Below are 57,671 nucleotides of genomic sequence, written 5' to 3' on the forward strand. Positions count from 1 at the left end.
AACGATGAAAATTATGCGAGATACGGTGGATTTCCCTTCATGGATTTCAGTCAATCCAGATAAGGCTGAAATCTATATTGATTTATCGCGCGTAAACATTGCTTCAGGATCTCGTATCAAAGCAAAAGAATTAGACTTGCCAAAGGATAAAATTTTACTAGAAATTATTGTTCCTGGTGCATAAGGAGTGAGATAAATGGCAATGCAATACGCAACATTTGCAGGTGGTTGTTTTTGGTGTATGGTCAAGCCTTTTGACGAAACACCTGGCATTGAATCAGTAATTTCCGGTTATACAGGTGGACATGTTGTTAATCCAACATATGAACAAGTGTGCTCTGAAACGTCAGGGCATTTAGAAGCGGTGCAAATACAGTTTGATGATGAGCTTTATTCTTATGAACAATTACTCGCAACATTTTGGACATTAATTGATCCAACAGACGCTGGAGGCCAATTTTATGATCGTGGAGAGTCCTACACAACCGCGATTTTTTATCACAATGAAGAGCAACGTGATTTGGCTGAACGTTCTAAAGCTGATTTACAGGCATCCGGTAAATTTGATAAACCTATCGCCGTAAAAATTTTACCGGCAAGTTCGTTTTACCATGCAGAAACTTATCACCAATATTATTATAAGAAAAATCCAATGCACTATGAGCGCTATGCTGTAGGATCTGGTCGCAAAGCATTTCAGGAGAAACACTGGGGGGCTGAAAAATGAATAAAGAACAACGTTTACAACAGTTAACGGACATGCAATATTACGTAACACAGGAAAATGGTACGGAGCCACCGTTCCGAAATGAATTTGATAAGCACTTTGACGAGGGTATTTATGTAGATATCGTATCAGGGAAGCCGTTATTTAGCTCGCTTGATAAATTCGATTCAGGTTGCGGCTGGCCTGCATTTACAAAGCCGGTTGAAAAAGAAGAAGTAATGGAGCATTTCGATACATCTCATGGAATGCGTCGCGTAGAGGTTCGCAGCAAAGAAGCCGATTCCCATCTAGGACATGTCTTTCCAGATGGACCAAGTGAACTTGGAGGCTTACGCTATTGCATTAACTCTGCAGCACTCCGCTTTGTACCAAAAGAGGATTTAGAAAAAGAAGGCTATGCAAATTACCTTTCATTATTTAAATAACAACAACTCCTAGCAGGAATCGTGCTAGGAGTTTTTTTATGGTTTTAAAATGATTTTTGTTTCGAGAGTGACGGAACTAGCCATCAAAGCGACGGATAGACTTGTCAGAACGACGGAAAGAGCCACCGAACCGACGAATGACCAATCAATGCACTAAATCGAATATCATTAAGTTAGGTTCCTGAATGTTTGGGTAAGCTACTACATTGAGCTTCATCCAAACATGTGATTGAGAACCTTTTAGGACGTTCAAACTTTAAATTCACTGACAAGATTTCGTAGACTATCTGCTTGTAGTGCAAGCTCTGTGGCAGCGGCATTAATTTCCTGCATGGATGCAGAACCTTGAGTTGCCGCAGCGGCAGAAGTGACGGTGTTGTCAGCTGATTGTTCAGCGTAGGCATTTACCTGTACAAAATCATTCGCTACATTATGACTATAATCAAGTGTTAGTGCAATCTTTTCTACCATAGTCGTGATAATTGTCGATGTTTCTTTAGTATGGGTTAAAATATTGGCTAAAGATTGATTTGTTTCATTCGTTACTTCAACGCCGCGAATAACGGAAGACACACCCTCGTGGTTTTGAGAGATGATGGATGTTACTTCATTTTGAATGGACGTTACAATGGATGTTACTTCTTTTGCGGCAATTTGAGATTGTGCTGCTAGCTTTCGAACTTCATCAGCGACAACAGCAAAGCCTCGACCGTGCTCACCAGCGTGGGCTGCCTCAATCGCAGCATTTAAGGCAAGTAAATTTGTTTGCTCTGAAATAGCAGTAATCGTGCCGATAATAGATGTGATATCGGCGGATTTTCGACCAAGCGCTTCAACTGTGGTAGTCGTGCTAGCCATCGTTTCTTCTATAACTTGCATGACAAACGAAGATTGTTGAACGGAGCGACTGCCATCATTAGCCGCCTCCTGCATAGCTAATGATGCACGCTGAACAGTAATAGCTTGCTCATTTAACTGGTGCACAGAATGCTCAAGATCACTCATTTTTTGTTGCGCGCTCGTCATACTTGAAATCGTATTCTCGCTATCAGATGCGATATCAGTCGTAGCATCTGCAATATTCTGTATAGTACGGGCGTTTTCATCGGCTAAAGACATTAGCTCTTGGCTACTACTTGAAACATGGTCCGCTAGATTACTGACACGTTTCATCAAATTAGATATTGATTTTATTAGTGTATTAGTTGAAGTGGCAATAGTTGAAAACTCATCATGATTACGAACTTTAACTCGTCGTGTCAAGTCTCCGCCAGCCCGTGCAATATCGAGAATGGAGTCGTTAATAGCTTGTGTATTGTTTCTTAATGATTTAAATAACATATAACCAAAAATAATAATGGCAATAAGTCCAAGTATTGAAATGAAGAAGAAAGAAGTAATAGATAGAGTAACTTGCTTGTTAAGCTTATCTAGTTTCGCTTTATTTGCAGCATCCATAACTTCATTAATGGACTCGATATTTTTATCAATATACGCCTTCATCGATTCTCCAGCACCGTCCATCATAAGTTTACGAGCTTGTTCAAGTCCAAGTTCATCACGCATTGTCATAACCTTACTAGAATACTCAAGGTAATTTTTATAATATTGATTGATCGCCTGTATATGACCTAACTCTAGCTCTCTTTCTGTAAACTGCTTTTCTAGGGTCTTCATTTTTTTATCGATGGTATCAATTTTCATTTTATAAGAAGTAGCGAAGTTTCCGTTCCCGGTAATTAAATAGGCTTGTTCTAAATTGGTGAGCCTCGCAATTTCATAAGCAAGTTGGTTAACCGTTAATTGTTCTTGAACGTTTTTCTCAGTAAAATCTTTCATTTGTCTTTGCAGATTTTCAATATTGATATACGATAATAAACCCATTGTGCCATTTATAATAATGAGGAGAGAAAATATAATAAGTACTTTGCCTCGAATTAAATGGTAATAACGTTGTCGTTTTTCTTTGATAGGAGTGATATTATGCCTATCATCTTCTGAAACATCTTTTTTCTTTTTTGAAAAGCTATTCTTAAAAAAAGATGGGCGTTTCTTTACGAATTTACTTTGTTTATGAGAGTCTTTAATCGTCATCACCTTCCAACTTTTGAATAGTTGATTTAAATTTTACCTTATTTTTATAGGTATTTCTATCCCTTTTTTCTAATAATTTTCACTTTTCAGATAAATTATGCGTATTATTTTTCTGTGAGGAAAGTCCGGTTATCTTAAAAGATTGTGCTACTAGTTATAGTGGAGAAACGATATTATTGTGACTAAGAAGGTATTTTTTGATAAACTAGCGGAAAGCAGATGAGTAAAAAGGGGATTTAAGTATGAAAAAGAGCTTTTATTTGTATGTATTGACATTCAGAGGTGGAGATTGGTCAGATGCGAAGGTGCGATTTGCAGAGGAAGTGTTCAATGAGCATAATTTTCCGAAGCAGAGCATGGACTTTGATGAGCTTTCTTCATATATTGAATCTTACGCTACAGATAACTTAAAAATAGAAGTATTTGATGAGTTATGGTCATTATACGTAGATCTCGCGTGATAGTAGTGGAAATAATAAAATTTATTTCAAGTTGCTAGACGTCTAGCGTTGCGAAAATACGAGAAACACAGTATTATTTATAGTGATAACTGACAGAAAAGAGGGATTGCAGTATGAGTATTCATATTAATGCAAAAAAAGGCGAAATCGCTGACACAATTTTACTTCCAGGAGATCCATTACGTGCAAAGTACATTGCTGAGACGTTTTTAGAAGATGTTACTTGCTATAACGAAGTTCGTAACATGTTTGGTTATACAGGTACGTATAAAGGTAAACGTATTTCTGTTCAGGGTACTGGTATGGGTGTGCCATCAATCTCGATTTACGCTACAGAATTAATGCAAGAATATGATGTTCAAAAATTAATCCGCGTAGGTACTTGTGGTGCAATTCAAAAAGATGTAAAAGTTCGTGACGTTATTTTAGCGCAAGCAGCAACATCTGATACACGTATGAACCAAATCATTTGGGGCGGCGCTATCGACTTCGCACCGATCTCTGACTTTGATTTATTATTAAAAGCATACAATGCAGGTAAAGATGCTGGTTTAAACTTACAAGTAGGTAATATCTTCACAGCAGATTTATTCTATTCTGATGAGCACCAAAACGAAAAATTAGCTAAATACGGCGTACTTGCTGTAGAAATGGAATCAGCAGCACTTTACACATTAGCTGCAAAACACGGCCGTAAAGCACTTTCTATCCTAACAGTAAGTGACCACATTCTAACTGGTGAAGTAACATCAGCAGAAGAACGTCAAACTACATTCAACGATATGATCGTTGTAGCTTTAGAAGCAGCAATTCAAGACTAAGCGTAGCAAGAGTTTGTAGTTTGGAAGAAATTTCAAATTGCCCAAACAAATAAATAGCATAAAAAATACTCAATGAGTGACCGAAAATATCGGAGCTTGTTGGGTATTCTTTTATTTATAGTAAGTCGAATAATTCACTCGCTTGTTCCTTTTGTTCTTTGGCAACATAGCAAGCTTACAGAGCCATTTAACGAGCCTGTAAGAGTTGATAGATTTGACTTGGGCTTGTTTCAAGGGACTTTAGGAAGCTTACTTATTTAACAAAAAGGTAAAAATCCAACAATCACTATTTACAACCCTTTCACCGAATCAATAATAAACAATATATGTTAGGGCTATCATTTATCACTCAATCCTGTTAAATGAAAGAAACATTGAATATTACCGCTATCCTAAATATTGGGTTTGTGATAACATATATCTGAATCTTATAACTTTAGAAAATATGAAAGGAAGTGTAATAATCAGATATGAAAAAGATATTGAAACCATTGATTAGTGTTATTGCCATTGGTGCCCTCTCTCTATCTATAAATATAGATAAAAATGTATTAGCTAATAATATTGCAAATACATGTGATTATGATTCGGCATCGAAAGTAAACCCGGATTTTTCCACAACGAACTGTTTGTTAACCGAAACAGCACTGATTTATAATGTTCCTCCTGAAATTGTGAAGGGAATAGCGGAAGGTGAAAGTGGAAATTGGCGTCATTTCGATGTGAATGGTGAAGCGATTGTGACAGCTGATAATGGAATTGGCATTATGCAAATTACAAATCAAGCCGGCTACAATCAAGATAGACTAAAAAGCGATATTGTCTATAATATTCAAGCTGGTGTAGAGACTCTAGATAATATGTTTAAGCGGAAGGATTTACCTAGCATCAACGGTGGGGAAAGAGATGTACTGGAACATTGGTACTTCGCTATCATGGCTTATAACGGTACTAAGCCAGTAAATAGTCCAATTGTCCAAGCAACTGGTGAAAGAGGTGCAAATGCCTATCAAGAAAGAATTCTACGAATTATTGAGAAATTGGAATTAATAGACTTAACAGAACTGCCTTTTTCACGCGAACATTTTCAATATGACTCTAACAGCAAGGAAAATATTAAATTTTCAGCGATGAACTATGATTTTGATTTACCATTAAATAAATCAAAGTATTTTTTTGAAACAAATCAAAAAGTTAGTGCAACAACTAATGTAACATTAAGGACAAGACCTACTACGGATAGTCCTTCTATGGGTACTTTACGTAAAGGCGAAATTGTTACCATTACGGGTCCTTTTGTATATGAAGAAGTATCAACGAAGAAAAACCATTTTGTTTGGTATCCTGTGAAAAGAAGTGACGGGACAAAGGGGTATGTAGCATCTAGTTATTTAAACTACTCAGCTTCAACACCAACGCCAACACCTCCAGTTACCACTACAAAGGACTACTCAGCTTACACTAAAAAGTTTGCAGACTTCAGCACTACAGCTTGGTGGAGAGATGATATGATTTGGGCAATCGATCGAGGTTTAATTAGTGGTTACGGTAACGTATGGAACGCAAAAACAAAGAAATATGAAACACAGTTACAACCGAACACACAATTAACAGAAGCTCACTTCCTAACAATCTTCTTCCGTTTCGCTCAAAAAGATGAATTAGCAAGTGTAAAAAACACATCGTCTTGGAACAAAAGTGGTTTATACAACATGGCGAAAAAGTACAAACTGCCTGTACTAGCAAATGAAGAATCTACAGCTTCTAAAGCTCTAGCGGATAAAGGCATTAGACGTGGTAAATTGGCGCAACTGATGGCATCTTACCACTATGGGAAAACAGTAAGTGAAAACGAAGCTATTCAATTTTTCATGGATAATGGGATTACTACAGCTACATCAATCGGTGGCTATAACCCTGACCAAATTTTAACTCGTTCTCAAATATCAGCGTTTATTCAAAGATATGAATCATTCGTATCAAAGCAAAAATAATTGAACTTAGAAAACGGTTGCGTTCATTGCAATCGTTTTTCTGATTTTACGGCTGGTGCAATTCAATAGGAGCTAAGTTGAATTAGCAGTTCAAAGAGCCATTTATAGAGACTGTGAAGCTTTTTGTTTAGGATAACGAAAGGTGATAATAGCCCGCCGTATCTAATTAGTTGGAATATAACCAACATTTTCTAGTAATTTCAATGTGGTATAATTTAAATCTGGAAGTTTTTCTAAGGGGAAATATTTTAAATCTTTACTCTCCTCGTTTTGTTTAAGAATGCCTTTAACAGCAGTTGCTTTAAAAATTGCCGTCGCGTTATAAATTTCATCCCCATGTGGAAATTTGAAATATAACTCTTTCCCTGAAGCTAATCCAACCAATTTCAATTCTTGGGCAATTAATCCTGTTTCCTCATACAACTCCTTTTGAGCAGTTTCTTCAAAACTATCTCCTATTTCCACTCCACCGCCTGGAAGCCCCCAATCATCTGTATCTGAACGTAATTGCAATAGTAATTCTTCTTTTCATATAAAACAATGATCGCTGAACCTGATGCAATAATAGGGCTTGTTCCAACATGTTGGCGTAAAGCTAAAGTCTTCTTTAGTTTAAACAAATTTTATATTTTTCTTGAAGGAATTTTCTACTAAAGCATAGAGTAAACCTGCAATACCAAAAATGAGAATCGAAGGAATAATGCTTAAATTATACGCTTCAATAAAAAGAAAATCATATATTTTTTTAAAAGCAAACGCCCCTAGTACCCCACTGAAAAAGGTGAATATTACCACTCTAAACAACAATGATTCTATAAACTTACTTACAACGAATGTAAGTGGAAAAAATGAAATAGGATATAAAATAAACGTAAAAGATGCCGCGATGAACAAATAAATAAGTGCATATCCTGACGTTATATTTTTATTTCCTTCTACTACGTCTAATCCAAATGCCGCAAAGGAATATAACAATCCAAAAGGGATCCACATGATTAAACTATGATAAAAAGTTTTCAAACTATTATCCTCCTATGAAATCAATAAGATTGGTACAATCAAACCTCGTAATCAATTGGACGAAAAAAGTGGAATAAAGTTACAAATATCTGTTTGACTAAAATGGTCTGGAGGAAATGAAAGATATGGAATTATATCCAAATGAATTTTTATAAGAGGTATAATTAAAATAACAGAACTGATTAGTGGAGATATGGTTTGAAAGGGGGCTTGAGTATGAAGCGTTTAGTTATAGTGATAGTTGTAATTTGGTTGATTTTATTAGCTATGTGGTTTTTAACTACATCGTCACCGATTTAGAGTGATTGGATTATTAAACACAGTTTGAGAACAGCAAGGTACTGAATAGTTGATTTGCCAACATTCTAAAGACTTTTTTATTTTGTCACGCTCAGTTAAATGACTGTAGGTATCAATTGTTTGTTTTGTACCAACAAGGATGAGGTGTTCTTGAATTATTTTAAAATTACATTTTTACTAATCATATAGGAAGTTAAATCTCGCCACAGTTTTTTTCAATTTATTGGACATACAATCTGAGTGTGAAGGGAATCCATTACTTTTCATAAATAACAGGTTTAATGGATTGTTTTCATTCTCAAGCATAGGTGTCCTTTTGGATAAACTTGATCCAGAATTGAGAGTAGTTGTTCTAACTGACTTTCACGATGTCTTTTTTCAACGTATAGACGCTTGACTCCTTTCATTGGATTTTTTTGAATAACTCCCCGATCAATAGCTTTGGAAAAAATACTTTTCAATACCATGTATTTACCAATTAAATTACGCTTACTTTGTACTTTTTCTTATTTTTAAAATTTCAATAATGAAATGTTTTCATTTTTGACGATTGCATAACACAATTCATAATTATTTCTAGACTTAACTGCTAAATAGACACTTACATAAACCTCCATCCTGTGAGCATGTAAATCCGGTGTGGCGGAAAGAAATTGTTCAGCAGAAGATTGAAAACATTTTTCAAACAGAAAAAACAACCAAAAATTGGCTGTTTTCTCGGCGTTTAAACAAAAAGATTCCATATGTATTTAATTCCATCCCATATAGCTAAGGCTATAATTACTGCTAGAATTCCTTTAAAAATATCTTTCATTTAAGCACCTCCATTGAAATTGGTTATTTATGTATTTACGGAAGAGAGTTATAAAAGTTTCATTTTTTTAGATACAAGCGAAATTGAAATCATTAAGATGCTATGTAAACGTAATGCATTAATTGATAGAACAGCCAAGCGGTTAGCATGGGCCCCATTTATTAAGAATATAGTAATGTGTTGGATAGAAAAGGGGATGGAGATTATTGGATTATTAAATATTATTACGACCGCTTTCGGGATTAGCATGATAACATTGTTTATTTTTCTCTGGTCAACTGATGAGGACAAATGGAGTTTAAAAGGTATATCTTCTTATGCAGTTCCTGTAGCACTTGTCTATTTTGTTGTTTTTGTGCTTGTGTAGAAGATTGAAATTTTTAGCTTTCAATATAGTGAATTTCCTAATACTAGCGTAGTTAACTAAAAAACGTTGTAAATTGATATTGTGAAGTAATAGCAAAAGCGCACGGAAATGGCTAAATGTTGATTAACTATACAATTAAAACCAGGTGATCTTGAACTTTGATGCTCAATTCTTATCTTTTAAATATTCATTTTTAAAATATTAAATAATAACTAGTATACACATCCATACATAGATTTAATTGCTACATATCCTAGCAATATAGAGAGCGCACTCTAATACTAAAAAATGAAAAGAGGAATTATTTTGAATGAACAATCAGAAAATCTAAATCAAATAGCACCTTGTCCAGTAGAATCAACTGAACTAGTACCATTAGGTAGTGAGATTACTCCACTAATCGCTACACCAGTTACAGCTCCAACTATTAAAATTCCAGTTGTACTTGCAGAACCGACACTTCAAATAGTGGTGGAATCAGATATTACGCTGAATCCTGCTGCAACTGAAATCAAAAGAGTGAAAAAAAATGTATTCCTAAATCAAGTTAAATTAGTGCCTGTTAGATTTGCACGTATTGATAACACTGACTTTTTTAGAGTAACAAGAGCTAAATTATTTGTAGCAGGACATATTCGTAAAAATATTGAATATGCTTCAGCAGCATGTAATGGAGCGCTACAAGATAGAATTGCCGATGTTCCATTTTCTGGTTTTACAGAACTATTTTTCCCACAAACAACTGGAGGCCCTACTCCAATCTTGGGGATTTCTGAGTTTGCCGAAGCAAACTTCCTGAATGAAAGAACTCAATTGGATGCTCGGTTGGATAAGGCTTTCTTCCAAAATCTTGTGAAATATAATGAACAACCATTTGGCGAGTTAGTCGCTGCAAACTTCTTTGAACTTGATTTTTCACCAGTTATGGCATCACCAGAAGGTACTTTTAGCACATTGCGTGAAAAAATTGTTCTGGATCTTACAGTAAAAGTACTGCAAGTTCAACAAGTCCGCCTTGGAGCTGGTAGTACTGTAGTTACTCCTGTTCTGTTCGGACTTACTCCTCCTACTAGTCCTTGATAATCTCTAGTTTTTAGAGGTACAGTACAAAGCAGTTCACGGCAACAAAATGTATTCGAAAATAACCTTATAATATTAAATGAGCACTACAAATAATTTAATATTTGAGTTGGCAGTTGAAAGTTCAGTTGAATCTGAATTTCAACTGCCTTTTTGCAATTTAACAAACAAGATTGAAGGCTAGTGGGTGCAAAAGCACTTTTTTCAACAGTTCACGAAAAAGATATCGAACAAATTAAATCGATAGAACGCACAAGAAAAAAGATTTATCATCATTATTAGTACAATCGATTTAAAAGCCTTTTATAGATGTTATTAAGACTGTAAAGCTTGATTTGTAGTTGGTGATAGATGTTGAGATTAGGCATGAATGACAATACTTGTTGCATTTGTGTTTTGAATAGCCCTAGGGAGATTGAGGAATCCACACAAAGGGACTTGCAGATTTGAAATTCAATCTTAAACGCAAGTCCTAATCTTCTAAAACACAAGTTTTCATTTGTTTAAGAAAGTGTTTAATTCATAGAATTTCGTACTTTTTCAGGAATCATCACTACCTCAGTTTGTAAATCTACAGGTTTAAAGGTTTTATCAATACATTCATCCCAGTATTCAAGATGTTTTTTATCAATCCAATGTTCTGAATCATCCACATCAATTCCACCTGTCCCTTGAACAACATACCAATACAAATATTCTTCTCCATTTAACACTTCTCGAAAAATCGTTTCAACGTACATTTTCTCGCCTTCAAGAGTAACTAGAACATCTTCCATATTTTCATTCAAGAAAGCTAACCATTCATTTACTTTTTCCGTTTTACCTTGTTTCGCTCGATATCGCGTGCACTCAATATTCATTATACATTGTTCCTTTCTGTTTTTATCCATATTAACCCAACTGTGTTTTAACATATTATATATTATTTTCGTATTCTTCTGAATTTTATTTAGTCAACTGGAAAAGTACGGACTTAACTGCGGCTTTGTGATAAGGTGAAGATATGAAAGACAAGATTAATAGGGGGTATCTGGAATCTTTATTTCTAATTTACGATAGCCTTAAGAAATCTAATAAAATAGTGCAGGATTTGGAAGAAACCTTTTTACAAAGATGATATGCGATGATACTATATATTAGGCGGTAATTTCAAGGAGAGAGAATTCTTTCCTATTCGATATTTCGTCAATTAAAGAACGACAGAAGGTATAGAAAATATCGTGACAAATCTAATGTATATATTTTGTTTAATAGTTTGGGGACTTAATTTTATTGCAGTGAAAATTCAAGGAACGCCAGTGAGCTTAGAATTATCCTTGACTTATCGACTAGTTATTACTGCATTTTTATTTATTGCACTAGTGTTGTTTCTTAAGCCAAAAGGGAAGCCAACACGTAAAGATATACCTTTTATCATGGTGTTTGGTATATGTAATTTTGCATTAAGTTATTTATGCTTATACTATGCAACAATATTGAGCTCAGCAGCAATTGTAACATTAATCTTTTCTTTAAAAGTGATATTGACTCCGCTAGCACTTCGGATTTTCTTAAAAGAGCAACTACATCCTCGTGTTTTGTTTGGAGGAGTGTTAGGAGTGGTGGGTGTTTGTGTCCTCATTTATCCTTCTTTAAGTAGTTTTTCTAGCTTAGATGTTTTAAAAGGTATTTTGATTGCTCTTTTAGGTACAGTACTTACAGCTATTGGTGATGTAAGTTCTGCGAGGAATGCCAGAGGAAAGATTGACCCTATTTATTCGAACGCTATGGGTTTTACTGTAGGAAGTATTTTAATGTCAGTCATTGTATTGTTCCAGGGGCAAAAGATCATAATCCCTACATCAATAACATACATATCAGCTTTATTATATTTAACATTGATCGCATCTTTCCTAGCATGGCTATTTTATTTAAAGCTTGTTGAAAGAATAGGTGCTGCAAAAAGCGGGTACATGGTAGCTTTATTTCCGGTAATTGGAGGTATAGCCTCTGTTCTAATTGGTGAATCACCTCTTTCGATTTATTTAATCTTAGGATGTCTGTCTAGCTGTATAGGTGCAGCTATAGCTTTAGGATTTAGAATTCCCCGAAGAATTAAGCAAATGTAATTCTAGTTTTTGCGACAGCGTAAAGGATTTAAGGAAGTATGATTATAGTAGTCCACTCAGAAATGGGTGGATTTTTGTATTTGTTATTTCTTTTTCTACTAAGCGACTACTTTGGGAATATCGGGATAAAGCTATTTTAAATGTGAAAGGTAAATGAAAGGAGGATTCCATTTTGAAAAAGACATTTAGTTTATTCATCATGCTTCTTATATTCTGCAGTTTGTTGGTTATGTGTAAAAGTGAAGTTAAAGCTACTTTTGTAGGGGTAATTGATGAGATGGTAAACGATCGGAAAGCCGTAGTTTATGTAACTGAATCAGAAAATAATGCGGTTTACGGTATTGTTTATGTAAATCTTGCAAAGAATCCCGACGAAACATTTAAAGTTGGTGATAAAGTAAAAGTCGGTTATAACGGAAAAGTACAAGGTACGGCACCAATGGCTGTTACTACACTTACTGTTGAATTAGTTGAGTAATATAATAGTGTACAATGTGACATTGCATTGAAAAATTTGATCATTACTCTGCTTTTCTCGTAAGTCTATTGAGAGAGAAAATTATGAGGCCTGATTTTATTACCTCATGTTACGTCAACATGTAAACTAAAATAATTATATTTGGAGGAGAAAAAATGTCTGAAGATTTAACAGTAAAAATGAATGCGGGAAAACTGAACATTCGCGTTGCAGCATGGATTGTTTACAACGACAACCTATTAGTAAGTCAATTTCCTGACGGGACAATTTCTTTGCCAGGAGGAAGAGTACAGTTACGAGAAACTAGTATTGAGGCAATTGAGCGTGAGATATTGGAAGAAACGGGAGTGCAACTAGGTACCCCAAAATTATTTGCGGTAATCGAAAATTTCTTCCACGATAAGGATTATTTTCACGAGATTTTATTTATTTACCGTGGTCAAATTCCAATTCAGCCTAACTACAACGGACAGGATTCCAGTAGTCAAAAAATTAGTTGGCTCCCCTTGACACAAGTGAATGAGTTGAAACCGGATATTCTCGTTAATTTATCCCAAATTGTAGAGATAGATAAACTTCATCATTTCACAAATATTGAAGCAAGATAACCCTGCAATTACTCTTCTAAAGTAGAGGTACCTCACTACCTTAACACAAAATAAAAGGACTAGTATGTATGGATTTCTACACACAGGCCCTAATGCTGAAAGGCTAATAATTTTGATTTTGATAGGCGATAATAGATTTTTATTTTTTATAAATAGTTGTATTTTCTATACGAAAAGAATCAACTTCACCGCAATTTACACAGAATGTATATATTTTATTTGCCCCCTTAAATGAACCTTTACTTGGCTTTACTGGGATATAGTCTGTAGCTTCTGTAAATTGGGTATTTCCACAGCTCTTACATTGTTTATTAGTCATATATTTCGCTCTTATGCTAGTTGATTTAAGATGCGCGCTATGGATTTCTCCGAATTAGATGGAAGATCGAAAATAGGAGGGTATGATGATTGTTCTTTTATAAGTAGGTTGAAGAGGGCGCGTTTTGGGGGAGCATATAGGCATTTGCGTAGACTGTTAATCCTTAATAGCATAACCTATATCGATATCGAAAGGAGGAAAAAATATGCAATACGATTACAGGCATGATGGCTATGGGGGACAACATGGTGGCAGACATCCATATTACCCGGTTTCGCCAACTCATTTTTATCCGAGCCAACACTACCCATCCCATCATCACTACCCAATGCATTACTACCCAACTCATCATCGCCATCCGCACCACCATCACCACCATCATCAACACCATCATCAGCAATACCCACAACAGCCCTATCCGAACCCACGCTATTACTAAACAAGCATTGACAAGATCTTTATAGGGGCGATCGTTCCTTTTTATTGTTTAGGTTTAAATTGAACAGATCATTGGAGGAAAGTGATCCGCTTAATGAAGGTATAGGGATAACTTAGTATTCAAAAATAAATTTAGCTAGTGCTGACAATACTTATAAATAAAATGTAAAGAAAAATTATTGGTATTGAAATTTTTTGATGATTGCTGGGGAAGTGTGGACAAATTGGATCATTTAGCAAGGTTTACTTGAGTTAAATAGTTAAAAAGGTCACTCTGTGAAAGTGACCTTGAATGAAGAGGTGTAAGGCTTAAACCATACACGCTTAATTATTTTAATAGCTCAAAATAATTATTAAAAGATTAATACATGAATGTAGCGCCGACAATAATTAAAAGAATGAACAGAACAACAATTAGAACAAATGTTGAACCGTTATTGCCACCTCCACAGCTATAACCTCCGTAGCAACAATTGTTGTTATAATTGCCACTGAACCATCCCATGAAGCATTCCTCCTTTCTACATCTATAATATGTATCGATATAGAAAGTGAGGAAGGTATTTATCCAACAAAAAGTACCTTTTAAATTATAATTTTTTGAAATTAATTATTCCGTAATTTACTTTGAATAAAAGGGCCACTTTAATAGAAGTGACCCATAGTAACAAGGCGGTGTAAGCTAAAAAATTAGCTTATACTATTATTATGATTAAATAACTCTTTTGTATAGTGGATTGCCTTAGGAATTAATTTATAAATAGTAATGTAAAAGATCAACCATGCAAACAGAGATTCTATAAGACCAAGATAGCTTAATGGCCATCTTGGTCTATTTTGTGTGACGAAAGTGGAAGTATTACATAACAAATTAAACCAACTTCAATGGTGGTTCTAATTAAAAGTATAAAAAGCTTCACTAGGCGCAACATAAAAAAGTATTATAGATGTTTTGTTAAATCAAATAAAGCGTTTAATGAGGTGAAAGATTTAAAAATGGATATCATCCTAGCGTTGTTACCAGCTCTATTTTGGGGAAGTATTGTATTATTTAACGTCAAGCTCGGTGGTGGACCATATAGTCAAGTACTTGGAACAACATTTGGTGCACTCATATTCTCTATAGGTATTTATTTTTTTGTAAAGCCTGAGTTATCTCCTATAGTGTTTGGAGTCGGAATTGTATCAGGTCTTTTTTGGGCATTAGGCCAAGTAAACCAATTGAAAAGTATTGATTTAATTGGGGTTTCAAAAACGATGCCCATTTCAACAGGGATGCAATTGGTATCAACAACTTTATTTGGCGTAATCGTGTTTCATGAATGGTCGACAACAATGTCGGTTATATTAGGTATTCTGGCACTTATTAGTATTATCATTGGTATTGTTCTCACATCACTTCCTAATCCAGAAGAGAAACAAGAAGAACACGGAAGCAATTTGAAAAAAGGGATTTTAATTTTACTTGTTTCAACTTTTGGTTATTTAGTATATGTGGTGATAGTACGTTTATTTAATGTAAGTGGATGGTCTGCTTTATTGCCACAAGCAATCGGGATGGTAATAGGTGGGGTTTTATTAACATTTAAGCATAAACCATTTAATAAATATGCAATTCGTAATATTATTCCTGGTTTAATATGGGCTGCCGGAAATATGTTTTTATTTATATCACAGCCACGTGTAGGAGTTGCAACAAGTTTTTCTCTTTCTCAAATGGGGATTGTCATCGCAACTCTAGGTGGAATTTTTATATTAGGTGAGAAAAAAACAAAACGTCAACTTATAGCAATTATTATCGGGATTGTATTTATTGTCGCTGCTGGTATTATGTTGGGAATTGCGAAAAGATAAAAGGAGGACCTTGTATGTATCCAGATTTAGAAGGAAAAGTTATTGTCATTACAGGCGCTGCGACGGGATTAGGTAAAGCAATGGGCATTCGCTTTGGAGAGGAAAAAGCGAAAGTAGTTATTAATTATCGTTCCAATGAAGCGGAAGTAAATGCTGTTGTGGAAGAAGTTAAAAAAGCTGGTGGCGAGGCCATTGCTGTACAAGGAGATGTGACTGTTGAAGCGGACGTCATTAATCTCGTTCAGACTGCAATTAAAGAATTTGGAACACTCGATGTGATGATTAATAATGCAGGTATAGAAAACCCAGTCGCTTCTCATGAAATGCCGTTAAGCGATTGGAATAGAGTCATTAATACAAATTTAACGGGTGCGTTTTTAGGAAGTCGAGAAGCAATTAAATATTACGTTGAAAATGATATTAAAGGAACCGTCATCAATATGTCCAGTGTTCATGAGAAAATTCCTTGGCCGTTGTTTGTGCATTATGCTGCTAGTAAAGGGGGCATAAAGTTAATGACAGAAACATTAGCCTTAGAATATGCGCCAAAGGGAATTCGTGTCAATAACATTGGACCAGGGGCAATCAATACACCTATAAATGCTGAGAAATTTGCTGATCCAGCCAAACGTGCTGATGTAGAAAGCATGGTTCCGATGGGTTATATCGGAAAGCCAGAAGAAATCGCTGCAGTCGCAGTATGGCTTGCTTCATCACAGGCTAGTTATGTAACGGGTATTACTCTATTTGCGGATGGTGGAATGACTTTATATCCTGAATTCCAGGCTGGTCGTGGATAACGAAAAGTGTGTAAAAAGGTATCAAGGTTTCTTGATGCCTTTTTTCTTACATATGTTACAACAGACAAAAGAGAAATGATGTATGATTGTCTCAAGAAGGGATTATATTCAAATGGGAGTGATAAGGTTTGAATAATTCTTGGAATCGATTTATCTATAGGATGGGTTCTCCAATTTACGACAAGTTCTTTAATTCTGGTGTTTTTTTGAATGCTCGAAAACAAATATTTCAATCCATAGCATTTAATAATCAACAAAAAATCCTATTTGTAGGTGTAGGAACAGGCGCTGATTTAGAGTTAATTAATCATAATGATTTAAAAATAACGGCTATTGATTATTCACCGGACATGCTCGGTAAAGCAAGGGCAAAGTTCGAACATTCTACAATTACATTTTTAGAAATGGATGCTCAAAATATGGAATTTGAAAATGAATCGTTTGACTATGTCGTAGCTAGTTTAATCCTATCGGTAGTACCTGACGCAACTAAATGTTTTCAAGAGATGACGAGGGTTTTAAAGCAAGATGGGAGAATAATAGTTTTTGACAAATTTGTTCCTAAAAACGAAAAACTGTCCTTGCCCAAAATTTTACTAAGACCCATTATTAGCCTATTAGGAACTGATATTGGTCGGAGCTTTGAAGAAATTTCACCTGAAAATATAGTAGTGGAGGAAGATACGCCTATCATGCTCAATGGGATGTATAGGAAAATAATAATTAGTAAAATATATTGATATTTTTCATAAGTAGAATTAGGTAAAGCACATAATAGTCTTGTTATTTATATACTACAGCCTATGTACGAATAACCTAAATCCTATAAATGATTTATCATATTCTAATATTATTATCTATCGATTGAAAAGAGGGTAAGACAATGATGAATTCTTCCTGCAATTGTGATTGTAAAAATGTATCTCGATCATTTAAAGTATCTTCTTGTCCGATTTGTCAATGTAGCTCTGTTAGGCTTCCTGTTCCAAGTAATTTTACGACAGGAGCAATTTGGAGAAATCCATCTACTGAGACGATTGTTGTCACTCTTTTAAATAAAACAGACGCACCCCAAACAGTAACAGTATCGGTATTAGATTGGCAAAATTGTGCCCAAGAAGAGATGCCAAAAGAAGCCTTCTTATGTGGAGAATTGCAAGCTTCACCTTTTTATGACCCAGCAACGCCTCTTACTTTTACAATTCCAGCAAAAAAACTACTAGTCGTCCATGCAACTCCGCAAAATAGTTGGCAACTAAGTGATCCATGTTATGAAGTGCTTGTTAAAACTCCAACTGATCCTGTTTTTCCAGGTGATCCAATTCTTCCAGGTGATCCAATTCTTCCAAATGATCCTATTATCATGAATACATGGGGGATTAATATTGATGGGGTGCCTCAAGAAGGAAATACAGTGTTCCATCGCCAGTTTCAACGAACTATTTTTATTTAACTTCTTTCAGCGGATGTCACGGAATCGGAAAGAGTGCACATAGGATGGTAGCCTACAATCATCGCGTCGATGTGGAAAGGGCTATGCACATGACGCATTGTTTATCTGTAGCGAAAGCAAAGCGGCAGCTACAATTATGCCAAGACATAATTGATAAATAGGAAAGTGTTATAACTTCTTATGAGCTGTAAAAACATGACCAGTATTCATAACTGGTCATTTAGTGTTTTTAAAAGTGTAGAAAAGCAAGGTCAAAACCTCAAAAATAAAAAGGGGTGTTTTCTTGAAAATTATTGCTATCAAGCTAACTAGGTTTAGTTCTAGGGATTAATTAGTTTTTAAGTTAAAATATAGGTGATGTTTGGTGTGAGATTTTCAACTATAGAAGGAGCCGAATTATGAGGTTAACGAAAATAGCATATACAGGATTATTTGTCACTGTTTTATTAACAGGATGTACGAACGAAGAAACTAAAATTGAAGAAGTAAAACCGGCAGAATCTAAAATTGAAAAAGTAAAGTCGGGAGTAACTAAAGTAAACAACGTGAAGCTGTGGAAGGATGTTTCAACTCCCGAAGGCTTTAACGAATATGGAATCGAACCTACGCTTGAAGCTTGGATTGCCTATCACGCTGAAGATATTGTTAAAACAACCGATGTGAACCAATATTATCCGAAGGCCGATCAAATCACTACTGAAATGAAATATTTTCGGGTTCAAGGCGATGACCTTCAAAAGGACTTTGAAAACCTGAATGTGCTTCAAATTTGGATGGGACATCTTGAGTATGTTTTATCGACGAACACGCCAGAAAGATCAAGGTTTAATGACGACTTAAAACAGACTTTCAAGTATTTCACTGAATTACTTCATGATCTTGACATTGTAATAAATCATGGTGGGAAGGGTGAAACATTCGGGTTAACACACCAATTAGACGGGAACAAGGTTAAAGAATTGGAATCGTATCTCTATGAAAATGGCAATCCCTATCAAAATAACGAGTATTGAGCTACTTTTAAAGGTCTATTTTTATTTTTGGATGACTGGCAAGGTATGAAGCGCTGTAGTTGAATAGCGATTTAGCAAAGCTCAAAAGACAAAGAGTAAGTTGATCTACAAAATATGTAGAAGCAACTTTTTTTAATATTCTATACGAAAACAGTCTTAAAGAGAAACTATGTGTATTTGAGACTTTCATTCCTAAAGGGACAAGTTTACTTAGTTTTTTTCTAACATGTTAATTGAATGTAGGATTTCCCACCTCATCTAAAATGAACTCAGGGCCAATTACCTTTTTATATGGGGGAATAAATCCTGAATGATTGATAAAAGGGTACAGCACTGCAAGTTAAGGATGAAGATGCTCAATTGATTGGTATGAGAGACCGTTTCGTGATCCATTTATATAAATCTATATTTTTACATTTGTAAATAAAAAAGTATTGTTCTACCTAAAATTATGTACCAATTCTCACCATTTTTGTATAGAATCTAAGATAACTTATTTGGAAATGGAGTGAAGAAGATGTTTCCTATTTTAGATACTGAACGATTAGTGTTAAGAGAACTTACTGAACATGACGCCCCAGAAGTATTAAACTGTTTTTCAAATCCTGATGTATTACGCCACTATGGGCAAAATCCTTTAACAAATATAGAGCAGGTTAAACAAATAATTAAAAATTTTTCAAAGAATTATGATGAAAAACGTGGAATTAATTGGGGAATTTCATTAAAAGGACAAAAAGGTATTATTGGTACTATCGGTTTTCAAGAGTGGTCTACTGAGCATAAAAGAGCTGAAATTAGTTATGCACTTTTTCCTGAGAGCTGGGGAAAAGGGTATGCACAAGAAGCTGTTAATAGAGTCCTAGCATTTGGCTTTCAAGAGATGGATTTAATGCGTATTGGAGCTATTGTTTTTACTGAAAATGAAGCCTCAAATAAACTATTGACCAAATTGGGCTTTGAAAAAGAAGGGATATTAAAAAATTATATGCACCAAAATGGTGTTCCGTATGACACTAATATTTTTTCTCTAATTAAATAAATGTAAGTAGAAAAAAGGGTCACTGGAGGAAAGTGACCCTTAGTCATTCATATAGAAGGTATAGGGATAAATTAGTATTACACTAAGGAAACTATGAACAATAGAGACATTGGCGGCGTTGTTTATTAGTAACTAATGAAAGTAGCGCCAACGATAATTAAAAGAATGAATAATACTACAATTAAGACAAAAGTGGACCCTGAGCCGTAACCATTACCTGAACAACTCATTTTTACTCCCTCCTTTCTACAATATATAATACGCAAAGTTGTAAAAAGGAGAGAAGATAATCATCTAACTAAAAAAATAATTAAAGGTAGAAATAATTTTTCCAATACTATTACATTAAATTTTACGAGTATAATAGTTAGGAAGAGGGCATCTACTACTTGGTGGAGTGAATGACCTTCGTAAGTAACCATTCAAGATACATATTTTACATATTGAAGTTATATACATCCGATAGCAGCTAGTTATTATAGGAGGAAATACAAATGGAAAAAGTGAAATCACCAAAAGTTGGCGTTGGGGCAGTTATTGTAGATAAGGCTAACAAAATTTTACTCGTTTTACGTAAAAAAGCACCAGAAGCAGGCTGTTGGAGCTTACCGGGTGGTAAGGTTGACTATATGGAAACAATAGAAAATGCGATCATACGTGAAATAAAGGAAGAGCTTGGAGTGGACATCGAAATTACACAATTGATATGTGTGACCAACCATATTATACATTCAGAAGATGTCCATTATGTAGCGCCTACTTTCGCTGCTCATATTACGAATGGTGAAGTAGAAAATAGAGAACCGCATGCTTTAGAGAAAGTGCAGTGGTTTTCAATAAATGAAATTCCAGAAAACATTACAATGACTACAGAATATGCGCTGAGACAGTTAAAGCTTATGTAATTTAGGGGAAATATGGGTACAATCTTGTTCGACCTGATGGTACACATTATGATAGTGAAAGCTTGCTGCGCCAGCCTAGAATCATTTAATATGACTAATTTACTGATGAAGAAAAGAGTTGTTGGATTGGGAAAAGTAGTGGGCCCGCAGGAACGTAATGAAGAGGTGATTGAAGCAAAGTCCACGGACTTATGATACTAAACAATTGATGTATATTTTTTTGTAGACAAACATAAAGCACAAACAAAGTCGCATTTTTCTACTGTCTGAAATCACCAGGTCGGGGTCTGGTGATTTTTTATGATGTTGTAAAAAAGTATTTCAAATTATGAAGTGATAAGTATAGTTTTGTAAATTAAAACATTGATTTGTTGTAAAAATTGGATGTAAGGCAAAAAATTAGATTTAAAAGTAATGTTAACTCTGCTAGGATAATATATCGTAGGAGGTGTGATTTGGTCTAAGGAGCTTGTATCATAACAGAAAAATACATAACACCTTTGACAATTAATGTTAATGAAAAAGAGAAAAATTGTTCTCATCGTTTGCTTGTTTACGATCTTTCTAACAGGCTCACGAGTTTTATGGTTGGAATTATTCGATAATTCAGATCAATCACATGCTGTAAAAGGGCAAATGGATTTAAGAAATTGGAATTTTAATGATGAACATGCCATTACACTCGACGGAGAGTGGGAGTTTTATCCTTATAATTGGTTAATTAGTGAAGAAAAGCACTTAGAATCTAAAAAGGTTCAATCTACATACATAGAGGTCCCTGAGGGATGGAGTTCTTCTTTACAAGAAGAAGAGATGAGCCCTTACGGTTACGGTACTTATCGCTTAAAATTACTCGTCAATCCAGAGGACAAAATAACTTACAGTATTCGAGTTCCGAGTGTTCGGAGTTCTTCTGAAATTTATGTAAATGGACGACAGTTAGCAAAATCAGGTGAAATTGGGGAGAAAGCAGAAAATACAGTGGCCAAAAATGTTCCATATACTGTTTCTTTTGAAGCAAACGGTCATAAAGAAATCGAAATTATTGTTCAGGCTTCTAACTTTAAGGATCCTCGTGGCGGCGGCATTGTTCGCTCCATTAAATTAGGAAAAGAAGATATATTAGCTAAGGAAACTCAATGGTCGATAGCTATGCAGCAACTAGTTGCAGTTGTTTTTTTTATACACGCGATCTATTCTTTCATTTTATTTTTTATAGGGAACATGGAAGAAAAAAGATTACTTTATTTTTCTCTATTATCAATGAGCATTATGAATTATTACTTATTAGCAAGCGATGACAAATTATTATCTTATTTGTTTCCGATTAATTACGAATGGGGCTTTAAATTAGTTCATCTTGCTATAGTAGGGATAGGCTTTTCACTCATTCAATGCATAAAACATTGGATGCCTCAACATGTGAGTAAATATACACGTTGGTTTAGTATTTTGTGTGGTATAGCTGCATTTATGGCAATCGTGTTGCCTACTCGCTATATAGTAACTTATCAAGATATATATATATTTATTTTAGGTATTGCGTTAGTAATAACGATTCTAACGGTAATGAGAAAATCTATTAAAGAGGTCAGAAATAATATATTTTTACTTCTTGCCATTTTAGCATTTGGCAATAATTACATTTGGGATGGTCTACTTCTCATTTTTGGAATAAAAGTGATTATGTATCCATTTGATCTTATTATCACAATGGCTTGTTTGGCTACATTATGGTTTAAAGGATATGCAAAAGTTTATTCAGATACGAAAGAACTTGCTAATAAGCTTCAAAAGGCTAATAAGTTAAAGGATGAATTTCTTGCTAATACGTCTCATGAGTTACGAAATCCACTTCATGGGATCCTTAATATTTCTAAAGCTGTTTTGGAAAGAGAAGAACGTGTACTCAGTGACAAAAGTGTCAAGGATTTAGAAACAGTGCTGTCTGTAGGAAGTCGTATGTCAATTATGTTAAATGATTTACTAGATGTCATGAGTTTAAAAGAAAATAACCCTAAACTAAAGTTTAGAACTGTTTCGATTCAAGCAATTGTATCAGGTGTATTAGATATGCTCTATGTTATGGGTGACGGAAAACAGATTCAGTTAATGAATCAAATCCCTGAAAATTTCTCAAAAGTAATGGCTGATGAAAATAGAGTGATTCAAATTGTTTTTAATGTACTTCATAATGCGGTGAAATACACAAACGAAGGTGAAGTGAAGATTTCTGGTCATGTAAGAAATGGGATGGCGGAAATTGTGATTTCGGATACTGGTATTGGAATAGATGAGGAAACCATTGAACGTATATTTGAACCTTATGAGCAGGGTACTCTTAGTAAGGCAATGATAGAAGGCGGATTTGGGCTAGGACTGAGTATTAGTAAACGTTTGGTTGAACTACATGGGGGAACATTACGGGTAAAATCAGTTGTAGGGAAAGGGTCAGAATTTACGTTTACTCTCCCAATATCTGACGGAACGGATGAGCAAACAAATGTAGCACTGCTATCAGATGAGAACGAAGTATCAGCGGTAGTGACTCCTACAAATCCATTTGATGATCGGATTGGAAATCAATCTATTATGGAAGCGAATAGACCTAGAGTATTGGTCGTCGATGATGATCCAGTTAACTTAAGAGTTATCGAAACAATACTTTCTATAGAAAAATACGACTTAGTATCGGTTACAAGCGGTAATAAAGCTCTCGAAATATTAATGTCACAAGAGTGGGATTTAGTCATATCAGATGTAATGATGCCAAATATGTCTGGGTACGAATTAGTTCGTACAATTCGTCAGCATTTTTCAATAACTGAACTACCAGTTTTACTTCTCACAGCAAGGAGTCAGCCGCAAGATATTAAAAATGGTTTCTTATCTGGTGCGAATGATTACGTTACAAAACCAGTGGACGCTTTAGAGTTAAGATCAAGAGTGAATGCATTAACCGATGTTAAACAATCTGCACAACAACGACTTCGAATGGAGGCAGCTTGGCTTCAGGCACAAATACAGCCCCATTTTTTATTCAATACATTAAATGCGATTATTACGTTAAGTGAAATTGATATCGAGCGAACTAGTAAGCTACTTGAAGCACTAAGTGATTTTTTAAGAGAATCCTTTAAGTTTCAAAATATTGATGAACTTGTTCCACTGGAAGACGAAGTAAATCTTGTTCAATCTTATATATACATTCATAAGGAACGTTTCGGGGAGCGGATTAACGTAACGTGGGATCTAAACGTTTCCACAGACGTCATGATACCATCACTAACCATCCAACCATTAATTGAAAATGCTTTGAAACATGGGATATTGCCCCGTGAAAATGGCGGGAATATTCATATTAGCATTGAAGATTTCGACACGTATATTGAGATCTCTGTGTCAGATGATGGCACTGGAATGGATGAAGCTACGATGGAACGTTTACTTGAAAGAAAATCGGAAAGTTCAAATGGCATTGGATTGCTTAATACAGATCTTCGCTTAAAACAACATTACGGTAAAGGACTTCAAATTAAAAGTAAGCCAAATCAAGGTACAACCATATCGTTCGTAGTTCTTAAAAAGAAAGAAAAGTCAAAGCAGTTTAAGCGTCAATTGAATGTAAAATAATAATATTCAATAAAGCTACACTACCATTTTATAATGTGGTGTAGTTTTATAAAAATATTGTCCATTTAAAATCCTGTTTACACAGGGTTTTTTTTTAAAAACTTTTTTCAGCAGGTGTCACTGAAAAGGAAAGGAGTACTTTAGTGGAAGCACGAACTCATGCATACATGTTACTTATTACGAAAACAAAGATCTTTGTAAAAAACAAAAGATATGCATAGGACTATTCAAAATCCATATGATAGGATGGAGTTTGAATCAATAATAATTTTTGAACGTATATTTTAGGTGTTTTGTTAACCTGAAAGGAGCAAGTAAGTTTGTTCTTGAACCATTGGAATGTATTAGAAAGTACATAATAAAGAACAGATAACCTTAATTAGTTATCTGTCTTTCAGCAATCAATTTGTAAAAGGATCTTCTATTTCATATAGATAATTTTTCTCAAGATTTTCTTTTGTTTCAGCATTAACGGTTTTCTCTTTTGCTTCTGCTTGGTCACTAGCTGGTGCTTCGTCATGAGAAGAACAGGCAGTCAGTAAGAACGCAGTCATTGCCCCGAAATACAAAAATTTTTTCATTGCTACAACCTCCGTTATTGTTTGTTACGTTTTAGATTGTGCAATTACACTTAGAATATAACGGAAATGGCGATGATAAAAATTTCTTTTGTAACGAAAAATGGAAAATGAAAGTTTGACAATAAAAAGGAGGATTATGCGTTTATTTTACTAATCACTTATATTTTTTTAACTAATTTTCTAAGATCACGACTAGTATTTGGCAAAGACATTTGAATATAGTCATCAATTTAACTGGATGTTTCGGGTTGGCTAACTGCAATATTTTCTAGGTTTTTATATTGACATGGGAAATTGAATCAAGAAAAACAGAATCGTCTATTCGGCATAATTAATGTACATACGAAAACACTAAGAAAATCTTAAGAATTGGTGTGTGTGTTTGTTAAGATTTAATTAGTATTATATCCTTATACGAATCCTATAGGGGCGATCACATGAGCCTAAAGAGATGGAGGAGTGAATGTAGTTGAACATTTTGATTTGTGATGATGATAAAGAAATTGTAAGGGCGATTAGCATTTATTTAGAAAATGAGGGATATCAAGTATTCAAAGCTTATGATGGTATAGAGGCAATCGATCTTATTAGAGATCACGTTATTCACCTAATTATTATGGATATTATGATGCCAAAAATGGATGGGATTACGGCGACGATGAAGATTCGGCAAGATAATATGATTCCGTTAATTATGCTTTCTGCTAAGTCGGAGGATTATGACAAAATACTCGGATTAAATATCGGAGCAGATGATTATATGGCCAAGCCGTTTAATCCATTAGAACTTGTGGCTAGAGTGAAATCGCAGCTAAGAAGGTATACGACATTTGGGAGTCTTGAGGTGAGTAGTTATGTTTTTCAAACGGGCGGGCTCATGATTGATGATGAACAGAAAGTTATTACCGTTGATAAACAAAAGGTTCATTTGACACCAGTGCAGTATAAAATTTTAAAGCTTCTCACAGCAAATGCTGGGAGAGTATTCACGATGGAAGAAATTTACGAAAGGGTATGGAATGAAAAGGCTATTAATCCAGAAAATACGGTTTCGGTTCATATTCGAAAGATTCGAGAAAAAATTGAAATTAATCCGAAAGAGCCGAAGTATTTGAAAGTTGTATGGGGAGTTGGGTATAAAGTTGAGAAAGTGGAGAAATATTAGTCATGCACTCATTACGAAAGTGGGTGTGTTCCTGATTGCGATTGTTTGTTTAACTGGTACAGCGAAGGCAATTATCAACATGGAATTTAATGAGGTTCATCTTAGTAGTATATATCAAGATAATTATTTTGAAAGCCGAGCATTCGCTAATGAAAGTTACAGCCTTATTGCTACCGTAGCGCAATTAATTGGAAAATACAAAAGTGAAGAACATATTTTAAGCGGTAAGACACTAACAGAAGAAGATATTAGGGAAATCGAAGAAAATTTATATAATGATTTCCGTAATTCATACAGATATAATCCAAATTTGAGTGAAGTGGAAAATAAGCGCATATATCAAGAAAAATATGCGGATGCCATAAATAGTAAAAAAGAAGAAAGCATAAAAGAACAGGTAAGAGAATTTTATCGGTTACTCAGCACACTAGAAGCATATGAAGGGATCGTGTTTTATGCGAGTGACGGTGAATATGTATTCTCCAATAGTAAATTAAATAAGAAAGAGCAATTTGAATCATTTGGTGCATATATGCTATTTGAGGATTATCAACAAAAGCTCTATCCAAATGAAGTGAAAGAAAGTCAATACTTGGATTACTTTACACACGAAGTTGAAAAGTTGAATCCACAAACAGACGTCATTTATGTGGCGTTTAAAGAATCTTTCTTACAACAAAAAATGCCGGAATGGGAAAAAGACAAAGCGATTGCCAAAAGTTTTCTTAATGAATTCATTGTATTTCTAGCTGGATTTATTTTATCTTTTGTTTATTTAATCATGGTTATTGGAAGAACGTCATTTAAAGAAAAAGAAATTCATTTTCATGTCATTGACAAACTATATAATGATCTCAATATTGTAATAGTCGTTTGTTTAATATCGATGTGGATAGCAATGATTGTTGAAGTGTTACATGATATGTACATGCTCCTCACGATACCTATTTTTATCATTGCCTTACTGATGATTTTATCACTCGTCAAGCATATCAAAAATATTTCATTATTTAAGCATACACTCATATATCAAATTCTCAAAAAAGTTTTTCTTTCAGTAAAAAATGTATTTGATAATGGCAGTATGGGTGTGAAAATTGTGATGCTTGTCATTGGCTATCCATTAGTAGTTGCTGCAACGTTTTTCGTGTTTCCTATTACCATGGGTTTAGCTGCCTGGTTTGCGATGAGAAAGGTGAAGTCGTTTAATCGCATTAAAGAGGGCGTAGAGCAAATTAAGAATGGGGATCTTCATCATCGCATTGAAGTAGACGGAAAAGGAGAGTTTAGCCAACTTGCGGCGAATATTAATAGTATTACTGATGGGTTAAAAAAGTCGGTGGATAGTGAGATCAAGAGCGAGCGTTTAAAAACAGAGCTCATTACGAATGTTTCCCATGATATCAGAACGCCTTTAACGTCAATCATTACGTATGTCGATTTATTAAAAATAGAAAACGACCCTGAAATGATTGCTGAATATGTAGACGTGTTAGATCAAAAATCGAAAAGACTCAAGCTCTTAACGGATGATTTATTTGAAGCTGCTAAAGCGTCAAGTGGAAGTATGCCTGTTCAGTTAGAACGGATTGACATAGTATCATTACTAACGCAAGGAATAGGAGAAATGGGTGAAAAAATTGAAGCGTCGTTATTAGAATTTAAGTTAGCCTACCCAACAGAAAAGGTGTATGTGAAGGCTGATGGTAAACTCCTATGGCGCTCCATCGAAAACTTATTCTCGAATATTTTTAAATACGCACAGCCTGCATCAAGGGTATATATTGATGTTGAAGATTTAGGGAATGAAATACTCGTGACATTTAAAAATATTTCAGCATACGAATTAAATATTTCAGTCGATGAGCTAATGGAACGCTTTAAAAGAGGAGATGAATCTAGATCAAGTCAAGGTACCGGTTTAGGGTTGTCGATTGCTGAAAGCCTTATTCACATCCAGCACGGAAAGTTCTTAATTCAAGTAGATGGCGATTTATTCAAGGCCATGATTTATCTACCGAAAATTCAAAATGATTAATGTAGTGTAGCAAAGGAATAGGATATATGAGTGTCCTATTCTTTTTCTGTGTAAGGTATAGCTAAAAATAAGCCTAGATTTAATAAATCAGAGCCTGCTTTTTTCAATGGCAGGCTCTAATATCATACACACCTTTAAAGTTCTAATCGCATAGTACAGCTTGTTTCCTTATTTCCATGTTTTTCATACAAGACAAAAGCGCCATTATTTTCTGCTAAGACACTTAACTCCAAGTAATCAAGCTTACGTTCATCGGCCCATTTCTTTGCCTCTCGTAGCAATATTGAACCGATGCCTTTACTTTGATATTGTCCGCCAACAATTACATCCATAATATACGCATAACTATGCTGGACGATACAAGAATAAGGAGGAGTAGTTAATTCTTGAATTAGTAAAAAGCCGGCAATACTGTGATCTATTTCAGCAACAAAAATATCTGATTTTTCTTCTGAAATTGTGTTTGTAAGAAACTTTACATCCTGTTTTGTTGGAGCTATGTACTTTGGTTGCAGTTTTGACATCTCTAAAAACAGTTCTTCATATAATATTTCTATTTGCGGAATATCTTCCAATGTTGCAACTTTAATATTCATGTTCTACCTCCATTCGAATTTTATACCATTTCACTTTACCGTATTTTTATATTTTCGAAAATAATCAGTAAATTGAATAAAAAACTCAAATAGCTAACACCGTATAAACCGCAGGGGATTTCCAATACTAAAGCTGTTTTAAAATATTTAGTATGAGAAGGAGGCTATCAACAGTGAGATTTTTTGCATGGGGACTTTTAGGTGCCGCAGCTATTTTTGGCGTAATGAAACGCCAAGCGATGTCAGACAATGCACATCAAATGACAACGTCTTCCCAGGAAGGCACGACACCAGTACAATTAGTTGCAAACAGTAATCCACTTACCGCAAATACACCAAAACAATAATTAATGCACTTCAAGCTTATAGACACTGTAAAGGTCTATAAGCTTCTACATAAAAAATGAAAGCCTAATTTTTCCTTTACAAAAGTATCCAGAAAAATGTATAGTTATGTTAAATATATGGTGAAACGGGGTTTTGATTATTTATGATGAAACTTATTAATGGCTAATAAAATTTTAAAAAATTTTATAGTGCAATAACGCAAATTAAGGTGTATACCTTAATTCTTTTTAGTTCGCCCTTTGCACAATAGCGATTAGAAGTCATCATATCTATTCAAATCATATATTTTTAATATCTCCTATAAGCCTCTAGCAGGGTCAAGGCAAAATCCGGACGTATAGTTTATTTGTACAGAAGCTAAAGCCCATCGAAGTGACAGCTACAATGACACTGAGGAGTATTAATCTATATTGAATTTAAATTTGACTATGAGAAGGATTTCTTCTTATAGTTTTTTTTATGTCTTTTTGGGGGTGTGCAAAATGGTAATGTCTCAATTACTTACTTTGAGCTTATAAAATAGAGAAATGAGGCGTAAATATGACAAATTATCAATTAATAAATGATTACAAGGACAATCAAAAATATAGAGAAAGTTTCAATGAATTAGCAAAGTTAATTTTTGGATTAGATTTTAGCCAATGGTATGAAAAAGGATGCTGGAACGATCAATATTGTTGTTATTCATATATCGATGGTGAAAAAGTAATTGCAAATGCATCAATAAGTAAAATGACTGTTGCTGTAAACGGTAAGGATTTTAAAGCCATACAAGTTGGAACAGTAATGACGCATCCAGATTATCGTCATAAAGGTTTAGCAAAAAAATTAATGAATGTCATTATTGATAAATATGAAAAACAATACGATTTCATCTATTTATTTGCGAATGAAACAGTCTTAGATTTCTATCCGAAATTTGGGTTTTCAAGAGTACAAGAAAGTAGATATTTCTTAAATGCTGATGGTTTACAGAAAAAATCAAACATAACAATCCGGAATTTAGACGTTGAAAATATCAACGATGTATCTTTATTGAAATTGTATGCAAAGGAAAGAATGCCATTATCGTCTGTTTTAGATGTGAAAGAAAATGAAAGTTTACTTATGTTCTATTTTCTTATTGCATTTCCTAATTCAATTTATTTTATCGAAGACGAAGACGTTATAGTATTATTCGAAGAAGAGGGTGAGGAATTACATCTTTTTGATGTTGTAAGCCGCAGTAAGATTGATGTAATAGAAGTTTTAAGCTACATTACTACATCGGATATAAAAAGAATTATTTTTCATTTTATCCCTGATTGTCATGATCTAGAGTCTGAAGTAATTGAAACTGAGGACGATGTATTGTTTATTCGGCCGATGATAGAATTCGGGACAGAACGACCGTTATTTCCATTAACATCGCATTCGTAAAGCCAGTTAAATGTTTGAATACAGTTAAATTAAAGAGCTTTTTCTATTATAAAAATAAGTAAAAAGGGTGATTCAACTTGATACAAATAAAAAGGATATATAAAGAAAATTTCCCACAAGGCAAAAAAATTATTTATCAATACAGCTCCAATAATTATTATGATGTTTCCTTTAAAGAACGAGAAAATGGCTGGGCTGTTGATTTTACGTTAAAACATTTCGATACGCCATTTCACAAGTATTTGGAAGGAGAAATTTTTGAGGATCATATAGAGGATATTGAATGTTATATTGCTGAGTTAAATGGAGAAGAAGCGGGAATTGTTAGTTTTAATCATGAGAAGTGGCATCATGTGTTAAGAATTAATGATATTCATATTGATCAAGCCTATCAACAGCAAGGCATTGGTAGTAAGCTCATGGCTTTGGTCAAAAAGCGTGCAGCAGAAGTTGGGGTGAGGGCAATCGTTTTAGAAACACAAACGTCTAATTTTCCTGCTATACAGTTTTACAGAAAACATGGATTTCATCTAATTGGATGTGACTTAATAAGTTACTCCAATAAAGATATTGATAAAAGGGAAGTAAGAATTGAAATGGGACTTGTACTTGAATCGTAATTATCGAAAAAAGGAGTGCAAAGTGTGGTACATCCACCATTAGCCATCGTGAAGTGAAATTCTAATAACTGTTTGTACCCGCGTTTACATCGTTCATGTCATGCAATTTCCACTTTAAAGAAGGCTGTTTTTGAAAAGATTGTTGCTATTCAAGAACGGGCAGTTTAATTGCATAAGGAAAAATGTGGTTTTTGTTTGAATTTATGCAATAATAAATCAATCAAAACATAATTCAGGGAGGTTTTTATGCAAACTGCACTACCAGCTACTTCTATGTTTCTAATTATTGGATTGTTCATTTTAGTTCGTAGAATCCGTTCTATGTACAAACCAACCAAAGGGAGAGGAACGCGAATAATTCTTCCTCTTCTATTTTTAACACCAGGATTTTCATTTTTTCTAAACGCTTCTGGGAACGTCACATACCTTCAATTATCTATAGCAATTTTTTTAGGGGTAGGTTTTTCTATTCCTCTTATTTTATGGTCGAATTATGAATTACGAAATGATGGTTTAATTTATGCTAAGAAAAGTCCTGCTTTTATAATCACTTTCTCCATTATGATTGCTTTACGTTATTTTTTTCGACAACATATTTCTACTATCGAACCAGGTACACTCAATATGCTAATTTTCTTACTTGTTATTTGTTATTTAATTCCTTGGAGAATAGCTTGCTATATAAAGTATAAAAATGTTCTTAAACTAAAAAATACAGTCAGTTTGTAGAACTTCGTATATCTCTAACCTTCCAAATAAAAAGTATAAGTTTGTCGATAAATACACTTAAACTAGCCGGGTGCTTAGTTGAAGAAGATAACCAAACTAGAAGCAACAATCTTTTAGAAAACAGCCTTAAAGAAATAAAAAAAGAGAACACGTTTATAATCGTGTTCCCCCTAAGAAACCATATTATTATCTACTTTGAGTTTGAAGTGCTAATTTAACGCCTAGTCCTATATAAACGAAACCAACAGCCTTTTCAAGCCAACGCGAACCATTGTTTGTTGTTTTCGTAAAGATTTTTTCACCAATAAAGCTTGTAATAATAGCTAACAAAATAGTATACAAAGCGCTCATCACAACAAAAGTAATGCCTAAAATCAATAATTGTACAGTGATGGATTGGCCATTATGTTGAACAAACTGTGGTAAAAACGCTAAGAAAAATAGTGCAGTTTTTGGATTTAAAATCTCCGCTAAAAAACCTTGTCGGAACGAAGTACTTGCCGGACTTTGTTCAACAGTTGGTTTTTCTATTTTTTGTGGTTTTGTTAGTAGCATTTGAATACCTAAATAAACAAGGTATGCAACACCAATATATTTCACTACTTCAAACGCAGTGGCAGATTTCATTAAAATGGCAGATAACCCTAAGACAGCTGCTAACGTATGGACTAAGTCACCTAATCCAATGCCTAATGCAGTGAAAATACCGTTCTTTTTACCACCTTTCAGCGTTTGCGTAATGGTAATGATAACAGCAGGTCCAGGAATTAAAAATAAGAGAAGAACTATTGCAATAAAAGATAACATGTTAACCCATCCTATTCTAATAAACTAAACATTCAAGTAAGACAATAATAAGATTAACTTAATGAATGCAAAAAATATTATATGCTATCTTCTATATAACTGTCGATAATGAAATACTAAAATAGAAGTGAACTAAATATTTATAAAAATCAGAAAATAAACTAGTGATATTTGTATAGTGAAATATATTATTGAATTATAGTGAAGTGAGTGTATGTTTTGAAGCAAGTAATACTTAAATTTCTAAACGAGATCCGTTGCTAGTGCCAAATAGATAATAGATAACTAAAGTTATTTTGATTGACAAATCTAATTAGCATCAGTCTTTGCATATTATATGAATGAATTTTTTTAACTGAAGGCTCTATTCCAATATGGCGGAACATCTGTGGGTCATTCGCAGACATCGGCACACGTAGGGGCAAGGTTAATCCTCAATACGGATTGCTGATTGAAGTAATAGCAGATGTTATAGCTATTTCAGATGGTGTATTTTATAATTCTGGTCCTTCCCAGAAAAACTATCGGATGGATTTAAAGAGTGCTGTGCATATTAAAGGTAAAGATGGGGAAAAACTTTCCGTATCAAAATGTCCCTGCCCATATTTGGCCACTCAATAAGGAAAACTACTAATTTAAAATAGTACAGTCACATCTATAGTAGGATGTGGCTTTTATTTTGAAATTCAAACAAAAAAATAGTACCAACTACTAATAATTAATGCTAGAATTAGGTGATAAAATTATTGGAGGTTTTTTGATGCTAGATATTCAACAAATACAAGAGGTTTTACTACATCGTTATCCTTTTTTGTTAGTGGATAGAGTATTAGAATTAGAAGAGGGGAAGAGAGCAGTAGCCATTAAAAACGTCACGATAAATGAAGAGTTCTTTAATGGACATTTTCCTAATTACCCAGTAATGCCAGGTGTATTAATTGTTGAAGCATTAGCGCAAGTGAGCGCAATTATTATGCTTACAAAAGAAGGGAACCAAGGAAGACTTGGATTACTGGCAGGTATTGATAACTGTCGCTTTAAAAAACAAGTGAAACCTGGTGATCAACTGCGTCTTGAAGTGGAAATTACACGCTTAAAGGGTGCCATTGGTAAAGGACGCGGGGTTGCAACTGTTGACGGGGAAATAGCTTGTGAAACAGAGCTTATTTTCGCATTCGGAAACTAAGTCAATTCGATTAATAAGTGCTGCAATAATCATTGCAGTGCTTTTTTTGTGTGCTGTGTCAAAAGGGTATTTAAAATTATATTGAATAATATAGTAAATGAATGACTTTTAAATGCAAGTGATTACATGAACTATCCATTAGCTCTTTTTATAGCATTTGTAGCATGGAATTGATCATCCTCACAAATATACCTGTAATTCATCTCAAGCAGATCAAAAAAGAGAAGCTCTAGTGGCTAGCACAACAACCAACTATCCAACAATTAGGTTTTTAATACTAACAAGCCAAAGTCACTGATCGAGGTAGTCCGCCTTTCTTTAGAAATAAGCCTAAGCGGCGCGATTTAACAATGTCAGAAACAAGGTCTGCAAAGTTCTTTTGATATCTAAAGAGGAATTTAATTCATCCAGCTACAAAATAGACATAAAAATCCAAAAATGAAATATTTAAGGGGAAAGGAAAATTGTATACTTAAATTAAAATAATGAGAACTAATTATGAAGGGGAGATTTTATATGTCGTTAAGTACACCATTTATTAAAGATGTTCCTGATGAAAATGTGAAATTTTCTGTTATCATACCTGCTCATAATGAAGAAAAATATATCGGTGCGTGTTTAGAGTCTATTGCAAAGTCTGCACAACCCTATAAAGATCAAATTGAAGTTATCGTAGTGCTAAATCGTTGTACGGATAAAACGAAAGAAATTGCACAGTCCTACAATTGCGTGACATTGGAAAATAACGATAAAAACTTATCCAAAATTAGAAATGCTGGGGCTACGTTAGCAAAAGGTGAAATTCTTATTACAATTGATGCTGATACTCGAATGACAGAACACTTATTATCTGAAGTTGAAAAGCATTTAGCATCTAATCAATACATTGGAGGAGGCGTGAATGGTAATTTTGAAAGAATGTCCTTAGGTATCGTTGTTTCTAGCTTGGTGCTAATTGTTCCTTTACTTTTCAAGTACGGAGTTATCTCTGTGGGAATCTTTTGGTGCTATAAAAAAGACTTTCAGGAAGTAAACGGTTTTAATGAGAATATGCTAATGGCAGAGGATGCTGATTTTGCTAAGCGTTTAAAAGTATGGGGCAAGAAGAACGGAAAAAAATACGGAACAATTAAAAATGGGATGATAACTTCTTGTAGACGATTTGACCATCATGGCGACTGGATGTTACTGAAACGTCCAGATATAGTTTTTGCTTATCTCAAAGGTACGAATAAAAAGGCTGCAAATGAAGCCTATTATGATGATCAAACAAGGTAATGATACCTCCTTAATGTGTAATTTCGGCATGAAAATTTTTTAGACCACTTCGTTGTAAACGAGTGGTTTTTTTATGTGTAATTCTTTAGATTTTCTTAAATATTAAGACTTTGCATGACAGTAAGTTTAACGGAATGATATGATGTTGGATGATTTAAATCAATGTTTTAAACAAAGATGAAGTTATTTGAATAAAGGTGGTTATGAGCATGGATATAAATATTCTTGTAGTTGATGATGAAAAGGAAATTGCGGATTTAATTGAACTTTATTTAAAAAATGAAAATTTTAATGTTTATAAATTTTACGATGCACATGAAGCGTTAGCGTGTATACACTCGATCAAATTGGATCTTGCTATTCTTGACATAATGATGCCTGAAATCGATGGTTTTGAAATTTGCCGAAGAATTCGGGAACAATTTCATTTTCCGGTGATTATGTTAACAGCGAAGGAAGAGGAAATAGATAAAATAACGGGGCTTACATTAGGGGCTGATGACTACATAACTAAACCATTTCGTCCATTGGAGGTTATTGCAAGGGTTAAGGCTCAAATTCGCAGATTTACAAAGTACAATCATCAGGAATCATTACAAAATGACCCGACTATTGATTTTTCAGGCTTAATTTTAGAGCAAAAGACTCGAAAATGTATGTTAAATGAAAAACAACTATCTCTTACTCCTACAGAGTTCTCCATATTGTGGTTTTTATGTGTAAATCGAGGGCGAGTCATTTCATCAGAAGAATTATTTCAAGAAGTATGGGGGGAGAAATATTATAGTAGTAACAATACGGTAATGGTTCACATTAGGCATTTACGAGAAAAGATGAATGATTCCGCAGAGAACCCTAAATTCATAAAAACTGTCTGGGGAGTGGGGTATACTATTGAAAAATGACTTTGGGAAACTAAAAAGAACTATCATGCTTCAAATTTTGTTGATTTTAGTAATCACATTGTTGGTAGGCTATTTCATAAGCTATGTATTTATTGATGGTGTCTTACAAGCCGCTTTCGCTGATTGGTTTATTCGATTTTGCGAAAACGTGCTACAGCTTGACTATTATTCGGCACAGAGAGCTTATGGAATATTATTTCGACAAAATAAATCTCTTTGGTTAGCGATAGGCTTAATTATTTTGCTATTAGTAATTTTTTATTTTGCACTTTCTCGGTTTACGAAGTATTTTAACCAAATTGCCATAGGTGTTAATATGCTTTCGGAGGAATCAAATCAGGAAATAAGTCTTCCTTCTGAGTTAGATTTTATGGAGAAAAAATTAAATGATGCTAAAAATAAATTAGAAAAACGGGCAAAGGATGCACAGGAGGCTGAACAGCGCAAAAATGATCTTGTAGTTTACTTAGCCCATGATATTAAAACACCACTGACATCTATGATTGGTTACTTAAGTCTGTTGGATGAGGCAAAGGACATGCCTGTAGACCAAAAAGAAAAGTATGTGAAGATTTCATTAGAAAAATCATATAGGCTAGAGCAGTTGATTAATGAATTTTTTGAAATCACTAGATTTAACTTACAGTCCATTATTCTAGATAAAGAATCCATTAATATAAATTACATGTTAATGCAATTGGCAGATGAATTTTATCCCTTATTGGCCCCTAAAGGACAGCAAGCAATTGTGAATATCGAGGGAGAAATGAAGGTTTTTGCGGATGCTAATAAATTAGCGAGGGTATTTAATAATATTTTTAAAAATGCCATAGCATATAGCGATGACAACAGTATAATTCATATTAGCGCACACCATCAAAATGACCAAACATTTATTTCATTTACAAATAAGGGGAAAACAATTCCGCCAGAAAAATTAATGATGATTTTTGAAAAATTTTATCGTTTAGATTCTTCTAGATCGACTCAATCAGGTGGGGCAGGTCTTGGTCTTGCAATTGCTAATGAAATAGTCCATGCTCATGGAGGAACGATATCAGCTTCAAGTAATGATGAAAAAACAGTTTTCACTGTAATGCTTCCAACACTTTCTTAAGAAATCTTAAGAATTCTATAATAGATTATTAAAAAAGAGCTCCTTCTTATATGTTTCAATAAAGGCATAGAGAGAAGGAGTTGTTTTTATGTTTAAAAGAAACAGATTTTATAGCCTAATATTAATGATTTTTGTTATTTTGATGTACATGTTTGTAAACGAATTCCAAGATTCAAAGTCAGAAATAATTGATAATCTTCAGCTGGATATACCAAATAAAAGTGAAATAAATCTTGATGTAAATTTACATAGCTCAAATGCTATTTTAGTGAATTTAGACACAAATAAGATATTATTGGACAAAGGTAGTGATGAAATTATTTACCCTGCTTCTTTGACGAAGATCATGACGGTTTTAGTTGCTATTGAAAATATCCCGAATTTACAGGAAAAGATTTTGCTTCCTAAAAGTATATTTAAGAATTTGTATGAAGGAAATGCCTCTATGGCAGGCTTTCTTCCTAATGAAGAGGTAACAGCAGAGGATTTACTTTATGGTTCAATGCTACCTTCTGGTGCAGATGCTTCTATTGGTTTAGCCGATTATATTGCTGGGTCGGAGAGTAAATTTGTAAAGTTAATGAACGAAAAAGCTAAACAGCTAGGAATGAAAAATACACATTTTATGAATGCTACAGGACTCCATCATCCCGATCATTATACGAGTGTGAAAGATATTTCGATACTTTTACAATATGCTTTAACCAATAACACCTTTAGGGATATTTATACGGCTGAAAGATACTCAATAAAGTCAACGAATCTCCATCCAGAGGGAATGACGCTGACGAGTCGAATGTTTAAAAATTTGAATGTAAATGAAAATATGAGAGGAGAAATAATTGGTGGCAAAACTGGCTACACAGTGCAAGCAGGCTTATGTTTAGCAAGTCTAGCAACGATTAATGGCGAGGAGTATATTTTAGTAACAGTAGGTGCTAAAGGTGACTCACGAACAGAGCAATTCAATATTACAGATGCATTAGCTGTCTATCGACAACTAAACTAATTAAGACTGTATAAATGTTAATCAGAATACTATAAAATTTTGTCGAAAATAACATACAACCTTTCCGTCCTTTCATATACTTTAATTATCTGAAAGATTTGGGTGACTATAAACATGTTTTCTATTTTAAATAAGGTCATTAAATCTGGTAAACCAGTATGAGAGGATGAGGGGTTTGAAGCATCCCGGCACAAATGTTTTTGAAAATAAAGAGGAACTATTCATACCTAAAAAAGCATTAGATAAAGATTTTTGTGATCGATTAGTGAAAAAAATCCATAAAAATATTCTAAATGAAAATATAGCAAACGATGTTTATATGTCATATTTCGTGATTTTTGATCAAAAGTATACATTGAAAGAAATTCAATATTTACTAGATGTTTTGAAATTGCAAGCAAATGAAATTATTAGATCAAAGCCGATTTTTATTACATTATGTGGTGTGCTATTATCGTTAATTACAATCATTGCCTCTGCCATTAATACAAAGTTGATGATTGGAATCTCATTTGTCCAAATAGTTGCTCTTGCAGTATTAAGTTTTAATGTAGCAGTATTGTTTATTTCTTATAAAATAGAAAAAGAATATAAAAGGATATACGAAGTCATTAAATTAATCGATTATTATTTAAGCTTTTATAAGTAGGGGTGGGAATTATGCAAAATATTATTGATCAATTAACTTGTTGGATAAATAAAGTGCCAATAGAGTTCCGGCAAATGTCTGAATTAGAGATTTTACAGCGACCAGCGCCTCAAAAATGGTCGAAAAAAGAGGTGTTAGGGCATTTATGTGACTCTGCCATTAATAATCTGCAAAGGTTCATTAAAATACAATACGAAGAGGAACCATTTGTACTAACTCCATATAATCAAGTTGAATGGGTAAAAATCCAAGGGTATCAAGAGTTACCAATTGATGAAATATTGGATTTATGGGTGAGCTTAAATAAAAAAATACTAAATGTTATTAAAAATATCCCCAATGAAAAACTAATCCTTCAATGTGATATTGGAAGTAATGAACCTAATGAACTCATGACCTTACAGTGGCTTATCCAAGACTACTTAGAACATATGGAACATCATATAAAAAAACAGATTTTAACTTCTTTTAGCGGGTTTCCAAACACTCACTGAAAAAGAGGGACTCAGTCTAAGAACGCCACACCTTGTGGCAATTTAACTGTGCTGACGCTTCGCTTTCGCCGGTTTTATCTGTGCGAAAGCGAAGCGTCAGCAACACTGTTTTACCTGTGCGAAAGCGAAGCGTCAGCAACACGGTTTTATCTGTGCGAAAGCGAAGCGACAGCAACAACAACAACGGTTTCGCACTGAGACAAAAACACATTGCTGTCGCTACGTTACCACTACACTTTCGCACAAAGCTTTTTAACACTTCGCCGTAATCGATTGGCGAAAAATGTATTTAACAATCCTTAAAAGGAACTTCTAACTTCAATCAGTTTTAGCTTCAAATATACACCAACAAAAAATTAAAAAAGAGCATTTTTTTTATCATTCCTCAAATAATAAGTCTAAATATTTTTAGTTGAGGAAGTGAAGATTTGAAAAAATTGTGGTTTTTAATACCTGTTTGTCTTTTAACGGTCTCCTTTTTTTATCTAAAAGTTGGCGCAGCAACATATGAAAACAAAGGAAGAAAGTATTATGAAGAAGCAGGACAAATTGTTTGGGAGATCAAAACGGAAGAAAAAATTGTTGCTCTAACCTTTGATGATGGGCCACATCGAAAGTACACATCTGAGATTTTAGACTTATTATCAAAATACAATGCGAAAGCAACTTTTTTTATTGTTGGCCAAAATGCACAAAAAAATCCTGAGGTGGTAGCAAGAATGTATAAAGAAGGCCATGAACTAGCTAACCATACATTTACGCATCCCTTAAGGACAAATGTCCCGAATTTACTTAAGGAGATAAAACAAACAGATGACACTATTCAGAACATCACTGGAACTAAACCTACTTTGTTCCGACCTGTTGAAGGCCAGTATTCAGATGCAATGATTGAAGCGATTGCAAAAGAAGGATATAAAGTGGTGATGTGGTCGTGGCATTTAGATACATTAGATTGGAAAAGTCCAGGAACGAATAGAATTGTGAATACTGTGTTAAATGGTGTTAAAGAAGGTAATATCATTCTTTTTCATGATGGAGGCGGCAATCGCCATCAAACTGTGAAAGCGATGGGAAAAATATTAGCTGAACTTGAAAATCAAGGATATCGATTTGTCACAGTTTCTGAATTACTCGATGAGCAGAGTAAAAAAAGCACAAACAAATAAGTATCCGTAATGATTGAAGCATTATGTTATTTTAAAATTTTTTTAATTTGCTGTAACTCAGAAATTAAATAATCGATTTGTTCTTTCATGTTTGCACTTTGTTTTACCTGATCATTTGTATTGTCATTTTTGGAATTTTGTAATGCTTCTAAGGCAAGACCTGCTGCAACTGCCTGTATGCCATCACCTAATGTAGAAATAGAGGCTCCGATGTAGGTGAGCTTAGCAGCAAAAATATCCAGTGAATCAGTAGATTGATTTTTAAATGTATTCTTATTCAATATTAAACCCTCCTTAAATAGTTCAAATCATTACTCATTTGTATGAAATATCGACAATGAGTAGTCCTATGTAAAGCACATAAACATATTAAATTTCTTCCTTTTGTCGAAATCAGGCTAAAAAAAATTAGCCTGATTTTATGTTCCTATGCGTACTTTAAACACCTTAATAGGGTATAATTACCATAATGATTAGGGGGTGATTGGCATTGGGCAAGGTTGAATTGGTGGAAATTAATGCTAAGCTTTTAGAAGGAATTGGGAGCTATTTTCTTAGAAGTAAGAAAAAATCAAATGGCTATATAATTAAGAATAAATGGCTGAATAATCGATTTGAAGAAGGCTTGAAATATGTTCAAGTAACCGCCAATAAAAAACAAGTAGGGTTTATTGAATATACAGAAGCAGAAAATTCATCTAGAGTGGTTCATGCTGATGGTTATGTAGTCATCCATTGTTTATGGGTAAGTGAAGTTGGAAAAGGATACGGTGCTCGATTAACTTCTTTCAGCAAAAGTCTTCCTCCTCTATAGGTGGTGAAATAAATGCGGGTTTCAGTTACTTTTCAGCGAGTGTCCAAACAGCCGCTGAAAGAAGTTAAAGCCTCCGGCGGATGTCACGGAAATCGGAAAGGATTGCTTAGGGGATGTTAGCCTAAGATCATCGCATCCATGCGATAACGGCGAACTGACCTGCATCGTGCAGGCCTAAGCACAAAGCCGATTCCGGACGCAATTATGCCGAGACATAATTGATTCAATAAATGTTTAGAAGATGCAAAAAAACTTGCAAAAAAAGGTGTTGTTGTTATTACGAATTCAACAACGTCTTGGGCGCCAAGTAAAGAAATTTTTTTGAAAAACAATTTTCAACTTATTGATACGGCACCATATGATTTTGAATTACTTGTTTACTCTTTGAGCAGTGAAGCGGAACAACCATATTTTCCGAATGATTGGGAAGAACGAGTAAAAAAATTTAACAATTTGACAATTTTACGTTCATTCCAATGTCCATATGTCGAAATTGCAACAGAAAATATTATAGCTGGTGCAAATACATTGAATATACCAGTGGAACTATTGATCTCAAAGGTAGAGCAGCGCTGATGGAACTGGCGCCAACCCCGTATGGTATTTTTTCTGTCATTTATAAAGGCCAGCTTCTTACTTTTCATAGGTTAACAATACATTCGGTGATAAAAAGATTAAGAGAACTTACGTCATAACAACAACGCAAATGATAGGAACATGCATAAGTGGACATGTATTTTCTAATATTCTATGAGGATATTAGTTGACTGCTTCGAAGAAATGAGTAAAATAGAAAATCAGTACCATTATATACCTACAACTTAGCAGATAACTGGAGTGTCTTTATAAAGAACTTCTGAGACATCTTTACTTTTACAAAGGCTACAAATAATATGACCTACATAGAATAAAGAGCTTATAATAAAGTGATTAGAAATGATGGATTTTAGGAAGATTGTTGTGGGACAAGATTTGTCATGAAATTTTGACAGTCTTTTTCTTTTCGTCTTCTCTATAACCTGTTAAGATGGTAATAGTGTGACAACAAGTTAGTGTATATGAGAGTGGTGACAATCAAGATGGATGAACAGAAAAAAGATAGTGTAGAACAGCAGCCAGAACAAACATCCCCTGCTGAAATAAAGCCAGCAGTACGATTTGTACAAATGAAACCGTTTAAATTTATCATGTTGATGTTCTTTACAATTCTTATTACTGCAGGCTTAACGATCTTTGCGTTAACATTCGGTGAAAAGAAAGTAGTTGAAGTGAAAGTACCGAGTGGGCGTGCAGAATTCACAAAATTATATGAAGCCTATGATTTACTTAAAAATAAGTATTACAAAGATATCGATGATGTAAAAGTGGTCGACGGCGCTATTAACGGTATGTTCGACGCATTAGATGATCCGTATTCTGATTTTATGGTGAAGGACGAAGCAGAACAATTTCAGTCTGGACTGTCTTCTAGTTTCCAAGGAATTGGGGCGGAAATTCAAGAACGTAACGGTTATATTACTGTTGTGTCACCTATTAAAAACTCACCTGCTGAAAAAGCGGGGTTATTACCACAAGATATTATCTTAACTGTGGATGGAAAAAGCATGCAAGGATTTACTGCTTCTGAAGCGGTAGCGCGTATTCGCGGCGAAAAGGGAACGCCTGTAAAATTAACCGTGAAACGTGGAACAAATGCTGAGCCTATTAATATGACGATTGTCCGTGACGAAATTCCGGTTGAAACGGTTTACGGTGAAATGCTTGAAGGGGACATTGCCCATATTCAAATCACGTCATTTAGTGAAAATACTGCAAAAGAATTTGAGAAGATTCTTGCGGATTACGAAGGTAAAGCAAAAGGCATCGTATTAGATTTACGTCAAAATCCTGGCGGCTACCTAGATGCTGCAGTAGAGATTTCGAATTTATTCGTTCCAGAAGGTAAAGCGATTGTACAAGTGCAACAAAAAGACGAGGAGCCGAAAATTACATCAGCTGTTTCTGGTAAAAAATATAATGTTCCAGTGACAGTACTTGTCGATAGCGGCAGTGCTTCTGCTTCTGAAATTTTAGCTGGTGCATTAAAAGAATCTGTTGGTGCTAAAATTGTTGGAGAAACATCGTTTGGTAAAGGTACAGTGCAAAATGTCGCACCATTAAAAGATGGCTCTAACCTTAAATTCACAACAGGAAAATGGTTAACACCAAATGGTAACTGGATTAACGAAAAAGGCATAGCGCCAGATGTAAAAGTGTCATACCCACCTTATGCATCATTACCATACTTAGATCCAACTATGGAAATGAAAATGGGTGTGCAATCTAACTCTGTAAAAGCGGCACAAGAGATGCTAGAAGTTCTAGGATATGAGCCTGGAAATGCAGACGGTATTTTTGAACAAAATACAGAAAGTGCAGTGAAAAAACTGCAAGCTGCAAATGGTTTTGAAGAAACTGGTGTTTTAACTGGCGATACAACGTATGCTTTAATGGATGCGTTACGTGCTAAAATAAAAGCAGAAGATCCTCAATTGTTAAAAGCAAAAGAACTTCTAACTGGTACACCAGCAAAAACTGAGTAAATTACAAACTAACAAAGTAGCTGTCGCAGTAGGCGTCTCTAATGGCCTCTAGCGACAGCTTTTTTAATAGGAGGAAAAAATGATGAAGGACGTATATTTATTTAGTGGTTTTTTAGGTAGTGGAAAAACATCCATGTTAACTGATGTTATTCGACAACTTAAGGAAAAGAATTTAAAGCCAGCTGTCATTATGAATGAGCTTGGAAAGCTACCATTTGACTCACAGGCTGTGGAAAAGGATATTCCGTTAAAGGAAATGCTAGAGGGCTGTATTTGCTGCTCTGGTGCCGAAAAAACAGAGGCGCAAATTCAATCTCTTCTATTAGATAGTGACTTTGATGTCCTGATCATTGAAACAACAGGTGCAGCACATCCTGTGGAAGCATTAGACGCTGTTTACTCACCGTTATTTGCAGAAAAGCTAAATGTCAAAGGCATTGTCACAGTTGCTGATTCGAAGCTGTGGTTGAACCGAGAAACATTAACTCCGCAAGTGCGCTCTTTATTTATGGAACAAATCCGTCACGCACATTTATTACTGGCCAATAAAACGGATCTACTAACAGAAGCTGAGCAGGCACAAGTTGTTTATGAGCTACAAGGCTTTAATCCACATGCCTTTATTTTGCAAACTACAAATGGACGCGTGCCATTACGTTTATTAGAAGATTTAAAGGCAACAGCTCAGGTGGATAAAGAAGATATTGTGAAAGCTCCTATAGCATCGATGCATCTAGGTTCACGATTAGTTGAATTTAAAGACGTTAACTTTACACAAGAACAATTTGAGGATTGGGTACGTACATTGCCTGAAACTGTGTATCGAATGAAAGGATACGTGCCAATTGAAGGTGTAAAAAATCCTATGCTGTTTCAATATGCATATGGAATGGTCCAATGGCTTCCAGAGTATGTAAAAATGCCTGCAAAACTCGTGATCATTGGTGAAGATGTAAGCGGATTAAACGTCATTGGTATTGAGTAAACGCTAAAGCTAGTTAAAATAGAAATCCTAAAGCTGCCAAATTCTACTTGTCAGACGAAAGTTTTGTTCGTTTCGTCTTTCTCAAAGTAGAAATTTTGGCAGTTTTTTTGTGTGAATGCGCACGAAAATCTATTTGAATATTGAAAATACTTAATAGTTTTTAAGAAGTGTCAACCCTATTTAAAACGTAAGTATTTCATAGGCTGGTGAAACCTGCTAAAAATTAAAGCCAATAACCCTCTATTTAACGCGAATCTATTTCTTGGATGGTGTTGCTAGAAGATGCTGGTAAGAAATTTATTAAAATCGTACTTTACGATTGTTTGCATAGAAGGAGGAATTGCAAAAATGAAAAAAACACTAACTGCAATTTGTGCAACATTTTTATTAGCAGCTCCAATTCAAATGGCTTCCGCTGCAGAAAATACTACAGAGGGGAACACAACTACAGACTGTAATAAAGTTGTTTATTCTTATAAATGGTCAAATCAGTGGTCAAATCAAAAATGGGTAGTTAAACAACCACAAACACAAGCACCATCAAAAGAAGTACAAGTACCAGAAAATAATCAAACAACAAATAACAATACACAAACGACTCAAAAAGATAATACAACTACTACACCATCTCAAACAAAACCATCAACATCTACTTCAGATGTGAATGCTTTTGAACAAGAGGTTGTAAAATTAACGAATGCTGAACGTACAAAAGCTGGTTTAGCACCATTTAAAACGGATGATAAATTGATGGCAGCTGCTCGTGAAAAATCACAAGATATGCAATCTAAAAAATATTTTTCACATACAAGCCCAACATTTGGTTCACCTTTTGATCGTATGAAAGCTTTAGGTATTACGTATAAGAGTGCAGGAGAAAATATTGCACAAGGTCAACGTACACCTCAAGAAGTAGTACAAGCTTGGATGGATTCTCCGGGTCACCGTGCGAATATTTTAAATGAGAAATTTACGCATATTGGTGTTGGCTATGTGAAATCAGGTAACTACTGGACTCAACAATTTATCCAAAAATAATCGTATAAATTGAATAGCTACATTGAATAATAGGATGTCCACTAAGTTGTAAAAAGCTTAGTGGACATTTTTTTAATGCGAAAATGCAAGGTTCTTTGGAAAAACGAGGGTTGATTTCCTTTCCGGCTGGGCTCTTTTCTGGAAGCTTCGGGGCAACAGATGATTTTTGCGCGAAAGCGAAGCGCGAGGAATTGTATTAGGAGATAGAGAATTTTTTATAATACATAGAATAGGGAATATGGGTGGCTTTCATAGGTTTGTTACTTCTATAAGTAAAAAAGCAAACTAGAGCGAAGTCTAGTTTGCTATTGTTGTTTTGGTCGTATTTGTAAATCTTTTTTGAACAAGTAATAAACGTATTAATAAAGTAATCGCGCCTGTAGTCAGACCTGCTACTAGTCCAATCCAGTAACCAAACGGCCCGAAGTCTGTATGAGTGGCCAGTACATAACCGACAGGTAAGCCGATCACCCAATACGAAATGATGGCCATAATAAATGTTACTGTAACATCCTTGTACCCTCTTAAAGCTCCTTGTACAGGCGCTTGGATAGCATCAGATAGCTGGAAAATAGCTGCGAATATTAAAAAATGAACGGCATACTCTAGCACTTTTCCATCAGTTGTATACATATTTGCAATAGGTTCGCGAAGGATAAAAAGAATACAAGCTGAAACAAAGCTAAATAAAATCGCGGTCCCGACACACAAATAGCTATAGAGTCTAGCATCGCGCATACGTCCAGCACCAATTTCAAACCCTACAAATATCGTTACACCCATCGAAATGCTAAGCGGTACCATATACAACAAACTAGTGAAATTTAATGCTATTTGATGAGCTGCGATGATTTCTGTACTGAAGCTACTCATCATCATAGTGACAGCAGAAAAAATACTCGTTTCTGCAAATAAGGATATTCCGATTGGCACGCCAATGATTAAAATTTCCTTCCAACGAAGCCATTCTAATTTGGGCCAGTCATTAAATAGGTGGAAACGTTCAAAAGGCTTACGTTTATCAATAATCCAAACTGTAATCAGGAAAACAAGCCAGTATGTAATCGCTGTTGCAACACCGGCGCCTACTCCGCCAAGCTCAGGTGCACCAAATTTGCCGAAAATGAAAATATAATTCAACGCAATATTAATAGGTGTTGTAAGTAATGTAATAATCATTGTAACGCGAGTTTGTCCAAGCGCATCGATAAAACAGCGCATGACAAAAAATAAAAATAGTGGTATAAGTCCAGCACACATCGATTGAATATAAGATTTAGCAATAGAATGTACAGAGGCTTCTAAATCCATCTTGCCAAGAATCCAATCTATACCGACTATTAATAAAATAAAAATAAGTGCTGCAAGAACGATGGCTACATAGATGCCTTGTTGAACAGCTCTTTTAGCTGCAAACTCATTTTTAGCTCCAACAAGCTGTGAGACAATAGGTGTGATCGCAAGGAGAATTCCAGATAGCCCTATATAAATAGGCATCCAAATAGAGGAGCCGATTGACACTCCAGCTAGATCGGTGGTACCGTACCGACTTGACATTAAAATATCGAAGAAAGAAATAAGATAAATAGCTACTTGCGATACTAAAATAGGTACGATAATTTTTAAGATTAATGCATATTTTTCTTTTAACGTAGTTGTTTGATTCATAGTGAATAATCTTCCTTTATTATCATAATTAAATTAGTATAGCATACTAAAAAAGAGTAAAGATGAAAAAATCAATTAAGCCTCGGCATAATTGCATCAGACTGAGTTCCGTTCTTTCAGCAAGTGATTGGACACCAGCTGAAAGAAGTTTAAAGCTTCATCTGTATCTTTTCGTTCGCATATAGTAAAATAAAAGACTGTATACAAAAGTATTATGGTTACAATGGCTTTTACCTTCTTTCAGCGAAAGTCACCACCTATATAGGTGACGAGATGAATAAGAATTTAAGTTACGTTTTAGTGCGTGTCCAAACATCCACTGAAAGAAGGAACTCAGTCTAAAAACGCCACGTCCTGTGGCAACGACTGAGTGACCAACATCGTGTTGGCCCAAAGCCTCCGGCGGATGTCACGGAATCGGAAAGGAGTTCTTTGTCAACACAAAGCCGATTTCGGACGCATTGTTTATCTGTGCGAAAGCGAAGCGACAGCAACAATTATGCCGGCGCATAATTGATGGAATAGGAGAATTAATGTGAATCAACAATCAATCATTTTAACCGGTGGAGGGACAGCTGGTCACGTATCGCTCAATCAAGCGATACTCCCATCTTTACAAGAACTAGGTTATGATGTCCATTATATTGGCTCAGACCAAGGCATTGAGAAAGAATTAATAGGCGAGGCGTTTCCTAATGTTCCGTTTTACGGTATTTCAAGTGGGAAATTGCGCCGTTATTTCTCGATGAAAAATTTTACTGATCCATTTAAAGTGCTTGCTGGAATGATGCAGGCTTTTCGTATAATTAAAAAAGTGAAACCACAAGTCATTTTTTCTAAGGGCGGATTTGTTTCTGTACCTGTTGTCATGGCTGCGAAATTTGCTGGTGTTCCAGTAGTCATTCATGAATCAGATGTTACACCTGGCTTAGCCAATAAAATTGCGCTACCATTTGCATCACACATCTTTACTATTTTTGAGGAAACATTACAGCATCTGCCGAAAGAAAAGGCAACGTGCACAGGCTCCATTATTCGCGAAGAGTTATTTATGGGAGATCGAGCGAAAGGGTTATCTCTTTGTGGCTTTACGACATTAAAACCTGTTCTTCTTGTGATGGGAGGCAGTCTAGGGTCAGTTGTCTTGAATGATGCACTTCGTCAAAATTTACCAGAGCTTGTGAAGCGGTTTCAAATCATTCATTTGTGCGGTAAAGGGAATTACGATGAATCATTTGAATCAATGTCTGGGTATAAACAGTTTGAATATGTGACAACGGAATTACCGGATCTATTACACGCTGCAGACTTTATCGTCTCACGTGCTGGCTCCAATTCGATTTTTGAATTTTTAGCACTGCACAAGCCGATGTTGCTAGTGCCGTTATCTGCACAAAAAAGTCGTGGTGACCAAATATTAAATGCAAACTTATTTAAAAGACAGGGCTATGCAGAAGTGTTACAAGAGGAAGAGTTAACAAAGGAATCGTTTAAAAAATCAGTTCATGTGTTAACAGAGCGCAAAGCAGAAATGGTTTCAACGATGGAAAAAACACAAAGACCGAAAACCCCTGAAGAAATGGCGAAATTGATTTTACAATATAAAAAGTAGTTTTTCGTTATCACAGTGTTTAACTAAAACACAATTACAGTAATAAAATGAAACAAAGCTAAAAAATAAGCTATGTGTCTGTCATGAAGACGGAGCACATAGCTTATTTTTATCCGGGATGAACGGGCAGATTAATCTTTATCGAAAGGAAAGACTGGTAAAGACAAATAATCAGCGAGGGCTGAAGTAAACCCACGCTGATTATAGTTTCGCATTATGAAATTACATCGCTTGTTCTTCGCCTTCTGCCATTTGATTGGCAGTTGTAAGATAGAACAAGTCTTTTGGAATTTTAAATAAATCAAATTGCGCCTCGCCTCTGTTAACTTGTGCTAATAATGTTGGATGACTTTCATTTGCGCTCACAACATAAGGTAGCTTTAAGGCTGCACGCTGAGATTTTATATTTTCAACTCGAATACGGAGAAATACCGTATGGAAATTATAATCAAAAAATAGTTCATTCAAAAAAAGCATTTTTGCTTTTTGGTTATAACCTAAACCTTGATAAGGGAGTCCAATCCACGTTCCTAAAAAGCCTGCACCATCCTCCACATCATGAATGCTAATGGTGCCGATCGGTTGACCCCAATCATCAGTAATTGTCCTTGAAATAGCGAGTCCCTTCACTTCTTCTTCAATCAGTTGTTTTGTCATAAACCAATATTCATCAGCGGATGTGGCTTTTTGACGGACAAAAGGGAATACAGAAGGGTGTGATAATAGCTCATAAAGCTCTGTACATTCATGTAGGTCTCGATGTTTAAGCATACGAAACGCCTCCTTTACTAGGGTAGTTAAAACAATTCCTTTAAAACATAAAGAAGAAAACTAAAATTCGTACTGGAATTAAAACCCAAAGAACTAGACGTTCAAACTATGATAACCATAATCTCCCGCTGTCTTACTGATTTTTCGACCATACCGAAAAAAGGCTAGTTTTTTTAATATAATATAACAATCACACTGCTTTATGCAATCATTTTCCTCGCTAAAACAAAAAATAAGTTTTCGTGTCAGAATATTCCGAAAAATAGGCAATCGGGTAGATAGTTAAAAACTGTTAATGTATAATTTTGTATAGTATTAAGTCTATAATATCAATTTTTGAATAAAATAGTGTTTCTTTAGGATTATATTATTTCTTCAAAAGAGGTAAAATATCAAAAATTACCCTATAAAGGATATAAATTTTCCAATTCGAGAAGGGTAGTTCTTTTAAATTATGTTATAATAGTAGTATTGATTTTTTTGTATGAACAAAAACTATATGAAAATTCTATATTACTATTAACGACTTATGGGGTGACAGCATGAAATATCTTTTAAGCGAAGTCTTATTTAATGAAATATTTATTGGCAAAGATTTTGTCTTTTTAATGAAAAAAGTGGGAGACGATTATCAATATATTCGCTTAAATCAAGCAGCTAGAGCTTTCTTTCCACAAGAGGCGATTGGGAAAATGCTTTCTTCCCTTACCCAAAGTCGTAATTTCACTACAATTCAAGAAAATTACAATCGAGCGATTGCAATGCATAGTCAAGTGGATTATGTGGATTATGCCTATTATAAATCAGAGGTTCGTAAATATGAGACATCTGTTCGTCCGCTTAAACATAATAAAGAAGACTATATTTTAGCTATAACTAAAGAGATTCTCTATGATCGTAGCATCGAAGATAAGTTTTTATTTCTGCGCTCTATGTTTGATCACGCCTTCTTTTCAACGGTCATCTTATCAGCTGAAGGGACTATTTATGAAGTGAATTCCAGCTTTACAGAAGACTTTGAATTAGATACTGAAACAGTTAAACAGCAGTTATTCATTGATTTACCAATTGTTCCTAAAGATGAAGTGGAAAATATACAGAACTATTTACAAAAAGCAGCTATGGGCAAAAATATTGGCGAAAAACTCATTAAGCTTCATACACTAGATAAAAAAGAGCGCAAGTATTTAGTATCACTATCCCCAGTTATGCAGGGGGATAACTCTTTTGCTATTTTTCTTATCATGCAGGATTTCACACAATTCACCGAACAAAAGGCAGAGTTACGCACAAAATCTCATGGTTTTGAGGTGTTTAAGGCCGCTCTCAATTCTGCAGCTTCCATTGCTGTTCTAGATAAAAATGCAAAAATATTAGAAGTAAATGATTTGTTTTTAAATGCAACAGGCTACATTGCAGAAGAGCTAATAGGTCAATCTTCTTTAGAATTAATCGAGCCTCGTAACGATACTAAAGAGTTAGTACAATTTCTTAGGAAGGGGAGTGTTTGGAGAGGGGAGCTATGCTATCGTACAAAATTCCATGCTGATTGTTGGGTAGAGACAACTGTAGTTCCATTGAAAAATGAATTTGGCGAGACAGAACAATATTTATCCATTAACTATAATATTACGGACAAGAAAAGAATGTTAACGGAATTGAAAAATATTGAACGCACATTCCGTCTAATTACAGAAAATACAAATGATTTAATTGTCATTACAAACGAAGACGGTATCATTATTTATGCCTCGCCCTCTTATGAGTTGTATTTAGGCTACGAAAATGCAGAATTACAAGGTCAGTTTTACAATGATATTGTAGATGAACAAAGTAAGAAGGCTTGGCAAACGTTTCTAAATAATTTTTCGGGTCAAACGGAAAAACAATTTGAGCTTCTACTAAAGGCAAAGGACGGTACGCCTGTTTGGACTGAAGGAAACGTAACTGTTGTTCATGATCCAAAGCGCGAAAAAGTTTCGCAAATTATGATGGTTTCTCGTGAGATTACTCATCGTAAGGAACGAGAGAATGATCTATTATATTTAGCCTATCATGATACATTAACACAATTACCAAATCGCCGTTTTTTAAGCAAGGAGTTCCCAAAAATATTGGCAGAAGCAAAAGAACATAATGAGTGTTTAGCTATGCTCTATATCGATGGGGATGACTTTAAGACTGTAAATGATCAGCATGGCCATGACACGGGAGATGATTTTATCCGAAAGTTTGGTCAAGTATTAATTACCGCGGTACGTAACCACGATTTAGTGATTCGAATGGGTGGCGATGAATTCGTTGTCGTCTTAACAGGCTTAACTCGGGATGGTGAGACGAGGGATACTCAAATGATGGATATTATTAATCGAATCCGTCATGAACTAAAAAAAGGTTGGACGATTGAAAAACATTACTTTTCTCCAACAGCCTCCATTGGTATCGCTTATTATCCGGATCACGGTCAAACATTAAATGGATTGCTAGAATTAGCAGATCAAGCTTTATATAAAGCGAAGGAAATCGGAAAAAATAATCACTATATTACTGACATTTAATCAACTATGCCTCGGCATAATTGTAGCTGCCGCTTTGCTTTCGCTACAGAAAACATCTGTAGCTGCCGCTTTGCTTTCGCTACAGAAAACAATGTATCCGGAATCTGTTTTGTGCTTGCGCAAAAAACTCCTTTCCGCTTTCGTGACACCGCGAAGGCTCTAAATTCTTTTAGAAATTAAAAAAAGTCTGTATTACAAGTAGTTGCTTGTGGTACAGACTTTTTGTTTGATGGTATGCTATAAGCGTATTAAGGAAAAAACCTTATCGTTAATTTGGAATAGAAGGTGATGAAATGCCTAAAAAAATACTTTTGGTGGAAGATGAGAAGCATATCGCTCGTTTTGTAGAGCTAGAATTAAAGCATGAAGGCTATGATGTAATGGTAGCTTTTGATGGACGTGAAGGACTTGCGCTAGCTGCATCTGAAAATTTTGATGTGCTGTTATTAGATGTGATGCTTCCAGGGATCAATGGAATTGAAATTTGTCGTCGGATACGTTCGCAATCACAGGTACCCATTATATTGCTAACGGCACGAGATGCTGTGATGGACCGTGTAGCTGGCTTGGATGCTGGTGCAGATGACTACATAGTAAAACCATTCGCTATTGAAGAACTATTAGCTAGAATTCGTACTATTTTACGTCGGGTGACACCGGATGAAAAAATGGGGGAATCTTTACATTTTCGAGATATCGAAATGGATATCGCGGCCTATGAAGTTTTTGTACAAGGGAATAAGCTTGATTTAACGAAAACAGAATATGATCTACTAAAACTATTAATAGAACATAAAAACAAAGTATGTACACGAGAGCTAATTTTAACCTCTGTTTGGGGGTATGATACGGATATAGAGACAAATGTCGTAGATGTATATATTCGGCATTTGCGAACAAAACTACCGGGTGATACGAATGCTTATATTGAAACCGTTCGTGGGGTTGGATATGTGATGCGCGAATGAAAAAATGGAAAGATTATTTAGTCAAGCAGTCATTACAAAGAAAATGGATGCTAACTTCTAGTGCTGTTATATTTTTTAGCTATACTATTATATGTATTGTCGTATATATTTCACTTCATACATGGCTATCAAATGACGAGGTAAGTAAAATCAAACGGACAAGCGATGATTTGGTGTATTTTTTAGAGTCACAAGGACCCAATCTTACCATTCAGGAAATTAAGCAAAATAAAGGTCTTAGAGATTCTATTGCTGATCGTAATCAAACGATTAGAATATTTAATTCATATGGTGTTCCGATTTTTGGTATTAATGATACTTTTCAGGCTGCGCCTCTTTCCTCAATGAGGGAAACTATTGAAATGACAATTGATAAAAAAGATGTCATTGTCATTAATGAACCGATTCAACTTGGTTTCTTTCAAGGATATATTCAGGTAATCCATCCTTTATCAAAGTTCCAGTCTTTGATGCATTATTTATTGACGACAATGTTAATAGCGGGCATAGGAGCATTGTTGTTATCAGCATCTATTGGCTATTATCTTGCCAATTATTTGATGAAACCATTATGGGCGTTACGATCATCGATGAAAACCGTTATGGATAAAGGATTTAATGAACCGATTCAATTAACTTACACGTCTCATGATGAGATAGGTGATTTATTGAAAATGTACAATGCGATGATGAATGAATTGCAAATATCATTTGCGCAGCAGCAACAATTTGTTGCAGATGCCTCTCACGAATTGCGAACGCCTATTCAGGCAATTGAAGGGCATCTATCCCTTTTGAAAAGATGGGGGAAGGATGATCCGGAAATTTTAGAGGAATCTATTGATACTTCGCTAACGGAAATTGCACGAATGCGAAAAATGATCGAAGAATTACTAGAACTTGCTCGTCGTGAGGAAAAAGATAGCGATAGTGAGGCTGATGCAGTAGCTGTTATAGAAGCGGTTATAGAGGAGACGAGACTCCTTCACCCAAAAGCTCGAATAACGCTGTCGAAAGAAGAAGAAATAGGGCGGATATTTATAACAGAAAATGCACTTAGCCAAATTGTTCGCAATATAATAGAGAATGCTATTCGTTATTGTGAAATAGTTCCTGAAATTCAAATTTCACTTGCTGTTTCCGAGAAGGAAGTATTGTTTAGGGTGGAAGATAATGGGATTGGAATAGCGGAAGAAAATATTCCATTTATTTTTGATCGCTTTTATCGGGTCGACGAGGCAAGAAATCGTCAAATCGGAGGAACAGGCTTAGGGCTTAGTATTACAAAAATGTTACTTGAAAAATACAATGGCTCTGTAGAAGTCAAGAGTAGAAAAAATGTTGGAACCGTTTTCTTGATGAAATTCCCGCTAAAATATTGAGAAAAATAGACGCTTTATTTAATTATTCTAGCCTTTGGGAAAAAAATTGCTTAATTTGCTAAAAAGAGTTGTATTTTTTGTGAAGAGTAGTAAGATTGAGATGGAAAAAACGTTCTTTAAATTATGGGTATGTTGTGTTAAACATCCTTTTAAAGAGCGGAAAAATATTATATAATTAATTGTATTTTAATTAATGGAACTGCCGAAAGGCAAAATTTGGAGGTCATTTTTCATGTCGAACAACGTTACAACTGTAAGTTCTCCATGGTCAGCTTTCTCTGGTCCTAACCTAGGATATGTGATGGAGCAATACGACTTATTCTTACAGTCTCCTGAAGAAGTAGAACCGGAGTTAGTATTATTATTTCAACAATTTGGTGCACCAGTAGTAGTAGAAGGTGAAGTAGCTGTAGCTAGTAATGCAGCAGCAGCTCCTGCTGGCGATTACAAGAAAGTATTAGCAGCTGTGAAATTAGCAGATGCAATCCGTACAAACGGTCATTTAGCGGCAGATATTTATCCTTTGAAAAACCGTGAACTACAAACAGCTCAAATTGAAGAGAGCGCGTTCAACCTTAGCGCTGCAGATTTAGCTGAAATTCCTGCAGCTATCTTCTTCAAAGATGTGCCAGCAAACGTGAAAAATGGTAAAGATGCAATCGATTACTTAAAATCTGTTTACACAGACAAAGTAGCATTTGAATACAATCACGTAGTAGCAACAGAAGAACGTGATTGGATTCAAGCACAAATTGAAACAGGTTCATTTAAACAATCATTAGCTTCTAATGAGAAAAAAGCTTTATTAGACCGTTTAACTCGTGTTGAAAACTTCGAGAAGTTTATTCATAAAACTTTTGTAGGTCAAAAGCGTTTCTCTGGTGAAGGTTTAGATACTCAAATTATTCTATTTGATGAAATTTTAAAAACAGCTGAAGCAAACAACGTAGAAAAAGTACGTATTGGTATGGCACACCGTGGTCGTTTAAATGTATTAACACACATTTTAAATAAACCATACGATATGATGTTCTCTGACTTTGCACATGTTTCTAATGAATTATTCCTGCCAGAAGATGGTCGCCTTGAAATTACTAAAGGCTGGACTGGTGATGTTAAGTATCACATGGGTGCTTCATACATGCGTGAATCTGGTATGAATGTTAAGCTTGCTTACAACCCATCTCACTTAGAAGTAGGAAATCCTGTTGTTTTAGGTACTGCACGTGCAGCACAAGATGACACTTCTAAACCAGGGCAAGCTATTCATAACCGCACAAAAGGATTAGGTATTCTTGTGCACGGTGACGCTGCGTTCCCAGGTCAAGGGATCGTAACTGAAGTATTAAACTTTGCAAAAACTGAAGGATTCACTACTGGTGGTACAGTTCACATCATTGCTAACAACATGATTGGATTTACAACTGAACTACAAGACTCTCGCTCATCTGTTTACTCTTCTGACCCTGCAAAAGGTTACGAAGTACCAGTTGTGCATGTAAATGCAGATAGCCCTGAATCTGTAGTTCTAGTTGGTCGTTTCGCAGCTAGCTACCGTCAAAAATTCGGTAAAGATATTATCGTTGACCTTATGGGTTACCGCCGTCATGGTCACAATGAAACGGATGATCCAACTGTAACAAACCCTGAAACGTATAAATTAGTTTCTAAACATGAACCAGTTCGTGCTTTATACGGTGCTCAATTAGCAGCTGAAGGTGTAGTTTCTGCTGATGAAGTAGCTGCATTAGATAAAGCTATTTATGCAGAAATGCAAGCGGCTTATGATCATGTAAAAGAAATGGCAGATAAAGATGAACATAAACATATAGAAATGCCAGAAGAATTAAAAGTAGAATTCCCACAAATTGATACAGCAGTTGGTGCGGAACGTCTAGGAAAAATTAATGAAGAGCTTTTAGTGTTTGAAGAAAACTTTGAACCACAGAAAAAACTTGGCAAAATTTTAGAAAAACGCCGTGATGCATTTGCTTCTGCAAAAATCGACTGGGGTCATGCAGAAACTTTAGCTTATGCAACAATTATTCAAGATGGCACACCAGTACGTTTTACAGGTCAAGATGCTCAACGTGGTACGTTCTCCCAACGTCACTTAGTGTTACATGACAAAAACAATGGTAATTTATTTACGCCACTTCACCATATTTCAGGTGCAAATGCATCATTTACAGTACACAACTCTCCACTTACAGAAGCTGGGGTAGTGGGCTTTGAATATGGTTACAATTTAGAAAACGACCATGTATTATCAGTATGGGAAGCTCAATTTGGTGACTTTGCTAACATGGCACAAGTTATGTTCGATAACTTTATTTCAGGTGCACGTGCTAAATGGGGTCAAAAATCTGGTTTAGTAATCCTGTTACCACATGGTTATGAAGGTCAAGGTCCAGAACACTCTTCTAGCC

The 57,671-nt window shown here is 34.9% G+C and carries 56 protein-coding genes and 1 pseudogene (2 of these 57 cut by a window edge); 43 read left to right on the forward strand and 14 right to left on the reverse strand.

Annotated elements, in window-relative coordinates; translation table 11 throughout:
* The 3 genes in view from ACFTQ7_RS09480 to msrB are tightly spaced (at most 12 nt apart) and all read left to right on the forward strand, a layout consistent with a single transcriptional unit that may run on beyond the window.
* Positions 1 to 184: the 3' portion of a YpmS family protein gene (locus ACFTQ7_RS09480; protein ID WP_349659925.1), read on the forward strand. The gene continues 392 nt to the left of window position 1, outside the view; the window shows 184 of its 576 coding nt (coding positions 393–576); the start codon falls outside the window, past its left edge; it ends in the stop codon at positions 182 to 184.
* Between the two features lie 12 nt (positions 185 to 196).
* Positions 197 to 727, forward strand: coding sequence for a peptide-methionine (S)-S-oxide reductase MsrA (msrA, locus tag ACFTQ7_RS09485; protein ID WP_386828304.1), 531 nt, complete (start codon positions 197 to 199; stop codon positions 725 to 727).
* A complete protein-coding gene (gene msrB, locus ACFTQ7_RS09490) occupies positions 724 to 1,152 on the forward strand; it encodes a peptide-methionine (R)-S-oxide reductase MsrB (RefSeq protein ID WP_386828305.1) in 429 nt (142 codons plus the stop codon). Before msrA ends, msrB begins: the two co-directional genes overlap by 4 nt.
* A 249-nt stretch (positions 1,153 to 1,401) precedes the next feature.
* Here the strand turns inward: msrB and ACFTQ7_RS09495 are convergent, their stop codons facing one another.
* Positions 1,402 to 3,246 (reverse strand): methyl-accepting chemotaxis protein, encoded by a 1,845-nt coding sequence (locus ACFTQ7_RS09495; protein WP_386828306.1) that lies wholly within the window; start codon positions 3,244 to 3,246, stop codon positions 1,402 to 1,404.
* Between the two features lie 242 nt (positions 3,247 to 3,488).
* On the opposite strand from ACFTQ7_RS09495, the gene ACFTQ7_RS09500 reads away from it, so the two are divergent.
* The 3 genes from ACFTQ7_RS09500 (at position 3,489) to ACFTQ7_RS09510 (ending at position 6,522) form a co-directional block, all read left to right on the forward strand.
* Positions 3,489 to 3,707, forward strand: coding sequence for a YozE family protein (locus tag ACFTQ7_RS09500; protein WP_323650052.1), 219 nt, complete (start codon positions 3,489 to 3,491; stop codon positions 3,705 to 3,707).
* Between the two features lie 113 nt (positions 3,708 to 3,820).
* Complete coding sequence (gene deoD, locus ACFTQ7_RS09505; protein ID WP_386828307.1) at positions 3,821 to 4,528, forward strand: purine-nucleoside phosphorylase; 708 nt, start codon at positions 3,821 to 3,823, stop codon at positions 4,526 to 4,528.
* A 470-nt stretch (positions 4,529 to 4,998) separates the two neighbouring features.
* The gene (locus ACFTQ7_RS09510; protein ID WP_386828308.1) at positions 4,999 to 6,522 is read left to right on the forward strand and encodes an SH3 domain-containing protein; all 1,524 of its coding nucleotides are present in this window, start codon (positions 4,999 to 5,001) and stop codon (positions 6,520 to 6,522) included.
* Between the two features lie 162 nt (positions 6,523 to 6,684).
* Here the strand turns inward: ACFTQ7_RS09510 and ACFTQ7_RS09515 are convergent.
* Together ACFTQ7_RS09515 and ACFTQ7_RS09520 are read right to left on the reverse strand one after the other, a co-directional pair.
* Positions 6,685 to 7,142 (reverse strand): annotated as a pseudogene (locus tag ACFTQ7_RS09515) (NUDIX hydrolase).
* Entirely contained in the window at positions 7,135 to 7,542 is a 408-nt protein-coding gene (locus ACFTQ7_RS09520; RefSeq protein ID WP_386828309.1) for a hypothetical protein, read from the reverse strand. Before ACFTQ7_RS09520 ends, ACFTQ7_RS09515 begins: the two are co-directional and overlap by 8 nt.
* Before the next feature lie 1,127 nt (positions 7,543 to 8,669).
* Between ACFTQ7_RS09520 and ACFTQ7_RS09525 the strand changes: the two genes are divergently transcribed.
* Complete coding sequence (locus ACFTQ7_RS09525; protein ID WP_386828310.1) at positions 8,670 to 9,023, forward strand: hypothetical protein; 354 nt, start codon at positions 8,670 to 8,672, stop codon at positions 9,021 to 9,023.
* 288 nt (positions 9,024 to 9,311) lie between these two features.
* On the forward strand, positions 9,312 to 10,103 hold the full coding sequence (locus ACFTQ7_RS09530; protein ID WP_386828311.1) for a CsxC family protein: 792 nt from the start codon (positions 9,312 to 9,314) through the stop codon (positions 10,101 to 10,103).
* 515 nt (positions 10,104 to 10,618) lie between these two features.
* Here the strand turns inward: ACFTQ7_RS09530 and ACFTQ7_RS09535 are convergent.
* On the reverse strand, positions 10,619 to 10,963 hold the full coding sequence (locus ACFTQ7_RS09535; RefSeq protein WP_386828312.1) for a DUF6176 family protein: 345 nt from the start codon (positions 10,961 to 10,963) through the stop codon (positions 10,619 to 10,621).
* A 360-nt stretch (positions 10,964 to 11,323) separates the two neighbouring features.
* Between ACFTQ7_RS09535 and ACFTQ7_RS09540 the strand changes: the two genes are divergently transcribed.
* From ACFTQ7_RS09540 to ACFTQ7_RS09550, 3 genes are all read left to right on the forward strand, one after another.
* Positions 11,324 to 12,211, forward strand: a complete 888-nt coding sequence (locus tag ACFTQ7_RS09540) for a DMT family transporter (RefSeq protein ID WP_386828313.1) — start codon at positions 11,324 to 11,326, stop codon at positions 12,209 to 12,211.
* 172 nt (positions 12,212 to 12,383) lie between these two features.
* Complete coding sequence (locus tag ACFTQ7_RS09545; protein WP_386828314.1) at positions 12,384 to 12,689, forward strand: hypothetical protein; 306 nt, start codon at positions 12,384 to 12,386, stop codon at positions 12,687 to 12,689.
* Between the two features lie 155 nt (positions 12,690 to 12,844).
* Positions 12,845 to 13,297 (forward strand): NUDIX hydrolase, encoded by a 453-nt coding sequence (locus ACFTQ7_RS09550; protein ID WP_386828315.1) that lies wholly within the window; start codon positions 12,845 to 12,847, stop codon positions 13,295 to 13,297.
* 139 nt (positions 13,298 to 13,436) lie between these two features.
* Here the strand turns inward: ACFTQ7_RS09550 and ACFTQ7_RS09555 are convergent, their stop codons facing one another.
* The 3 genes from ACFTQ7_RS09555 to ACFTQ7_RS09565 all read right to left on the reverse strand — a co-directional run bounded on the left by ACFTQ7_RS09555 (position 13,437) and on the right by ACFTQ7_RS09565 (position 14,559).
* Positions 13,437 to 13,616 (reverse strand): hypothetical protein, encoded by a 180-nt coding sequence (locus ACFTQ7_RS09555; protein ID WP_386828316.1) that lies wholly within the window; start codon positions 13,614 to 13,616, stop codon positions 13,437 to 13,439.
* Between the two features lie 176 nt (positions 13,617 to 13,792).
* Positions 13,793 to 14,023: a hypothetical protein gene (locus tag ACFTQ7_RS09560; protein WP_386828317.1), complete on the reverse strand. Its 231-nt coding sequence runs from the start codon at positions 14,021 to 14,023 to the stop codon at positions 13,793 to 13,795.
* 392 nt (positions 14,024 to 14,415) lie between these two features.
* Positions 14,416 to 14,559, reverse strand: a complete 144-nt coding sequence (locus ACFTQ7_RS09565; RefSeq protein ID WP_349657803.1) for a YjcZ family sporulation protein — start codon at positions 14,557 to 14,559, stop codon at positions 14,416 to 14,418.
* A 491-nt stretch (positions 14,560 to 15,050) separates the two neighbouring features.
* Here ACFTQ7_RS09565 and ACFTQ7_RS09570 point away from each other — a divergent pair, with 491 nt between their 5' ends.
* The 6 genes from ACFTQ7_RS09570 (at position 15,051) to ACFTQ7_RS09595 (ending at position 20,216) form a co-directional block, all read left to right on the forward strand.
* The gene (locus ACFTQ7_RS09570) at positions 15,051 to 15,908 is read left to right on the forward strand and encodes a RhaT/GlcU family sugar-proton symporter (RefSeq protein WP_386828318.1); all 858 of its coding nucleotides are present in this window, start codon (positions 15,051 to 15,053) and stop codon (positions 15,906 to 15,908) included.
* A 14-nt stretch (positions 15,909 to 15,922) separates the two neighbouring features.
* Entirely contained in the window at positions 15,923 to 16,708 is a 786-nt protein-coding gene (gdh, locus tag ACFTQ7_RS09575; RefSeq protein WP_386828319.1) for a glucose 1-dehydrogenase, read from the forward strand.
* A 128-nt stretch (positions 16,709 to 16,836) separates the two neighbouring features.
* A complete protein-coding gene (locus ACFTQ7_RS09580) occupies positions 16,837 to 17,448 on the forward strand; it encodes a class I SAM-dependent methyltransferase (protein ID WP_386828320.1) in 612 nt (203 codons plus the stop codon).
* Between the two features lie 143 nt (positions 17,449 to 17,591).
* Positions 17,592 to 18,161 carry a hypothetical protein gene (locus ACFTQ7_RS09585; RefSeq protein WP_386828321.1) on the forward strand — a complete coding sequence of 190 codons (570 nt, stop codon included), beginning with the start codon at positions 17,592 to 17,594 and terminating at the stop codon, positions 18,159 to 18,161.
* 398 nt (positions 18,162 to 18,559) lie between these two features.
* Complete coding sequence (locus tag ACFTQ7_RS09590; RefSeq protein ID WP_386828322.1) at positions 18,560 to 19,174, forward strand: hypothetical protein; 615 nt, start codon at positions 18,560 to 18,562, stop codon at positions 19,172 to 19,174.
* 517 nt (positions 19,175 to 19,691) lie between these two features.
* Positions 19,692 to 20,216 (forward strand): GNAT family N-acetyltransferase, encoded by a 525-nt coding sequence (locus ACFTQ7_RS09595; RefSeq protein ID WP_386828323.1) that lies wholly within the window; start codon positions 19,692 to 19,694, stop codon positions 20,214 to 20,216.
* Positions 20,217 to 20,341: 125 nt separating this feature from the next.
* On the opposite strand, the gene ACFTQ7_RS09600 is transcribed toward ACFTQ7_RS09595, so the two are convergent.
* A complete protein-coding gene (locus ACFTQ7_RS09600; RefSeq protein ID WP_386828324.1) occupies positions 20,342 to 20,446 on the reverse strand; it encodes a YjcZ family sporulation protein in 105 nt (34 codons plus the stop codon).
* A 264-nt stretch (positions 20,447 to 20,710) separates the two neighbouring features.
* Between ACFTQ7_RS09600 and ACFTQ7_RS09605 the strand changes: the two genes are divergently transcribed.
* Both ACFTQ7_RS09605 and ACFTQ7_RS09610 read left to right on the forward strand, forming a co-directional pair.
* The gene (locus ACFTQ7_RS09605) at positions 20,711 to 21,121 is read left to right on the forward strand and encodes an NUDIX domain-containing protein (RefSeq protein ID WP_386828325.1); all 411 of its coding nucleotides are present in this window, start codon (positions 20,711 to 20,713) and stop codon (positions 21,119 to 21,121) included.
* A 588-nt stretch (positions 21,122 to 21,709) separates the two neighbouring features.
* Positions 21,710 to 24,754, forward strand: coding sequence for a hybrid sensor histidine kinase/response regulator (locus ACFTQ7_RS09610; RefSeq protein ID WP_386828326.1), 3,045 nt, complete (start codon positions 21,710 to 21,712; stop codon positions 24,752 to 24,754).
* A gap of 401 nt (positions 24,755 to 25,155) precedes the next feature.
* Here the strand turns inward: ACFTQ7_RS09610 and ACFTQ7_RS09615 are convergent, their stop codons facing one another.
* The gene (locus ACFTQ7_RS09615) at positions 25,156 to 25,335 is read right to left on the reverse strand and encodes a hypothetical protein (RefSeq protein ID WP_386828327.1); all 180 of its coding nucleotides are present in this window, start codon (positions 25,333 to 25,335) and stop codon (positions 25,156 to 25,158) included.
* 469 nt (positions 25,336 to 25,804) lie between these two features.
* Here ACFTQ7_RS09615 and ACFTQ7_RS09620 point away from each other — a divergent pair, with 469 nt between their 5' ends.
* On the forward strand, positions 25,805 to 26,500 hold the full coding sequence (locus tag ACFTQ7_RS09620; protein ID WP_386828328.1) for a response regulator transcription factor: 696 nt from the start codon (positions 25,805 to 25,807) through the stop codon (positions 26,498 to 26,500).
* Complete coding sequence (locus tag ACFTQ7_RS09625; RefSeq protein WP_386828329.1) at positions 26,478 to 28,538, forward strand: HAMP domain-containing sensor histidine kinase; 2,061 nt, start codon at positions 26,478 to 26,480, stop codon at positions 28,536 to 28,538. Before ACFTQ7_RS09620 ends, ACFTQ7_RS09625 begins: the two co-directional genes overlap by 23 nt.
* Before the next feature lie 134 nt (positions 28,539 to 28,672).
* On the opposite strand, the gene ACFTQ7_RS09630 is transcribed toward ACFTQ7_RS09625, so the two are convergent.
* Positions 28,673 to 29,134 (reverse strand): GNAT family N-acetyltransferase, encoded by a 462-nt coding sequence (locus ACFTQ7_RS09630; protein WP_386828330.1) that lies wholly within the window; start codon positions 29,132 to 29,134, stop codon positions 28,673 to 28,675.
* 173 nt (positions 29,135 to 29,307) lie between these two features.
* Here ACFTQ7_RS09630 and ACFTQ7_RS09635 point away from each other — a divergent pair, with 173 nt between their 5' ends.
* The 4 genes from ACFTQ7_RS09635 to ACFTQ7_RS09650 all read left to right on the forward strand — a co-directional run bounded on the left by ACFTQ7_RS09635 (position 29,308) and on the right by ACFTQ7_RS09650 (position 32,250).
* On the forward strand, positions 29,308 to 29,481 hold the full coding sequence (locus ACFTQ7_RS09635) for a hypothetical protein (RefSeq protein ID WP_386828331.1): 174 nt from the start codon (positions 29,308 to 29,310) through the stop codon (positions 29,479 to 29,481).
* A 541-nt stretch (positions 29,482 to 30,022) separates the two neighbouring features.
* A complete protein-coding gene (locus tag ACFTQ7_RS09640; protein ID WP_386828332.1) occupies positions 30,023 to 30,901 on the forward strand; it encodes a GNAT family N-acetyltransferase in 879 nt (292 codons plus the stop codon).
* A 77-nt stretch (positions 30,902 to 30,978) separates the two neighbouring features.
* Positions 30,979 to 31,521 (forward strand): GNAT family N-acetyltransferase, encoded by a 543-nt coding sequence (locus ACFTQ7_RS09645; protein ID WP_386828333.1) that lies wholly within the window; start codon positions 30,979 to 30,981, stop codon positions 31,519 to 31,521.
* Positions 31,522 to 31,767: 246 nt separating this feature from the next.
* Positions 31,768 to 32,250 carry a CcdC family protein gene (locus ACFTQ7_RS09650; RefSeq protein WP_386828334.1) on the forward strand — a complete coding sequence of 161 codons (483 nt, stop codon included), beginning with the start codon at positions 31,768 to 31,770 and terminating at the stop codon, positions 32,248 to 32,250.
* 186 nt (positions 32,251 to 32,436) lie between these two features.
* Here ACFTQ7_RS09650 and ACFTQ7_RS09655 read toward each other — a convergent pair whose 3' ends face one another.
* Positions 32,437 to 33,057 (reverse strand): LysE family translocator, encoded by a 621-nt coding sequence (locus ACFTQ7_RS09655; protein WP_079562237.1) that lies wholly within the window; start codon positions 33,055 to 33,057, stop codon positions 32,437 to 32,439.
* A gap of 760 nt (positions 33,058 to 33,817) precedes the next feature.
* Between ACFTQ7_RS09655 and fabZ the strand changes: the two genes are divergently transcribed.
* From fabZ to ACFTQ7_RS09695, 8 genes are all read left to right on the forward strand, one after another.
* A complete protein-coding gene (gene fabZ / locus ACFTQ7_RS09660; protein ID WP_386828335.1) occupies positions 33,818 to 34,243 on the forward strand; it encodes a 3-hydroxyacyl-ACP dehydratase FabZ in 426 nt (141 codons plus the stop codon).
* A 516-nt stretch (positions 34,244 to 34,759) separates the two neighbouring features.
* A complete protein-coding gene (locus ACFTQ7_RS09665; protein WP_386828336.1) occupies positions 34,760 to 35,521 on the forward strand; it encodes a glycosyltransferase in 762 nt (253 codons plus the stop codon).
* A gap of 209 nt (positions 35,522 to 35,730) precedes the next feature.
* The gene (gene vanR / locus ACFTQ7_RS09670; protein ID WP_386828337.1) at positions 35,731 to 36,426 is read left to right on the forward strand and encodes a VanR-ABDEGLN family response regulator transcription factor; all 696 of its coding nucleotides are present in this window, start codon (positions 35,731 to 35,733) and stop codon (positions 36,424 to 36,426) included.
* 25 nt (positions 36,427 to 36,451) lie between these two features.
* A complete protein-coding gene (gene vanS / locus ACFTQ7_RS09675; RefSeq protein WP_386828511.1) occupies positions 36,452 to 37,543 on the forward strand; it encodes a vancomycin resistance histidine kinase VanS in 1,092 nt (363 codons plus the stop codon).
* A gap of 88 nt (positions 37,544 to 37,631) precedes the next feature.
* The gene (locus ACFTQ7_RS09680; protein ID WP_386828338.1) at positions 37,632 to 38,552 is read left to right on the forward strand and encodes a D-alanyl-D-alanine carboxypeptidase family protein; all 921 of its coding nucleotides are present in this window, start codon (positions 37,632 to 37,634) and stop codon (positions 38,550 to 38,552) included.
* A gap of 175 nt (positions 38,553 to 38,727) precedes the next feature.
* A complete protein-coding gene (locus ACFTQ7_RS09685; RefSeq protein WP_386828339.1) occupies positions 38,728 to 39,201 on the forward strand; it encodes a hydroxymyristoyl-ACP dehydratase in 474 nt (157 codons plus the stop codon).
* Between the two features lie 11 nt (positions 39,202 to 39,212).
* Entirely contained in the window at positions 39,213 to 39,695 is a 483-nt protein-coding gene (locus ACFTQ7_RS09690) for a DinB family protein (protein ID WP_386828340.1), read from the forward strand.
* Positions 39,696 to 40,123: 428 nt separating this feature from the next.
* Positions 40,124 to 40,864: a polysaccharide deacetylase family protein gene (locus ACFTQ7_RS09695; RefSeq protein WP_386828341.1), complete on the forward strand. Its 741-nt coding sequence runs from the start codon at positions 40,124 to 40,126 to the stop codon at positions 40,862 to 40,864.
* Between the two features lie 26 nt (positions 40,865 to 40,890).
* On the opposite strand, the gene ACFTQ7_RS09700 is transcribed toward ACFTQ7_RS09695, so the two are convergent.
* On the reverse strand, positions 40,891 to 41,145 hold the full coding sequence (locus ACFTQ7_RS09700) for a translation initiation factor 2 (protein WP_386828342.1): 255 nt from the start codon (positions 41,143 to 41,145) through the stop codon (positions 40,891 to 40,893).
* Between the two features lie 209 nt (positions 41,146 to 41,354).
* On the opposite strand from ACFTQ7_RS09700, the gene ACFTQ7_RS09705 reads away from it, so the two are divergent.
* The 5 genes from ACFTQ7_RS09705 to ACFTQ7_RS09725 all read left to right on the forward strand — a co-directional run bounded on the left by ACFTQ7_RS09705 (position 41,355) and on the right by ACFTQ7_RS09725 (position 46,283).
* Complete coding sequence (locus tag ACFTQ7_RS09705) at positions 41,355 to 41,678, forward strand: hypothetical protein (RefSeq protein WP_386828343.1); 324 nt, start codon at positions 41,355 to 41,357, stop codon at positions 41,676 to 41,678.
* A gap of 321 nt (positions 41,679 to 41,999) precedes the next feature.
* Positions 42,000 to 42,254: a hypothetical protein gene (locus tag ACFTQ7_RS09710; protein ID WP_386828344.1), complete on the forward strand. Its 255-nt coding sequence runs from the start codon at positions 42,000 to 42,002 to the stop codon at positions 42,252 to 42,254.
* Between the two features lie 503 nt (positions 42,255 to 42,757).
* Positions 42,758 to 44,260, forward strand: a complete 1,503-nt coding sequence (locus ACFTQ7_RS09715; RefSeq protein WP_386828345.1) for a lmo1851 family serine protease — start codon at positions 42,758 to 42,760, stop codon at positions 44,258 to 44,260.
* An 82-nt stretch (positions 44,261 to 44,342) separates the two neighbouring features.
* Positions 44,343 to 45,245, forward strand: a complete 903-nt coding sequence (locus ACFTQ7_RS09720) for a CobW family GTP-binding protein (protein ID WP_386828513.1) — start codon at positions 44,343 to 44,345, stop codon at positions 45,243 to 45,245.
* 348 nt (positions 45,246 to 45,593) lie between these two features.
* The gene (locus tag ACFTQ7_RS09725; protein ID WP_349657831.1) at positions 45,594 to 46,283 is read left to right on the forward strand and encodes a CAP domain-containing protein; all 690 of its coding nucleotides are present in this window, start codon (positions 45,594 to 45,596) and stop codon (positions 46,281 to 46,283) included.
* 297 nt (positions 46,284 to 46,580) lie between these two features.
* On the opposite strand, the gene ACFTQ7_RS09730 is transcribed toward ACFTQ7_RS09725, so the two are convergent.
* A complete protein-coding gene (locus ACFTQ7_RS09730; RefSeq protein WP_386828346.1) occupies positions 46,581 to 47,951 on the reverse strand; it encodes an MATE family efflux transporter in 1,371 nt (456 codons plus the stop codon).
* A 535-nt stretch (positions 47,952 to 48,486) separates the two neighbouring features.
* Between ACFTQ7_RS09730 and ACFTQ7_RS09735 the strand changes: the two genes are divergently transcribed.
* The gene (locus ACFTQ7_RS09735) at positions 48,487 to 49,563 is read left to right on the forward strand and encodes an undecaprenyldiphospho-muramoylpentapeptide beta-N-acetylglucosaminyltransferase (protein ID WP_386828347.1); all 1,077 of its coding nucleotides are present in this window, start codon (positions 48,487 to 48,489) and stop codon (positions 49,561 to 49,563) included.
* A 222-nt stretch (positions 49,564 to 49,785) separates the two neighbouring features.
* Here ACFTQ7_RS09735 and ACFTQ7_RS09740 read toward each other — a convergent pair whose 3' ends face one another.
* On the reverse strand, positions 49,786 to 50,334 hold the full coding sequence (locus tag ACFTQ7_RS09740) for a GNAT family N-acetyltransferase (protein WP_386828348.1): 549 nt from the start codon (positions 50,332 to 50,334) through the stop codon (positions 49,786 to 49,788).
* A gap of 542 nt (positions 50,335 to 50,876) precedes the next feature.
* Between ACFTQ7_RS09740 and ACFTQ7_RS09745 the strand changes: the two genes are divergently transcribed.
* The 4 genes from ACFTQ7_RS09745 to ACFTQ7_RS09760 form a co-directional block, all read left to right on the forward strand.
* On the forward strand, positions 50,877 to 52,892 hold the full coding sequence (locus tag ACFTQ7_RS09745; protein WP_386828349.1) for a diguanylate cyclase domain-containing protein: 2,016 nt from the start codon (positions 50,877 to 50,879) through the stop codon (positions 52,890 to 52,892).
* Between the two features lie 293 nt (positions 52,893 to 53,185).
* Entirely contained in the window at positions 53,186 to 53,860 is a 675-nt protein-coding gene (locus ACFTQ7_RS09750) for a response regulator transcription factor (protein WP_386828350.1), read from the forward strand.
* A complete protein-coding gene (locus ACFTQ7_RS09755; protein ID WP_386828351.1) occupies positions 53,857 to 55,242 on the forward strand; it encodes a HAMP domain-containing sensor histidine kinase in 1,386 nt (461 codons plus the stop codon). The genes ACFTQ7_RS09750 and ACFTQ7_RS09755 overlap by 4 nt, the downstream gene beginning before the upstream one ends.
* 232 nt (positions 55,243 to 55,474) lie before the next feature.
* A protein-coding gene (locus ACFTQ7_RS09760; protein ID WP_386828352.1) for a 2-oxoglutarate dehydrogenase E1 component crosses the window boundary here: on the forward strand, positions 55,475 to 57,671 show its 5' portion. Its footprint extends 629 nt past the window's final position; the window shows 2,197 of its 2,826 coding nt (coding positions 1–2,197); the start codon lies at positions 55,475 to 55,477; the stop codon falls past the right edge of the window.

It is taken from the genome of Lysinibacillus sp. NPDC056959, assembly GCF_042674095.1.
GTDB classification, from domain to species: Bacteria; Bacillota; Bacilli; order Bacillales_A; family Planococcaceae; genus Lysinibacillus; species Lysinibacillus zambalensis.

Coding starts and splice junctions, on each gene's coding strand:
- msrA (WP_386828304.1), top strand. CDS start 197: ATGGCAATGCAATACGCAACATTTGCAGGTGGTTGTTTTTGGTGTATG.
- msrB (WP_386828305.1), top strand. CDS start 724: ATGAATAAAGAACAACGTTTACAACAGTTAACGGACATGCAATATTAC.
- ACFTQ7_RS09495 (WP_386828306.1), bottom strand. CDS start 3,246: ATGACGATTAAAGACTCTCATAAACAAAGTAAATTCGTAAAGAAACGC.
- ACFTQ7_RS09500 (WP_323650052.1), top strand. CDS start 3,489: ATGAAAAAGAGCTTTTATTTGTATGTATTGACATTCAGAGGTGGAGAT.
- deoD (WP_386828307.1), top strand. CDS start 3,821: ATGAGTATTCATATTAATGCAAAAAAAGGCGAAATCGCTGACACAATT.
- ACFTQ7_RS09510 (WP_386828308.1), top strand. CDS start 4,999: ATGAAAAAGATATTGAAACCATTGATTAGTGTTATTGCCATTGGTGCC.
- ACFTQ7_RS09530 (WP_386828311.1), top strand. CDS start 9,312: ATGAAAAGAGGAATTATTTTGAATGAACAATCAGAAAATCTAAATCAA.
- ACFTQ7_RS09535 (WP_386828312.1), bottom strand. CDS start 10,963: ATGAATATTGAGTGCACGCGATATCGAGCGAAACAAGGTAAAACGGAA.
- ACFTQ7_RS09550 (WP_386828315.1), top strand. CDS start 12,845: ATGTCTGAAGATTTAACAGTAAAAATGAATGCGGGAAAACTGAACATT.
- ACFTQ7_RS09555 (WP_386828316.1), bottom strand. CDS start 13,616: ATGACTAATAAACAATGTAAGAGCTGTGGAAATACCCAATTTACAGAA.
- ACFTQ7_RS09565 (WP_349657803.1), bottom strand. CDS start 14,559: ATGGGATGGTTCAGTGGCAATTATAACAACAATTGTTGCTACGGAGGT.
- ACFTQ7_RS09570 (WP_386828318.1), top strand. CDS start 15,051: ATGGATATCATCCTAGCGTTGTTACCAGCTCTATTTTGGGGAAGTATT.
- gdh (WP_386828319.1), top strand. CDS start 15,923: ATGTATCCAGATTTAGAAGGAAAAGTTATTGTCATTACAGGCGCTGCG.
- ACFTQ7_RS09585 (WP_386828321.1), top strand. CDS start 17,592: ATGATGAATTCTTCCTGCAATTGTGATTGTAAAAATGTATCTCGATCA.
- ACFTQ7_RS09590 (WP_386828322.1), top strand. CDS start 18,560: ATGAGGTTAACGAAAATAGCATATACAGGATTATTTGTCACTGTTTTA.
- ACFTQ7_RS09595 (WP_386828323.1), top strand. CDS start 19,692: ATGTTTCCTATTTTAGATACTGAACGATTAGTGTTAAGAGAACTTACT.
- ACFTQ7_RS09600 (WP_386828324.1), bottom strand. CDS start 20,446: ATGAGTTGTTCAGGTAATGGTTACGGCTCAGGGTCCACTTTTGTCTTA.
- ACFTQ7_RS09605 (WP_386828325.1), top strand. CDS start 20,711: ATGGAAAAAGTGAAATCACCAAAAGTTGGCGTTGGGGCAGTTATTGTA.
- ACFTQ7_RS09615 (WP_386828327.1), bottom strand. CDS start 25,335: ATGAAAAAATTTTTGTATTTCGGGGCAATGACTGCGTTCTTACTGACT.
- ACFTQ7_RS09630 (WP_386828330.1), bottom strand. CDS start 29,134: ATGAATATTAAAGTTGCAACATTGGAAGATATTCCGCAAATAGAAATA.
- ACFTQ7_RS09640 (WP_386828332.1), top strand. CDS start 30,023: ATGACAAATTATCAATTAATAAATGATTACAAGGACAATCAAAAATAT.
- ACFTQ7_RS09650 (WP_386828334.1), top strand. CDS start 31,768: ATGCAAACTGCACTACCAGCTACTTCTATGTTTCTAATTATTGGATTG.
- ACFTQ7_RS09655 (WP_079562237.1), bottom strand. CDS start 33,057: ATGTTATCTTTTATTGCAATAGTTCTTCTCTTATTTTTAATTCCTGGA.
- fabZ (WP_386828335.1), top strand. CDS start 33,818: ATGCTAGATATTCAACAAATACAAGAGGTTTTACTACATCGTTATCCT.
- ACFTQ7_RS09665 (WP_386828336.1), top strand. CDS start 34,760: ATGTCGTTAAGTACACCATTTATTAAAGATGTTCCTGATGAAAATGTG.
- vanR (WP_386828337.1), top strand. CDS start 35,731: ATGGATATAAATATTCTTGTAGTTGATGATGAAAAGGAAATTGCGGAT.
- vanS (WP_386828511.1), top strand. CDS start 36,452: ATGCTTCAAATTTTGTTGATTTTAGTAATCACATTGTTGGTAGGCTAT.
- ACFTQ7_RS09680 (WP_386828338.1), top strand. CDS start 37,632: ATGTTTAAAAGAAACAGATTTTATAGCCTAATATTAATGATTTTTGTT.
- ACFTQ7_RS09690 (WP_386828340.1), top strand. CDS start 39,213: ATGCAAAATATTATTGATCAATTAACTTGTTGGATAAATAAAGTGCCA.
- ACFTQ7_RS09715 (WP_386828345.1), top strand. CDS start 42,758: ATGGATGAACAGAAAAAAGATAGTGTAGAACAGCAGCCAGAACAAACA.
- ACFTQ7_RS09720 (WP_386828513.1), top strand. CDS start 44,343: ATGAAGGACGTATATTTATTTAGTGGTTTTTTAGGTAGTGGAAAAACA.
- ACFTQ7_RS09725 (WP_349657831.1), top strand. CDS start 45,594: ATGAAAAAAACACTAACTGCAATTTGTGCAACATTTTTATTAGCAGCT.
- ACFTQ7_RS09730 (WP_386828346.1), bottom strand. CDS start 47,951: ATGAATCAAACAACTACGTTAAAAGAAAAATATGCATTAATCTTAAAA.
- ACFTQ7_RS09740 (WP_386828348.1), bottom strand. CDS start 50,334: ATGCTTAAACATCGAGACCTACATGAATGTACAGAGCTTTATGAGCTA.
- ACFTQ7_RS09745 (WP_386828349.1), top strand. CDS start 50,877: ATGAAATATCTTTTAAGCGAAGTCTTATTTAATGAAATATTTATTGGC.
- ACFTQ7_RS09750 (WP_386828350.1), top strand. CDS start 53,186: ATGCCTAAAAAAATACTTTTGGTGGAAGATGAGAAGCATATCGCTCGT.
- ACFTQ7_RS09755 (WP_386828351.1), top strand. CDS start 53,857: ATGAAAAAATGGAAAGATTATTTAGTCAAGCAGTCATTACAAAGAAAA.